Origin of the sequence: Paenibacillus sp. FSL H7-0756 (assembly GCF_038006765.1) — a bacterium.
Classification (GTDB): Bacteria; Bacillota; Bacilli; order Paenibacillales; family Paenibacillaceae; genus Paenibacillus_AQ.
This window is the reverse complement of record NZ_JBBOVT010000002.1, coordinates 576,487-634,157: the sequence shown is the minus strand read 5'-3', so window position 1 is coordinate 634,157 and position 57,671 is coordinate 576,487. Positions and strand designations below refer to the sequence as shown.

Below are 57,671 nucleotides of genomic sequence, written 5' to 3'. Positions count from 1 at the left end.
GCGGCGATGTGGAAGGTCTTCCGACCCGGCAGGAGGTGGATTTTCTCTTGGCAGGGGGAGCTGGCATGGAGGATATTATCCGGTAGGTGAGGTACATTCCAAGGAGGAGGAAGGACATGGACAAAGATAGACAGATTGAGCAGCTGATGACCTCCGGGCTGGTCGCCGTCATCCGCAGACCAGCGCCTGAACGGGTGGATGCAATTGCTGCGGCACTGGCAGACGGCGGTGTTGGAGCGCTGGAGATTACAGCCGATACCCCGGAGGTTTACAGGCTGATCGGGGACATGAAGGCGAAATATGGAGATCGCCTGCTGGTAGGAGCAGGTACCGTACTGAAGCTGGCGCAGGCCGAGCAGGCGATCGCGGCGGGAGCCGATTTTATTTTCTCCCCAAATTTGAATGAGGCGATTGTAGAACTGACCTTACAGCATGGGCGAATCTCGATTCCAGGTGTAATGACACCGACCGAAGCGGTCAGAGGGCATGAAGCGGGTGCAGACCTGCTTAAGGTGTTCCCGGGCGGTTCACTCGGTGCCTCCTACATCAAGGAATTGCAGGGGCCACTTGGCCACATCCGCATGATGCCGACAGGAGGCGTGACCCTTGCGAATGTCGGAGCCTTCATTGCCGCCGGAGCCGTTGCCGTCGGTTTGGGAAGCGCTCTCGTAGATCGGGAAGCGGTGGGGCAGGGCGACTACGGGAAGATCACAGAGACGGCCCGCCAATTTGCCAATGAAGTCAGCAAGGCCAGAATGAATAACACAAAAGGAGCCAAATAATCAATGAAAATCACCGGATTTGAGACTTTTATCGTTCCTCCCCGCTGGCTGTTTCTGAAGATTGAAACCGATGAAGGCCTATCCGGCTGGGGGGAGCCGGTGGTCGAAGGCAAGGCACATACGGTGCAGGCCGCAGTGGAAGAACTGATGGATTATGTGATTGGGCAGGACCCCCAGCGGATTGAAGATCTATGGCAGCTGATGTACCGGGGTGGATTCTATCGTGGCGGGGCTATTCTGATGAGCGCGATAGCGGGGATCGATCAGGCGTTATGGGATATTAAAGGGAAAATCTACAATGCGCCTGTGTATCAGCTGCTGGGCGGCGCTTGCCGCAATTCCATGCGGGTGTACTCCTGGGTAGGCGGAGACCGCCCCATCGATGTTGTCAAGGCAGCTCTGGAGAAGAAGGCCGCCGGGTTCACGGCGATTAAGATGAATGCCTCAGAAGAGATGCAGTTCATTGATACACATGACAAGATTTATGCTATCGTCGAGCGGGTCGCCGCCATCAGGGAGGCCTGCGGACCGGAATTCGGGATTGCTGTCGATTTTCACGGGCGGATTCACAAACCGATGGCACGCGGACTGGCCAGAGAGCTCGACCCCTACCGCCTGATGTTCATAGAAGAGCCGGTGCTGCCGGAGAACAATGAGGTACTGCGGGAGATCGCACATCATACCAGCACTCCGATCGCGACGGGCGAACGGATGTACTCGCGCTGGGAATTCAAAAATCTGCTGAAGAATGGGGTGGTTGACATTATTCAGCCCGATCTGTCCCATGCAGGAGGGATCACGGAATGTAAGAAAATATTCGCCATGGCCGAGGCGTTCGATGTCGCAGTCGCTCCGCATTGCCCGCTTGGGCCGATCGCTCTGGCCGCCTGTCTTCAGGTGGATGCAACGTCTTACAATGCAGTCATTCAGGAGCAAAGCCTCGGCATTCATTATAATCAAGGCAATGACCTGCTGGATTATATCACCGATCCTACCGTCTTTGCCTACAGTGACGGTCATGTCCAGATTCCTTCCGGACCGGGTCTTGGCATTACCGTGAACGAGGAGTATGTGCGGAAGATGGCGGAGGACGGCCACCGCTGGAGAAATCCGGTATGGCGGCATCGCGACGGCAGCATTGCGGAGTGGTAGGCTTAAGCAAACCCTAAGCAAATATAGTTCTATTGAAGCCGCTATTTAGCGGCTTTTTTCTTTTTAAGGTACCCATCCCTTGTCCTTGGCTTAAGACAACAACTATAACGGATATTGCATCTTGATGTAGGGAGAGTGAAAGCTTTTCTTTTGTATTTTCACTTTGCATATAAGGCTAACAAGCAGTACAAGCAAATATTAAAAGGTTAATCTAATCGCACCGAAAGATAAATGAACGATTCCAGTCTAACATTTTATTATTCAAAGCTTTACGTTAACCGCGCCAATCTTCATCATAGGGTTGTCAGGAAACCTGCCATCGGAGTAATATGATATACAGAAAGTTAACAGGTATAGTTCATACTTAATATTAACTAGGAGTGGTAGCAGTGAAGATTCTTGTAGATGATTTGAGCGGGGGACAAGTGATTGGATTAATTGCAGAACACCTGCAGGGAATGGCCGAGGACTCTCCGCCAGAGAGCATTCATGCCCTTAATCTGGACGGGTTGAAGCAGCCGGAAATAACCTTCTGGTGTGCCTGGGAGGATGAAGAGCTTATGGGCTGCGGGGCGATAAAGGAATTGGACACAGAGCATGCAGAACTCAAATCGATGCGGACCGCCAAGAAGCATTTGCGCAAAGGTGTAGCCAGAAATATTCTTGCTCATATTATCGAAGTAGCCGTAAGCCGCGGATACAAGCGGATCAGCCTGGAGACCGGGTCCATGGATTCATTCATCCCTGCCCGCAAGCTGTATGAAGATTTCGGCTTCACCTATTGTGAGCCGTTTGCCGATTATATCCCGGATCCGAATAGCAAATTTATGACGAAGGAATTGTAGGTTTATTATAAAAATACTTGAAGAATAACCCTCAGGGATGCATTAGAGCCCTGGGGGTTTTTGCATAACTGTAAGGTTGCTGTAAGGTTGGGATGATCATGGTGTAAGGTACGCTTGTTACAATTGGATTTGTCTTCATCAATTTAAGGAGTGACACCATGACAACAATACTGCAAGCCCAAAACGTTACCAAAACCTTTGGCGCCAAAGGAAATAGCTATACTGCGCTGCAAAATATTAGTCTGAGCATTGAAACAGGGGAGTATGTCGGGATTATGGGCCCGTCGGGCGCGGGCAAATCAACGCTGCTGAACATTTTTTCGACCATTGATACGCCGACTTCCGGCGAGATTACGATTGACAACCAAAACATTGTCAACATGAACGAGGAGCAGCTGTCTGATTTCCGCCGGAACAAGCTTGGCTTTATTTTTCAAGACTATAATCTGCTGGATACCTTGACGGTTAAGGAGAACATCCTGCTGCCACTGGCCCTATCCAGGGTTCCCGCAGCGGAAATCGAACAACGGGTTGAGGATATTGCCGATACGTTCGGCATTCGAGAGATCCTCGATAAGTACCCCTATCATATTTCGGGCGGCCAGAAACAGCGGGCTGCCGCATCGCGGGCTATCGTGTCGAAGCCCAGCCTGATCCTGGCGGACGAACCAACCGGTGCCCTCGACTCCAAATCGGCGGCCGGTCTGCTGGAAAGCTTAAGCAAGCTAAATCAGCATAATCAGGCGACAATCTTGATGGTTACGCACGACGCCTATGCGGCGAGCTACTGCAAGCGGGTCATCTTCATCAACGACGGCCAGCTGTTTCAAGAGCTCCATAAGGAAGATATGACGAGACAAGTATTTTTCGGGCAGATCCTTGAGGTTTTGGCGAAGCTCGGAGGAGGTCATCATGACGCTGTTTAAGCTCGCCGGGAGAAACATCCGGCAAAATATCACGAACTATTTTCTGTATTTCGTCTCAATGGTATTCAGCATTGTCATCTATTTTACGTTCGTATCCCTGAAATACGACAGCACCATTCAATCCGCCTCGGACAGCTCGCAGAAGATCAGCTCGGCCTTCAGCGGAGCGGCGGTCGTACTGATTATATTTGTGGCGGTGTTCATCTGGTATTCCAATTCATTTTTCATGCGCAAACGCAAAAAAGAGGTCGGGCTGTATTCGCTGCTTGGCGTCCGCAAAAAACAGATCGGCCGGATGCTGTTTTATGAAAATTTCCTGATGGGCATCCTGGCTCTGATCGCCGGGATCTTACTGGGATCGGTGCTTAGCCGTTTTTTTGTCATGATCCTCATGAAGGTGATGGGGTACGCGGTCGTGGCGGATTTCTCCATTTCCCCGGCTGCGGTCTTGAATACGTTACTCGTGTTCATGATCATCACGCTGATCACATCGGTCCAGGGCTACCGCCTGATATACCGGTTCAAGCTGATTGAGCTGTTCAGGGCGGAGCAGGAGCATGAGAAGGAACCGCAGGCCTCCGCAGGCATTGCTGTATTATCTGTCGTCCTTATCAGCTTCGGGTACTGGCTTGCGCTGCAAAATATGATGACCTCCAAGGCGTGGGACATCTTAGGCTTCCTGTTAACTCCGCTCCTTATTATCGCTTCGGTTATTCTGGGCACTTATCTGCTGTTCAACACGTTGACAGTCAGACTGCTGAAGCTGGCCCGGAATCACAAATCAAGCTATTGGCGCGGCTTAAACCTGATTGGGACGTCCCAGCTGCTGTATCGGATGAAAGGTAACGCCCGGACGCTTACAGTCATTGCAGTACTGAGCGCAACAACGCTGACTGCGGCCGGGACGGCCTATAGCATATATTACAACACCCGGGTGAATGCGGCGCTTGCGAATCCCAACAGTTATATGTTTATTGGGGTGGACAGTACGGTGACAGAAGCAGCCAATAGGGCGGTTGCACAGGCTGAAGGACACAACCTGCTGTACCATGAATCCATCCCGTTCCTTGAGGTGGATGCCGACACCTCCGGGCTATATAAGGATCAAGGCGCAGAGGCGCAGGTGTATACCGTTATATCCAACCGCGATTTCAACCATTTGGCCAAGCTGCAGGGGAGAATTGACTCCTTAAGCCTTGAAGGCAGTGAAACGGCAGCGCTGGAACCAGCCTATCTGCAAGGCCTCTCGCCGGAGTATGCCGGTTCGTCGATCATACTGAAGAGCGGAGGGCTCCGGTCCCCCATCCAATTCAAAACACTAAAAAAATACAGTGTGCTGAACCCTGGAACGGTTTACTCCACTATTGTCGTCAGCGATGACCTGTTTGCAGAGCTTAAGCCGAAGGCCAAAGCGATGACTGCCGAAGCCTATGGTGTCACACATCAGGACAAGGCAAAAGAGCTGACACAGCGGCTGCAAGAGCTTTTACCGGAGGATGCCCGGCTTGCAAGCTATTACAGCGATTATTCAAAGGGCATGGAAGCCTCCGGGCTCCTGATGTTCATGGGCGGATTCCTTGGCCTTGTGTTTCTTGCCGCAACAGGCAGCATCATCTACTTCAAGCAGCTGACGGAAGCGGGCAGCGACAAAGCGCGTTATGTGATTCTGCATAAGATCGGCGTGACCAGGCAGGAAATCCGCAAATCCGTTGCCAAACAGGTGCTAATCGTTTTTGCCCTGCCGCTTGCTTTCGGAATCGCTCATTGCGCAGTCGCGCTGTCCGCTCTGTCAAAGCTGTTGATGGCCAATCTGACCGTGCCTGTCATGATCTGCATGGGGATCTATGGAGGCATCTACCTGATCTATTACTTCTTGACCGTGCACGCGTACTGCAAAATCGTTACCCATACAACCTAAGGAGTGAATGAATATGAAAAAAGGGATTATCGCTATAACGGCCGTTGTGATTGTTCTGGCCGGGCTGGTCGTATTCCTCCAGAACATAAATTTGAACCGGATCGGCGCACAGCCATACTACGTGCAGATTAACCAAGCCGGAAAGAAGGTTGAGGAGACATTAAGCAGCGGGCAGAAGTATGTTTCCTACGAATACACCCAGCAGGGCTACGATTCTAAAGGCAAAGAAAGGGTGCTGGTCTTCACCGCTGCGAAAGAGCTGCGCAAGGATGCTTACCTTCGCATCTATGTGAAAAACAATGACGTCAGCTCCTATCAGGAAGTACAGGGCGGAGAGCTGCCCGAACCAGCGAAGCAAAAGCTTGAGAGTGCCCAAAAATAACAGTTACCGGGGAGAGAATCCAATGTATCCAAAAATAATTAGATCTGTATTTCAGAAAACGCTGGTTTACTCGCTGGCGGTTGCACTGGCTGCCTGTCCGGCGGGCGGAGCGGTCCAGGCGTCTGCACAACCTGCTGCCGCATTAACGGAAAGTGCCGCAAGGGCGCAAGCGCAGGCCCAGGTCCAGTACCGGATCAATGCAAGGCTGGATGAGAAGAATATGCGTATTCAAGGAAGCGAGACGGTCACTTACAGGAACGATTCCCCTGATACGCTGGGGGAGCTGGTCTTCCATACGTATGCCGACGCCAACCGGTCCAAGGCCACGCAAAACTCGATGTTTGAGCAGGATAACGAAGAGATCGGCAAGGATAACCCGCAGAAGAAGCCGGAAGACTTTCTTGGCGACATCGACATCCGGAGTATTACAGCGGAAGGGCAAGCCTTGTCCTTTACGAACAGCCATCAGGCGTTGAGGGTGAGCTTGCAGCAGGCGCTTAAGCCAGGGGAGACGCTTACGCTCGATGTGAACTTTGAAGTAAAGATCCCTTACGGCATGCAGCGCCTGTCCTATTACAAAGACATCATCAACGGCGCACATTGGTTCCCTGTCATGTCGGTGTACGACGGTGAGCAGCATGCGTGGAACACGAAGCCGTACAGCACGTCCTTCGAGAGCGATTATTACGATTCATCGGATTTCGAGGTGCATTTTAACGTGCCGGAAGCCTATCAAGTACTGATGCCGGGCCACTTAACGACAGAAGCCGATCTGAAGGAAACGGGCCGTAAAGTGATAACCGCCGTAGCCGGGAATACGAGAGAGCTTGTCTTTTTTGCCAGCCCGAATTATAAGGTGGAGCGCGTCACACGCGGCGGTCTGAGTGTAGAATACTATTATTTCGACAACATGCCGGATAAGAGCAAAATCGTTAATCAGTATATAGATACGGCGTTTAAGGCCATTTCCTTTTTCAGTGAAAAGTACGGGAACTACCCTTACCCTGAATTCCGGATTGCCGAGTCTTATGTCGAAGGGGTGGCGGTCGAATTCTCGCGGGTCATTCAAATGGGCCTCATCCGGCAGAACAGTGATCCGGCTCATGATTATGTGTTCGTGCATGAAATCGCCCACCAATGGTTTCATGCCCTAATCGGCAACAATTTCGAGACGGAATCGTTTCTGGATGAAGGATTTGCCGATTTTTCAATGGTATATTTCGCGGAAAAGCAAGGGGATGCTATCAACGGGTTCAAGTCGATCCAAATGGATGATTTAACATCAATAGACAAGCCTATCGCCGCAACCAATACGGAAGTGGAGGACTTGGCGAATCCGACGTTCTACGGCAAAGGACGCCAGGCCCTCTACCAGCTCTACCGCATGGCGGGCGAGGACAAATTCGATTCGTTCATGCAGGAATATTTCAAGCGGTTCGAATATAAAAATGCGACGATCCAGGGGCTTCTGCAGACCATTCAGGATACGCTCGGTGCTGAGATGCGAAAGGAAATGGACAAGATTCTGCATGATCCGCATTATGTTCTGAAGCCGGAATATCAATTGTCCGGGGCGGAGATTGCCGCGATCCGGCATGAGCAGTTCAAAGAGCTATACCAGTTCTCCCTGGCCCAAGTCCCTGATCTTCCGGCAGAAACGATGAGCCGCATTGAGCACAAGGCCCTGCAAGGAGAACCGCTCACCATTGTGTTAAGCGAGCCGCTAGGTGCTCTGGCTAACAAACAGCAGCAGACCTTATTAGCGCAGCTGGAGGGATCGCTAAGGATTATGAGCATCCCATACGAGGTCATTTCCAACCGGCAGATGCTCAAGCGTAAGCTGAAAAAGGAGCTGGGCTCCAGCAACCTCATCGCCATTGGCAATGCCAAAGCGAACGGACTGATTCTGGCGCTTAAGCCCGGCATTATCCAGAAATCGAAAGCCATCGGCTTCGACTGGAAAACTAAGATGAACCTAAAAGCAGCTTCGGGCGCATACGTCATTAAGCATCCGTACAATCAGAACCGCCTGCTGCTGCATTTATTCTGGACTGGTGACGCCTTGAGCCGCGATGCGTTTGAGCCCTATGCAAAGCAAATGCTTACTGCATCCAATTTCAGCAGTGATTTCTACCAGTACTACATGTTGGATCGGGCAGGCCGCATCGTTTCAGACCAAAAGACCGGCAACCCGCTGGCGAAGGTTTTCGGCGAAGAATAACCCCAGCCCCTCTGGTAAATAAGGCTATTTCAATATATGGTTATACTCATAGAAAGGGGGCTGAACCCATTGGCGCCAAGTCAGAACATATTGATCGTGGATGACGAGGAGGATATCGTCAGGCTGCTGCAAACCGTGCTGGCCAAGGAAGGCTTCGAGCATGTCTACGCAGGCTTCACCGCCCAAGAAGGCTGGAGGCTGTTTCAGGACATGCAGCCCGACCTCGTCATTTTGGATATCATGCTTCCAGACGGCGAGGGCTATGACGTATGCCGGAGAATTCGCAGTGTTTCAAACGTGCCGATATTCTTTTTGTCGGCCAAAACCGAGGAAATTGATAAAATACTCGGTTTTGCCATAGGCGGTGACGATTATATTACCAAACCGTTCAGCCCGAAGGAAGTGGCTTACCGGATCAAAGCCCGTTTCCGCAGAACGGAGACTGATTTATATGAGAAGAAAACAGAACACCTGCTGAAAGCCGGCCCGTTCGAGCTTGACGAGGATAGACTGGAGCTAAAGAAAAACGGTAAAATGATTGAACTCAAACCCAAAGAGCTGGGTCTTATCAGTTATTTACTGAAGTACCCCAACCGGATCATCAGCAAGGAAAGCCTGTATGACCAGGTGTGGGGGGAAGACTCCTTTGGTTATGACAACACTGTCATGGTGCATATCCGGCGGCTTAGGGAGAAGATCGAGAACAACCCCTCAAGCCCGCAATATCTGGTGACCGTAAAGGGGCTTGGTTATAAGCTTGCCGTGGAGGAGGCGGGACGGTGAAATGGCGGCTGACCGGCAGATATCTGGCTTCCGTCGTGCTTATTGTTATCCTCGTCACGTTCATCAATGCTCTGATGATCATCGGGTTATTCATATACCAGAATTCTGCGACCAACAATCCGATCCGTGAACAAGACAATTCTGCCGAGGCCCTGACCCGCTCGTTTGAACAGCAAATTGTGTTATTCGCATCGGGAATGGATATCACCGCACAGGGGAAGGATGTGCTTGAACGCAATCTGGCCTGGCTTCAGGTGCTGGACGATAACGGCAATCAGGTCTATGGCTTTCATGTGCCGCCGGAGGCCAAGACCAAATATACACCGATGGATATCGTCCAAACCTATAAGTATATGGAAAAGGAGCTGATGTCGACTGTATTTGTCGGAGAGAAGCAAGACAACGGGAAGCGTTACAGCTATTTGATCGGCTTCCAGAACCTTGATCTGGAACGGACTATCCTTACCTATGATACCCGTAAGGTCCGATGGCTCCTTCAGATCGGATTCCTCACCGTGATTGGGGTCGACGGTATCATTGCACTTTGCATCGCTTATCTGTTCAGCAAAAGGTTAACACGGCCGCTTGCCGTGCTCGTTGACGGGATCAAACAGCTGGCCCATAAGAACTACCAGGTACACTACGTAACGAAGGACATTTTCAAGGATGTGTTCCACAATGTCAACAGGCTGGCTGAAGAGCTGCGGGCTAGCGATTTGGAACGCAAACGGCTGGACCGGATGAAAGAGGAGTGGATCGCCAACATTTCGCATGATATCAAAACGCCGCTCGCTTCGATTCAAGGCTATGCGGAAATGATGCGGGACAAGGATTATGATTTTACAGCCGATGAAATGAGGGATTACGCGGAAATTATTGAACGGAAGTCACTGTATGTAAAGGATGTAATTGAAGATCTGAACCTGTCAACCCGTCTGAGAAATAAGGGGATTACGCTTAATCTAAAGACGGTAAACATGGTCAGCCTCGTCCGGAGTGCTGTCATAGACATGCTGAACGATGCCCGTTACGGCAACCGGAACATCCATTTTCAGTACAGCGATGAAGTTATCCTCAAGAAGGTTGACGACATCCTGATACGACGTGCGGTCACCAACTTAATTTATAACGCGGTAGTTCATAACGCTGAGGATGTTTTTATTCATGTAAACGTTGAAAAGATAGGCGGCGATGCGGTCCGTATCCTTGTAGAGGATCATGGAAAAGGAATCCCGGAGGAGGAGCTGGAACGTATTTTTGACCGGTATTTCCGTGGAACCCATACGGGGGAGCTGCATAAAGGCTCAGGCCTCGGGCTGGCTATCGCCAATGATATTGTGCAGGCCCATAATGGAGAAATACAGGTTAAGAGCGAGCTTCAGAGCGGAACAAGCATCGAAATCTTGCTCTAAAGAAACTCAAGGCCTACACCGAGAACATCAATGCGCGATCAGGATGGAGGGGCGAAAACATGCCTGAAGTTACGTTTTACCTGGAAGATCCTGTATCGCTTTCACAAGTTGGGCGAGCGATTGATCTAGATGATCTAGTCGCTCTCCTATGGTTTGTAATACATAATAAGGAAGCGGGCAACGCCGTGATAAATGGCGTTGACCGGTTTTTTAGTCCATAATATTGAACTGCTTATTCTCAAGCAATGTCCTTGACGTAATGAAATATAATAGTTATTATAGATATCTAAAGTCTTTGTTCGGAAGGTTCGTTGTATGAGTAGACTCAAAAGGAGAGAGAGAAGATGGATGTATTCAATGGTCAGTATGAAATGATCCAACGCACAAGGGAATCATTATTTCGTTATTGCGAAACGATGTCCCCCGCAGATTATGTTAAAGAAATAGAAACCTTTGGCGAAGTTTCCATTAGCAGTCTGCATGCTCATGTAGCGGATTGTTATCGGGTATGGTTAGGGATTCGTGCTCTTGGTAAATCACTTCCCAAAATAAACCCGGAATCCGTTGACAGTGTACAGAAAATGCGTGAGATTTTTAAGAACGCGGATGAGCTGGTTTATGAATTTCTAAATGACTTTAAAATCAAATGGGACCCCACCAAACCAACACCCTGGCATAGTGACAGTGTAGAGTTAACCGAATTATGGTTATTTACGCATACCATCACCCACGAATTTCATCATAGAGGCCAAATTGTCAAAATGGGCAGGCAGCTCGGGTATATCCCGCCGAAAATGAACCTCGCTAAATGAACAACCAGAGCCGCTAATATAGCGGGTCTCGTATTATTGGGTCAGCCAGAGATTTCTGGTTGGCCTATTTTTATAACTGTCTCACTATAGTGGTAACCGGGAGAACGAGGCTGGCTTATCGTACTCTATGACAGAGTATACAAGAAATTGGAGGTTTAATTTTGAGACATTCTCCTATACCTTTATTGTAAGCGATTGCAAGGAGGCGCATCATGATAACCCCGTTCATAAAGAAACATACGTCCTGGCTGATTTTCGGCAAACGCTTCATGAAATACGGTCTTATATTGGCCATTCTTATGCTAATGATCATTCCGCTGTATTTCAAATCCTATACGCTTGCCAAGCAGCTGACACTGGATAAAAGCGAATCCAAGCTGCTGGACGGCGTGGAATCGTTAGAGCAGCAGGTGCTGCGGGCCCAAACCATTACCAGCCTGCTGCTCCAGGAGGAATCGTTCATGCATTTGTTTTTTCTACAAGGTGTTCCGTCCAGCGGATACTACATGGATATCAAAGTGTTACAGGCCAAATTAAAAACCCTGGCGCTGACCCAGGATATGTATTCCAATGTATATATCCGCTTCAAGGACAATCCGGTATTTATCTCCAACTATATTTCATCGGACGACTATGAAGATGTGTATGCCCGGTACTACCGTTACGGAAACCTCTCGGCGGAAGAGTGGCAGGATCGGCTGTTCGGCGAAAACTACACCATGAAGCTGTTTCCGGCCAAGGAGGTATTCTCTTCTTACTACAGCCGTAAGCCGTTCGACGGCATTACGGCCGTCATTAACAATTCCTATTTCAATGCCATTGAGCAAAAAAGCGTCCTGGCCATCGACATGGACCGTGAGGATCTTGTGGGCAAACTGCTGTATGCGGATCAGACGGATGATCATTTCGTCTACATTGCAGACAAGGAAGGCCGTATTTTACTGTCCCATAATTACGAAACCGGTGATCCGCTGGAAACGGCGGAGACGCTTGGCGAAATTGAGATTTCGGGCAGCAAGTATATCTTGCTTACGCGTTCAAGCGAACGGCTGGGACTTCAGGTCGTAGTCGGCATCCCGGCGGAAGCCTTCGCGGATAATGTTAATTCCTTGCTCGAACTTGTAGTACTCTACGTCCTAGCGGGTATGGCACTTACCATGCTTCTGGCATTCCTTTTTTCGATGAGGGAGACGAACTCCTTGAAGAAGCTGGTAGAGACGGCGGCAAGGTCGACCCAACAGAGCTTTACGCTCCGCAACGAATTCGAGTACCTTGACAATGCCTTTACTGAGATTCATACGCGGAGCGAACAGCAGCAAGGGCGGATCGAGGCATTGAACGATTCCATTAAATATTCCATTGCCAAGCATATGCTAATTCTGGGTGCCTTTACAGAACGGGAAAAGGAAGAAACGGAAAGCTATTTCGGCTCCGCATTCGAGCGGTTTGGTGTGGTGAAGGCCATATACAAGGTGGACGGCCCCCATGCAGGACTGAAAGCCGTGCAGCAAAATATCGGACTGCAGTTGGAGGAACGGTTTAACGCCGTCATGCGCCATCGTCCGCTTGCACTCAATTTTCATACCAACGAGACGGTTTTTATCCTGTTTTTCGATCCGGAGGAAAATGCGGTAGGGCGTTCGGAGATCAAAGTCCGGCTGTCGGAGCTGATCCGGTCGCTCAATGCCGAAACGTCACTGGCGATGACGGTAAGTATCGGCGTCAGCGAAATCATGTCCGGTCCGGAGCAGGCCAAGGCGGCTTATCAGCAAGCGAAATACGCGCTAGGTGTCAACGAGAACGAGGTAGCCAGCGGGGTGTATCTGTTTGAGCTTCCTTCTGTTGATTCCGATATTCGTCCTTCTTTCGACAATGCCTTGCTGCTGAAGCTGCACGATGCCCTGATCGCCGGCGAGACAAGCCTGGTATCGCAAATATTGGATGATTGTCTTGGACTTCTGGCCGACTACTCCCTAACGGAGCAGGAGCAGCTGCAGATCTTTTTCTCCGTCCGGCAGACGGTGTTCAGCGCCCATAAGGTGATCGGCGGAGACAAGAGTGGTTCGGGTGAACAAACACTGACGATTCCGGCTTACGACCAGTCGCAGGATATGATCCGGCTGGCTGACCGCCTGCGGAGGACCGCGTTCGATTTATGCGACATCGTGATAGGCAACAAGAAGAGCAACAACAACAGGCTGAAAACCGACATTTTAAATTATATCGGGGCGCATTATGGAGATGCTAGCCTTTCTGCCGGCAGTATCGCCAGTGAGCTGCTTATTTCCGAAAAATATGTCTTTTCCTTTGTTAAGGAGCAGACCGGTAAAAGCCTGGGCAAATATATTGAAGAAATTCGGCTGCTGAACGCGGAGCAACTGCTTTTAACCACTGATTATTCCAACAACCGGATTTGGAAGCTGTGCGGCTTTGGCAGCGAAAATACATTCTACCGGGCTTTCTCTAAAAAGCACGGTGTAACGCCAACCGTATGGCGGGAGAACCAGTCCAGTCTTACCGACTGACAATGAGGGGAGAATTGCCAGCCCCTCTGATCTTACCCGGTGACAGCGTATAGGAGAAGTAACGGTTTTCACGGTGGAGGCTGCGGGAATACAATCGACCTGTAAGCGATTACAAAAACATTGTGGATCACGCGATCACAAAAGGGAGGAATACCGTTTGACTCAACAGATCAGTAAAGAAAGGAAGGCGCTGTCGGCAGGCTTGCTAGTTCTTCCTATGCTGGGAGCGCTGCTCTCGGCTTGCTCGCAAGGCAATCAACAAGCGAACGAGAGCGGAGAGGGAGGACGCCCCGTCATTACGGTTGCCGTTCAGGCTAATCCGAATGTAGAGGACTATGAAACGAACCATTATACGAAGCTAGTCGAAGATGCGATGAACGTCGATCTGAAATTTCTGGAGCTGCCCAGCCAAGCGGAAGAAGCGTTGACCAAACTTTCGCTGATGGTCTCCTCAGGAGCGGAGCTTCCGGATGTCGTCAACATTTATTTAAATGAATCGACGGTGTTCGATTATGCTGCCAAAGGCGTGTTCGTTCCCCAGGACGATTATTTGAATGATCCGGAGCTTGCTGTCAATTTCAACAAAATACCGGAAAAAGAATTCGTTCGCAGCTCCATGAAGCTGCCTGACGGCAAGGTGTACGCACTGCCTAGATACTCCCCGCAAAAATGGAATGAAGGCTCCAACCGTGCCTGGATCAACAGTGAATGGCTGGAGAAATTGAATCTGGACATGCCGAAAACGACAGATGACCTGTACAACGTCTTGAAAGCGTTTGTAGAGCAGGACCCGAATGGAAACGGCAAGAAGGACGAGGTCGGTTTTGTAGGCTCGCTGAACGGCTGGTCGCAGAACCCGCGCATCTATTTGATGAATGCCTTTATTTACGCTGATCCGGGCAAGAGCTACATGAATGTGAAAGATGGCCGGATCTTCCCGGCTTTCACTCAGCCGGAATGGAAGGAAGGGCTGGAGTTTATGAACAAGCTGGTTAAAGACGGCCTGTTCTCGCCCTTGTCCTTCACCCAGGATGAAACCCAGATGAAGGCGCTTATCAACGTGCCGGGCGGCATGGCTGGCGTGGTTACGGCCGGCAGCTACAGTACATTCGGTCCGGAGCTGAACAACACAATGACGCTGCTGCCCCCGGTCAAAGGTCCTTCCGGCCTGAGCGCGACTCCGTACAGTCCGTCCCTGCCAACCCAGCTGTGGTTCATCACGAAGGACGCGAAGGATCCGGAGCTTGCCTTCAAAGTCGGTGATTATATGCTTAACCCTGAGCTGTCTATCGTCAGCCGTTACGGCGAGAAGGGCGTCGACTGGAGCGATGATCCAGCCGTTGTCGCCGAGTATGTCGGCCCGTTTGAAGACTTGGAGGGAGTACCTGCAGCCATTGCTGAGCTGAATCCGTCCATTTGGAACAACCCGCAAAATAAACACTGGAACGATGCCAATCCCGCTTACCGTTCACTGGAACTGGGGAAAACGGTATCCAATCTCAAGAAGGACGCGGACGATGTACTGCCCAACTGGAGACCTGCATTTGAAGAAGGGTATGTACCGGCTTTCCCGGAAGAAGTCATCGTCAAGCTGAGCTATCTGCCGGAAGAGTTGAAGCAAATTGCCAACAGCAAAACGGCGATCGACAACTACGTGAACGAAAGCGCCGTTGCCTTCATCACTGGCAACCGTCCGCTGTCCCAGTGGGACGATTATATTGCCGAACTGAATAAAATGGGCCTTGAGCAGTATTTGGAAGTCACTCAAGCCGCCTATGACCGGTCGAAGTAGCCATGCGGGGATCCGTACTTAATTGGCTGAAAAAAGAAGTTTTGCCGAGCTGGCAGCTGTACCTGTTTCTCATTCCGGCCACCGTGTACATCATCATTTTTGCTTATGTGCCGATGGCAGGTGTTCAGATTGCCTTTAAAAACTTCAATTTCAATCTTGGAATCTGGGGCAGTGAATGGATCGGATTGGACAATTTCAGGCGGTTCTTCGATTCCTATCAGTTTACAACCCTGATTTGGAACACCATTAGCCTGTCCGTCTATAGTTTGCTGATTTCCTTTCCTTTGCCGATTCTGTTTGCCCTGGTACTTAATTCGTTTACGGGGCTGAAGTTTAAAAAAATCGTACAATCCGTTTCGTATATGCCGCATTTTATCTCAACGGTTGTCATCGTCGGCATGCTGGTTCAGCTGTTCAATCCGCGTACAGGTGCTTTTGGAGCGCTGTATACGTACTTTAGCGGTGAATTACTGGCGGACGCTTTCGCCAATCCGGGCGCTTTCCAGCACTTGTATGTCTGGTCCGGCATATGGCAGGGCATCGGCTGGAGCAGCATCATTTACATCGCCGCCTTGTCTTCCGTTGACGAGCATTTGCACGAGGCCGCTCAAATCGACGGGGCTTCGCGCCTGCAGCGGGTGCGGCATATCGATTTTCCGTCCATTTTACCTACGGCTACCATCATGCTGATCCTTGCGGTCGGCAATATCATGGAAGTTGGATTCGAGAAGGTGTTCCTCATGCAGAATGAATTGAATATTTCGAAAAGCGAAGTTATCTCCACTTATGTATATAAGGTAGGGTTGACTATCGGTTCAGGCGATTTCTCTTTTGCGACTGCGATTGGGTTGTTCAATTCACTCATCAACTTTGTATTGTTGATTATGGTGAACTACGCCGCCAAGAAATTCAGCAATACCAGCCTGTGGTAAGGAGGGAGACCGGCAATGAGCCAGACCAAATTTTCAACGCATCCGACTTCGGATAAAGTGTACTACATCATTTCCGGCTTTATTTTAACTTTTATTCTAATCGCTGTGTCCTATCCGCTTATTTACGTGCTTTCGGCCTCATTCTCTTCCGGCAATGCCGTATCGTCCGGCCAGGTTCTGCTGTGGCCTGTGGATTTCAGTCTGGAAGGTTATGAAGCTGTATTCAAAAACAAAGATATCGTCAGAGCTTACGGCAACACGTTTCTGTATACCATTCTGGGAACGCTGGTGAATGTCAGTGTCGTTATGACCTGCGCCTACGCGCTTTCCAGACCGGGGCTGAAGGGCAGAGGCGGCTTTATGTTTCTGTTCACGTTCACGATGTTTTTCAGCGGCGGCCTGATTCCGTTCTATATATTAATGAAAGACCTCCATCTGATCAACACCATGTGGGCGATGGTACTTCCGGGTGCGTTATCCGTGTACAACATGATTATAGCGAGAACCTTTATCCAGTCTTCCATACCGGGAGAATTGATCGAAGCAACCAGCATAGACGGCTGCAGCGATGCGCGCTTTTTCTTCTCTTTCGTCCTGCCGCTGTCCAAAGCCGTCATCGCGGTCATCACGCTGTTCTCGGCGGTGGGCCACTGGAACGCCTATTTCAATGCTTTGATGTATCTGAATGACCGCTCGCTGTACCCGCTGCAAATTATTTTGCGGGAAATTCTGATCATGAACCAGGTGGATGTGAGCATGATTATGGACCCTGAACTGCAGGTGGCCAAAGCTCAGGCGGCGGCCGTGCTGAAGTACTCCCTGATTGTCGTGGCGACGGTCCCCATTCTATGCGTGTACCCGTTCATTCAGAAATATTTTGTCAAAGGGGTAATGATCGGTTCGCTGAAGGGCTAGGTCTCCCAAAGAAACAGGCAAGGAGTTGAGCCACAGGAAATGAGTCCATTACGAGATTTGCAGCCGCTGTCCGGCGCCGATCTGTATGCATATATCGACGCGATGGAGCGGCCGGCGGCTTTCGAACCAACCGGTTTCTCCAAGGATATCTATCTTGATCTGATGGAAGGGTCGATTCAGGAATACGGGCTGGAGCAGGCAGACAAGAGCTGGGGAACGGACCCGCAGGGGCGTCCTGAAGATCTTCAGACCTATTGCCGCGTGGTCTCTGTTGTGGCAGGGTTGATGGCGGGCGGACGCAAGCTTGAGCTTTTTCCGCTATGGGAGAGCATGATGGACACGGGCTGCCGGGAACTGCCGCGAACGACAGGCAATCAGATGGCCGATTTCAGTACCAAGGAGCTGCTGCTGGCCTATAAGGCGATGAAGCCGCATGTTTCCGCAGAACAATCCGTAAGATGGAAAAATGAATTGGCCCACATTGAGCCTGCGGTCAATTATGTGTATACACTGGCTTCCGTATCCAGACCTGAACAGCTGCACAATATCAATATTTACAACATGGCCGGCGAGTATTTACGCGAAACGGAGGGGATGACAAGCGCCGCCGGTTATTTGGCCGAGCACTGGCCGGTGCAGCTGCGGAAATTCGACGGGAACGGGATGTATATGGACCCGGGCTGTCCGCTGTTGTACGATCTGGCGGCCCGCTGCCACATCCAGCTGATCTTGGTGGCCGGGTACCGTGGAGCGTTTCATGAAGAACTGAACCGCAAGCTGGCGGCCGGCGGAATGATGACCTTGTTCATGCAATCCGCCGCCGGTCAGTTTCCCTACGGAGGGCGCAGCAGCCAGTTCCAGTTCAATGAAGCGCTGGCGGCAGCGTGCGCGGAATTTGAAGCCGCCCGGTATCGGCGGCTGGGCAGGCACAAGCTGGCCGGCGCTTTCAAACGAAGCGCCAGACTGTCGGCGCAGGCTATCTTGCGCTTCGTCCGTGATAGCACGCCGCCGCGCCATGTCAAAAATCACTACGGCATCCGTTCCGGTTACGGGACGGAATCCTACGGATATTATGACAAGTATATGATTACGCTAGGCAGCTTCGCTTACATGGCCTATCTGTCCGCGGAGGATGATATTGCCGAAGAGCCTTGTCCTGCCGAGTGCGGGGGATATGTGCTGGCGACCTCGGAGCATTTCCACAAAGTGTTTGCCTCTGCCGGAGGCCAATCCGTGCAATTGGATACTGCCGCTGATCACCATTACGACTCCACGGGACTGGGAAGATATCACCGTCAGAGTGTTCCCACGGAACTGGCATTGTCCAGTCCGCTGTGTGCCGCGCCTGAATACCGGCTGCCCGGAGGGGTCAGGTCCCTGAACGTTGCGATTGGTCCGGGCTGGGAGCGGCAGGACGGGACAGTAGTATATCTGGCAGATTTGAGCGGCGGGCTGGAGCATGAACTTCAGGTCATCCGGCAAAACAGCGGCCGTGTGGAGTTCAGGATCACTTATCGCGGTCAGGGTCTGCCGGAAGACGGACGGGTGACGGAACGATACGCTTTGTCGGAGGATGGCTTGGAGATTGTTTCCGAGCTTGCTGTGCAGGATGCGGGACCTATTCTTTACCGGGTGCCCCTGTTCTGCAGTAATGGACAGGAATCGAGCGTGATAACGGCGGAGCGGCATGCCGTAAATGTCGCGCTGGGCCCCTTCCGCTATACCGTTGGCGCAACCGGCTGCTCCTTCGGGATAGAGGAAGAACACTACGGAAACCGGAACGGGGAATACCGTCTGGCAGTGATCCGGTCGCCCGGCCCATCCCTGAGTCTTCGGCTTAAATTATGGACGGAAGATAATAGAAAGATATTGGATTAAAGCGAAAAAATGGAAGGCTTAGGCCGCCAAGCGATTGAACTAACCATTCAGCAGGCTGCTTAGATGACGGGGTTAAGCGTACATACCCTAGTCTCCTGGAGTTCATACATTACCTTTATCAAAACAACTCTTTATGAGTTGTTTTTTTCTTGCTTTAAATATATGTATGCGATATATTGCATATAAGGAAATTGAGAAGTGAGGAAGATAACTATGCCAGTACCTAAAAATTTTGTCTCACCTGCACGGATGTCTGCGAAAGAAAGAGCCTTCTCCCAGATTCAACGATGGATTATCGACGGTACACTGCAGCCCGGGGAAAAACTGTTTGACGCCGAATTGGCTGAGTCGCTTGGTGTAAGCCGCACACCGATCCGGGAAGCCTTTCAGCTACTCGAAGTACAAGGGCTCGTATCTACTCATCCTGGTAAAGAAACCAGAGTACAGGAGATTGAGAAGGATGACATCTTCAAGATGTATTCAACGATGGCGGCTCTTCAGGCTTTAGCGGCTGAAACTACCGCAAAAATTATTATTCCAGAACAAATTGAGCAACTGCGGGCACTTAATTTAGAATTTGCCAGTGCCATTAATAGCGGTCAGCCTTACCAGGCCATGGAGGCGGATGAACAGTTCCACAATCTGATTGTAGAGCTGTCTGATAATCCCTATATCGCTTCATTCAGCGCATCCCTTCAGATTCATATCCGGCGCTTTAAATACGTGTTCTTAGAGCGGCCGATTACGGAGACACAGGCTTCAGTCGATGAGCATGGTTTAATTATTGCAGCGTTCGAGAAGAATGATTCTGATCGTGCTCAGGCAATGATGAGGCAAAATTTCATCCGTCCGATGCAGGAACTGCACGGATTACTTTAAGCAGACAGGAGCGGAGACAAATGGTGAACGGAAAAGATCTGCGTATTAACAGCAAGGTAATCAGCGAGGGTGTCAACCGGGTGCCGAACAGAGCGATGCTGCGTGCTGTTGGTTTTACAGATGAGGATTTCAAAAAACCGATGATTGGCGTAGCCAGCACCTGGAGTGAGGTCACCCCGTGCAATATGCATATCAATGAATTGGCTGTTCAAGCCAAACAAGGGGTGCGTAACCATGGTGGTGCTCCGCTTATTTTTAATACGATTACAGTCTCTGACGGTATTTCAATGGGGCATGGAGGCATGCTGTTCTCACTGCCAAGCAGGGAAGCCATCGCGGATTCTATCGAGATTGTAACAGGAGCTGAGCGCTTTGACGGCCTGGTGGCCATCGGTGGCTGCGACAAGAACACGCCTGCCTGTCTGATGGCGATGGGGCGGTTGAATGTCCCTTCCGTGTACGTATACGGCGGAACGATTCTGCCCGGAAAGCTCGACGGTAAAGACGTCGATATTGTAACGGCCTTCGAAGCGGTAGGCCAATATCATGAGGGGAAAATAACCGATGAACAGCTCCATAAGGTAGAGTGCAGCGTTTGTCCGGGTCCAGGCTCTTGCGGCGGCATGTACACCGCCAACACAATGGCCGCTGCGGCGGAAGCCATGGGCATGAGCCTTCCCGGTTCGTCCTCTACGCCGGCCGTTTCGCCTGATAAAGCGGCAGAATGTGCGGCGGCGGGCAGACAAGTCATAGCGCTGCTGGAGCAGGAGATTTACCCGAAAGACATCATGACCAAAAAAGCGTTTGAGAACGCCATTACGGTCGTTATGGCTTTGGGAGGTTCAACCAATGCGTTCCTGCATTTGCTCGCTATTGCGCATTCGGCAGGCGTAGATTTAACCTTGGATGATTTTGAGCGGATACGCCTGCGTGTTCCCCATTTGGCAGATCTGAAGCCAAGCGGCCAATATGTAATGCAGGATTTGAACGAAATTGGCGGTATTCCCGGCGTGATGAAGCTATTACTCGCTGAGGGACTTCTTCATGGTGATTGCCTGACAGTCACAGGTAAGACCTTGGCAGAGAATCTGGCGGAAGCAGCTCCACTTAGAGACGATCAGAAGATTGTCCGTCCATTGAAGCAGCCGCTGAAGCCAAATGGACCATTAGTTGTACTTAGAGGTAACCTTGCCCCTGAAGGCGCCGTAGCCAAAATGTCAGGCATGAAGAAGCTCCGGTTTGACGGGCCGGCCAAGGTGTATGACAGTGAGGAGGCCGCAACGGAAGCGATTTTAAGAAATGAAATCCACAAAGGCGATGTACTGGTTATCCGTTATTGTGGTCCAAAGGGCGGTCCAGGCATGCCGGAGATGCTGTCTGTTACTGCATTAATTGTAGGTAAGGGTCTTGGCGGGGAAGTGGCCCTAATTACGGATGGAAGGTTCTCAGGTGGCTCGCATGGATTCGTAGTCGGACATGTCTCACCTGAAGCGCAGGTAGGTGGACCGATCGCGCTACTGAGAAGCGGAGACCTCATCACTATCGACAGCGAAACGCAGCAGATTAACTTTAACGTGACAGAAGAGGAGCTGAGTGCCAGGGCTCAAGCATGGGTACAGCCTCCGCTAAAAGTTAATTCAGGCGTGCTGGTCAAGTATGCAAGATTAGTCTCCTCTGCATCTAAAGGGGCGGTGACTGACCAAGCATAGATAGCGATCAGGCGGGAGAGATGAGCTTGATATAGTTCATTTCAAATCCGAAAGAAAAGGTGCTGCACTCTTTACTTAGAGGACAGCACCTTTTCAACTTAACAAGCGCTTAAAGCTTTCTCAATTCCTGCTGAGTATCGTCTGGATCGAACCGCTGCAGCAGGATCGTTGTGCACACCGTTAACTAATAGCTCACATATCCCAACCCGAACATGAATTCGGGTTGTTTTTTGCGTTAAGTTGATGAGTTTGGGTGTGGAATATGGTTGTTCCCGGCCAAGTGGTCAAGAAATTCACCTAAAAGGTCATGCAAATGCCCTTAAAGCAAATGCCAAACGGCAGGTACAATGAGGATGTCACACGGATAAGAGATTATGACTAAGGGTAAAGGAGGTATCCTATGGATTCAGATTTGGCAGCGGCGGATCGGCAGCCCGAGAACCATCCCCTTCGTACGGTCAAGCCGGCGCGGTTTCAGGCCCTGAAAAAGTACTGGGATTTATACCTGATTATGCTGCCGGGGCTCGCGTATTTTATCATTTTCAAGTATGTGCCAATGGGAGGCATCATCGTTGCCTTTCAGGATTTTAGCGCCTTTGCCGGCATCCGCGGCAGCGAATGGGTGGGACTTACGCATTTTAAAAATATGTTTACGGACAGCGAGTTTTACACGGTATTCAAAAATACGCTGCTGATCAGTTTATACAAGCTGATCTGGGGATTTCCGGGTCCAATCATCCTGGCCTTGATGTTGAATGAAGTCCGGCACATGCTGTATAAGCGCGGGGTCCAGACGCTTGTCTATTTACCGCATTTTCTGTCCTGGGTCATCATCGGAGGTATCCTGGTCAACGTGCTGTCCCCGGCAACGGGCATCGTCAATCAGCTTCTGGGCATGATCGGTTTGGAGCCGATCTTCTTCCTGGGCAGTCAGGAATGGTTCAGAACGGTGCTTGTGGTCAGCGATATCTGGAAGGAAGCGGGATGGGGGGCCATCATCTATCTGGCTGCGCTGGCATCGATCGATCCACAAATCTACGAGGCCGCTGTCGTAGACGGCGCGAGCAAGTGGAAGCAGTTGATCCACGTCACCCTGCCATCGCTCATCGGGACCATCGTGATCCTGTTCGTATTGCGCTTGGGAAGCGTTCTGGATGTCGGCTTCGAACAGATCTTTGTGCTCTACAATCCGCTGGTATACAATGTGGCCGATGTTATCGAGACTTATGTATACCGGACCGGAATCACGCAGGGTCAATTCAGCTTTACTACCGCTGTCGGGTTGTTCAAATCGGTCATCAGTCTGATATTGGTCGTCCTCGCCAACAAAGCCGCCAGAAAGCTTGGCCAGGACAGCTTATGGTAGAGGGGGTGAATCTATGAGACTTACTAGGGGGGAACATCTGGCATCGAGGCTTAATTACCTGGCCCTGGGTTTCATTGCACTGCTTGCGCTTCTCCCATTCCTGCATATCGTGGCCCAGTCCTTCAGCAGTCATCAGGCGATAACCTCCGGCAGGGTGACGTTATGGCCGGTGGATTTCAGTTTCGAAGCGTATGTGAAGGTACTGCGCGAACAGGCTTTTTTGAATGCCTTCAAGGTCAGTTTACTGCGCACGGTCATCGGCACGATGTTGAATGTGGTGATCACTTGTATGCTGGCCTATCCGCTGTCCAAGGCTTATATTAAAGGACGATCAGCCATCATGTTCCTGATTGTGTTCACGATGCTGTTTAACGGGGGCATGATTCCAACCTTTCTGGTCGTGAAAGCGACCGGGCTGCTGAATTCCTTCTGGGTCTATATCATTCCTGGAGCAGTTAGCGCGTTCAATGTTATTATTATGAAAAATTTCTTTCAAGGCGTGCCGCCTGAATTGGAAGAATCCGCCAAGATTGACGGCTCCTCCAATATCGGAACGCTCATCCGGATCGTCGTTCCGTTATCCATGCCGGTCATTGCCACGATTACCTTGTTCCATGCGGTCGGACATTGGAACGCCTTCTTTGACACCGTCCTGTATGTGACGGACCGGAATCTTTTCCCGCTGCAGGTGTATTTGCGTGAGCTGATCATGTTCAATCAATCGAACATCAGCAATAACAACGGGTACTCCGCCAATATCGACAGCACCCTGCTGGCCTTGGAGTCCTTAAAGGCTGCGGCGCTGATTGCCAGCACGGTTCCGATCCTGATCGTGTATCCGTTTCTGCAGAAGCATTTTGTCAAAGGGATTATGCTTGGATCCGTAAAAGGCTAGAACGGCATGTAACATGAAAAAAGAGAGGGGATTGTGATATGAAAGTCTCAATCTTTGCAAAAAGATCCGTATCCATCCTGGCGGTGACTTCCATGCTGCTGGTGTCCGCGTGTTCATCCGGCACGAAGGAGGAAGGAGCCGAAGGGAAGGAAAAACGCCAGGCCATTGATATCGTATTAAGCAATGCCGGACGGAAGTTCCCGCCGGGCATGGACGAGAACAATAATCCTTATATTGATTACATCCGTGAGAACACGGGCCTGGACATCAAGCTGATCACGCCTCCTGCGGACGGTTACGGGGATGCCCTGAACGTGATTATGGCCTCCGATGATCTGCCCGATATGCTCCTGTCCTATGATGCCAATTGGTTCGAAAGCTATGTCCGGCAGAAGGCCCTTACCCCTCTGAATAATTTAATCGACGAATACGGACCGAATTTGAAGAAAAGTATCCCGGAGGAAGCCTGGAAGGTTGTCACTGTGGACGGAAAGATCTATGCGATTCCCGGCCTGAACCCGATCCCGGGCAATGAAATCATGTTTGCACGCAAGGATTGGCTGGACCGTCTGGGGCTCAAACCGCCGACAACGCTGGAAGAATACAAACAGGTGATTCGCGCTTTTGCGCAGGATGATCCGGACGGAAACGGCAAAAACGATACGTTTGGTCTGATCCTGCAGGAAAACCTCGGCAGAGTAGCTCCGTTTATCGGGGCATGGGGAATCCAGCGGGGCCAATGGACTGAACGGGACGGGCAATTGGTGAATTCCAGCACACTGCCGGAAATGAAGGAAGCACTAAGCTATCTTGCCGGTCTCTATAAGGAAAAGCTGATTGATCCCGAGTGGGCTTTAAATAAGATGGCCAATGTTGACGAGAAAGTCGCCAGCGGCAAAGTGGGTCTGTTCTCCGGGAACTGGTATGATACCCGCGGCCCGATCCTGACCAACCAGAAAAATGATCCCAATGCCGAGTGGATTACCCTCGAATATCCAACCGGACCTGACGGGAAGCAGGGAACCTGGGGCAATAGCTATGTTTCCGGATTTAATGTGATTCCGGTTACGAGCAAACATCCGGAGGCTGTCATTAAGATGCTTGATTTCATGATCGGAGACGGATACCGCACACTCATGCTCGGATTTGAGGGCGAGGTATGGAATATGGAGGACGGGAAGGTGGTTACGAACTTTGATGAGCACAACAAGCATATTTACCGGCTAACGCTCGGCGAAGCGATTGTACCGTTCAATTCTGAAGTATCCAGAGAACGTCTGGACTCGCTCGGTATGGAGTTTAAGCTGAATGAGATTGTCGACAAGATTAACAAGGTTGCCATCCGTAATCAATATCTGGGCGTACCGACGCCTGGAATGGGTAAATACGGGCCTAAGCTGTCCAAAATGGAGGTCGAAGCCTTCACGAAAATCATCATCGGCCAGCAGCCGGTAGACAGTTTTGATCAATTTGTTGAAGACTGGAAGAAAAACGGCGGCGAAGAAATGACGAAGGAAGTCAACGGGCAATAAACAGGACGGATAACGGGGTCTAAGCTATAATGAAGGCAGCATGTATCGTGGGGGAATCGTATGAAGTGGCTGACGCAATTCCGCAGCGTCTTGAAGCAGTCGATACAGTTTAGGCTAACCTGTTATTTTCTTCTCATCCTGCTGCCGCTGGTGGCGTTCAGCATGTTTGCCAATGTAAAGTCTCAGCGGATTTTGGAGCAGGAGCTTGGCGAGCGCACGCTCAGTGCCATGAACTCCGCTTTGGAGTTTGTTGACTTGACCTTAAAGAGCATCCATAATCTGTCCACCTTGATCGCAACCGATACTAATTTATCCACCCTGCTGTCTCATCAGGAGAAGACCCTGACCTCCGGGGCGATTATGGACTTCACGCGTGTCATGGAAGAGATTACGAATATAACCATGGTCAATGAATATTTAAGCGACGCCATGATTTATCATCGTCCCTCCAACTCGCTGATCGCAACCAAGCTCGGGCTGCTGCACCGTGAATCCCAAGGCCCTGAACCATGGTACGATGAAGCACTGAAGGCAAATGGCGCAAGCATATACTACTTGTCAGAACGCCATGAAGAGAATTTGTCTGGACTCCCGGATCCTATCTATAACCGGAATCAGCTTATTATGATGAGACTTATGGATTTCTATCGCGCCGAAAAAGGCGAAAATGTTCTCATGCTGTCGATTTCGAAGAATCAGTTGCTCCGCTCGCTGTCCCATTTGCTGGCGAACAGCAGCTCCAAGGTCTATCTGTTTGATGCCCGGGAGCGGTTGATCGTATCGAATGCTTCTACAGAAGAAACGTTGTCTTTCGAATGGAGGGACGTCCAGCCAGGCAGTGTTGTTGTCCGGGTAACCCCGGAAACGGATGAGAAAAATTTGATTCTGCGGGTGACTTCTCCCCGAAGCGGATGGTCGCTGCTGCTGATCCAGCCCGAGCGTGAGATTTATGATAAGTCGAGGCCGCTGCAAATTTTTGCGTACTGCATTATTGCACTCAGCATCGTGCTTGCCGTCTGGATTGCCTGGTTTATCTACAGCGGAATTGCTTCTCCGATATCAAGACTTGTGTCCGGTATGCGGCAGCTGCGTAAAGGCAATCTGAATATCAGGCTGGAGAACGGGCGGCAGGACGAGTTGGGGTATTTAACGGATGCTTTCAACGAAACGGCGAGTCAGCAGCGTCATCTGATCAAGGATATCTATGAGCAACAGCTCAGAATGACCAAGACGGAGCTCAAATTTCTGCAGGCTCAGATTAATCCCCACTTCTTGTACAACACGCTGGATTCGATTTATTGGACGGCCAAAAATTATGAAGCGGAAGAGATCAGTACAATGGTGCTCAACTTGTCGAACTTCTTCAGGCTGAGTTTGAGCAAAGGGCAGGAGTCGTTTACGGTGGAGGAAACGTTCAAGCACCTTCATTACTATATTCGCATTCAGCAAATCCGTTTTGCCGACCGGTTTACGGTGGAGTACTGCGCTTCTGAGGATAGCCATCATTTGCATATTCTGAAGCTGCTGCTTCAGCCGCTGGTTGAGAATGCCATATTGCATGGATTGGAGAAACGAAAAAAAGGCGGAACCTTAAGCATCCGCACCGATGTGTCTAATGACCGGCTGATCATCCAGGTAACCGATAATGGAAGAGGGATTCCAGGGCCGAGGCTTATGCGGATTCAACAGGCCTTGGCAAGAATCAGATTCGGGGATTACACGACGCCCCCCGAGAAGAACTCCGAGTTTTTTGCGCTGCTCAATGTCCAGGCTCGAATCGCCATTTACTATGGGGAGACGGCGGAATTGAAGATCGTCAGCGGGGAAGGGAACGGAACGGTGGCGGTCATCGATTTACCGGCAGACCGCTGCCGGGAGGAGAGAGGGGAAGCGGAACATGAATCTCATGATTGTTGAAGATGAAATTCGAATTTTGAATAGTCTGGCCAACAATATACCGTGGAATGAGCATGGCATCGAAGTGGTAGCGCTTGCCGAGAACGGCTTGGAAGCGCTATCCATGATCGAACGCAGGAAGCCCGATATCGTGCTGCTCGATATCGAGATGCCGGAGATGGACGGGTTAACCTTGGCGAGAACGGTGCTGCAGCAGGAAACGCACATGAAATTCGTGATTTTAAGCGGCCATGACGATTTCCCGTATGCGCAGGCTGCTGTGGGGCTTGGCGTCATGAAGTACTTGCTGAAGCCGGCCGGAGACGATGAAATCTTGAAGGCTATTCTTGCGGCTGCGGAAGAGATCCGAGAGGAACTGATGGAAAAGCACAGTATGATTGAGCTGGAGCGGAAATGGCATGACCGCCTGCCTCAGCTCCAGGATGATTTTTATAGAAACTGGATACAGGGCCGGTATGCGGACTGGGAGCTCAAGAAGCATATGGAGGAGCTGAATCTGGAGCTTGCCCTCTATAGCTGGTTTGCTGTAGCCGTATGTGAAATCGATCCGATTCACGAGCAAGGAGAACGATTTACGTCTTCGGATCAGGCGTTGCTGCAGTTTTCGCTGGAATGCATAGCGGCTGAATGTTTGCAGCATGAAGACTGCCGGGTCTTTAATGATGCGGACGGAGCAACCGTGCTGCTCTTTTTGGGACAACCGGAGGAATCGGCTCCAGATATCATTCAGCGGATTAATGTTCACGTTCCCCGTCTCTTCAACATTGTTAAAGAGTGTCTGAAGCTTACCGCCAGTGCCGGACTAGGGACCCCAGGCTCATGGGACCATGTTTCGCTGTCCTATCGGCAGGCACGCCGTGCACTGCAGGAGCGGGCCATTTACGGACATGAGGTGTTCGTTCCTTACCTGGACGTAACCAACAAAGAGCAGCCGTTTCATTATGACGCTGAATTCGAAAAGCAGCTGGAGATTGCGGTTCATACGGATCACGCAGCAGCGGTTGCTGAGCTGATAGACTGCTATTTCAAGAACGTATACTCCCAGGCTGTCTCAACCCAAAAGGTATACGAGCATTTGCTGTATTTGAGCAGCTTATTTACACGTATGATTCAATCGCGGGGCTGGTCGATGCAAGAGGTGCTGCAAGAGGATTATTCGATGTTTCTGTCCTTTGAATCCCTGCTCTCCAAAGAGCAAATTGTGGAATGGTCCAAAAGAGTGGCCAGCCGCATTACCCAATACCGGGAACGCGAGCGAAAGCATTCAAGCCATCGGCTCGTTAAACAAATGATTGAGGCTGTGGAGGAAATGCTGGGGAAAGAAGAACTGACCTTGCACACGCTGGCCGAAAGATTATATGTCAATCCCTCTTACCTTAGCCGGCTCTTTAAGCGGGAGGAAGGGAAATCCATTTCGGAATATCTCCTGAAGCGGAGTATGGAGCACGCCAAAGAGCTCTTACACAGCGGCGTTAAGGTGTATGATGCAGCAGAAGCGGCAGGATACCGTGATGTCAGCTATTTTGCCAGAGTATTTCGTAAATATTGGGGCGTAGCCCCGAGTGAATTAAAGAAACAAGAGCGTTCGGTCTCACCGCGTTCGATGTAAGCTGAAGCTGCAATGGAAGAAATCAGGTGGAGGTGGTCAGAATGACCGATATGGCATTAACCGTTAAAATACCCGAGCGCGATATTCCTGTCTACACAGAAGTGGATGTTGTCGTTGCCGGAGGAGGACCGTCAGGAGTAGCGGCAGCGCTCGCAGCGGCAAGAAACGGGGCATCTGTATTGCTGATCGAGCAAAGAGGATACCTGGGCGGTATGGCGACGGTCTCTCAGGTTCCTGCATTTTGCCCGTATACCGATCAGGTCAAGGCGGTCATCCGTGGGATTGGGCTGGAAATTCTGCTTGATATGAAGAGCAGGATGGAGGAGAGGTTTCAGGAAGCATGGAAGGACCGGCTGGATTGGGTGCCGATTGATGCGGAAATTCTAAAACGCCTATTGGACGAGAAGATGATGGAGGCTGGCGTTAAAGTGCTGTATCATACGTTCGTCGGTCAAGTTCTTGGGCAGGACGGCATCCTTGAAGCGGCGGTCATTACCAACAAGACCGGAACCCAGGCGGTGAAGGGGAAGATATACATTGATGCAACGAGCGATGCGGATCTTACCTATCTTGCGGGCGGGCAGTTCGCCAAAGGTGGAGATGATGGAGAGCTGCAGCCGGGGACGATGTGCTTCGTTCTAAATAACCTGGACCGGAACAAATTTCTCTCAAGTGCTGAGACGCACAGTCATGATCTGAAACATGCGATCAACAAGGCGAAGAGTGAAGGGCGGTTACGCGTCGCCAGAGATTGGGCCGGTATTTCCTGGATAAACGATCATACGGCAGGCTTCAATTTCGGGCATGTATTCGGAATTGACGGCTCCAATACGGATGATCTGACCCGCGGAGCAATCGAAGGCCGCGCACTTGTTGAACACATTACCGGTTGGCTGAGGGAAGCGATTCCCGGATTTGAGAACGCTTTCCTGACGTTGACGGGCGAACAGATCGGGATTCGGGAAACCCGCCGGATCATCGGCGATTATATCGTCACCGCCGACGATTTTCTGGCGTGCCGTTCGTTCCCGGACGATATTGCCCGAAATGCCTACTTTATTGATATTCATATGGCAAAGCCTACGAGCGGCATGACGATGGTACGTCTATCTCCGGGAGAGTCGCACGGCATTCCTTATCGCGCCTTGCTTCCGGCCGGTATTCAGAACGTAATCGTAGCCGGCAGAGCGATATCAACCGATCGAGCGGCCCAAGGCTCCACCCGGGTTATGCCGAATTGCTTTGCAATGGGCGAAGCCTCCGGTACGGCCGCGGCGATTCTGGCCGAGACAGGCACGCGGGAAACGCGCAGTATCGACATCACTGAGCTACAGCGCAGACTTGTCCGCCAAGGCGCATGGTTAGGAGAGCAGATCAATGAGCGGTACTAGGAAATAAGAAGGCTGAGCCCAAAGTCATATTTTTGACTTAGGCTCAGCCTTTTGCTGTTTCAAACCAATATGTACGATGTCTGAATAACAAAAGGCATAGTCCCGGAGCGATGGGTCTATCGATTCGAATTACAAATGTCGATAATATTATGTATTCCAATCAAAAAGGAAAGTTGAGGTTTTCGTTTTGAAAAAGAAGTTAATCAGTTTCACGGTTGCTGCCCTGGTTTTTGCAAATGTTGGTGGGGTGGTGTCTGCTAAGAATTATGAATCCTTACCAATAGCGGTTTGGACTCAAACACCGAATGAAGATTACATACCGATTCAACCAGAGAGTTATTATGTGCCGGAACAAGAAACGCTGTACTTACATGTTGGAGAAGAAAGATTCTCTGAGACAAAAGTTTGGTCACCTGATACAATCCGAGCCGTAGATCCCAAAACCGGAAAGGTGAAATGGGTATTCTCGTTTGCAAAGGCAGGATACGGATGGCCAAGTACAGAATATCCTTTTGCTTATGCACCAGACGGTACGGTATACGCCTATTTCTCATTTCCAGGAGTTCTTTATTCTGTGAGCCCTGCAGGGAAGGAGAATTGGAGTAAGCGTGTAGGACAAGATCTAGGGGCATTTGACGGCAAGTTATATCGCATGAGTGACGGAAACTTAATTATTGCAGGTCAGAAATCGAATACAATCGGTGCAGAAACGGTGCAACTACTCTCTTTTGATAAAAATGGCAAGCAGAAAGCAAGTAAGGTGGTATCCGGAAAGTTAACTACCGTGTCGAAGAACCAAATCGCCATAGAGATGTTAACCAAGCAGGGCAATGCTCAAAAAGTTGAAGTGTACAATTCATCCTTACAGCGCTCATTCCAATACACCTTCCCAAAGGGAGCAGGCGTCAGCTTTTATACTGATTTTGCACTCGATGATGGCACTTTTGTGTTTTCAGTACATCAAGCAAATACGCAGAAACTTATAGCTTTATCTCCAAAAGGCTCCGCTATCTGGGGAAGAACAATCGATCCACTTGGGTTTGCTTTCCAAGCCGGGGATCATTACATGGTATTTAATCCTAAAACCAAAAAATTAAGCTTGTTCAACCAGAAGGGTTTAGTAAAGGATAGAGTACTAGCGAATTTTAATATGCCTGAGGGTGACGGTCTGCCAACAGCGAAGAAAACGATAGAAGGAAACCTGTATGTCGATTTGCTTACCTCCCAGTATATTTTAGATGCAAAAACGTTGGCCTCTATTCACGAATTTTATGGAATAAAAGGAACTATATTAGATTATCGTGAGAATAGTGTCTTAGTATACGACTGGAATGAAGATAGGATCTCAAAGCATCTATTGAAATAATGACCGCAAAAGACAAAACGAAACTATTGAGATCGGAGCCGTAAAACTCAATGAAAGACTGAAGACTGTGAGCGATTTTCAAATTTTTGTAAATCCCGCATTAAGCCCACAGCTTTCTGATTTTTGTAAACAGCTTACCTCCATCTCTCAGGCGGATGTGGATGCTGCAATGTATTTTCCGCAGGCAATAAGTCAATTTCAAGAGTGGATAGGCAATGAACCTCATGTCCTCTGCTCCTGGGGATTTTATGATAAAAACCAGTTGCAGAAGGATTGTGCACTACATCAAATCGCAAGTGAATGGACGGATAACCATATCAGTCTCAAGCATCAGCACGGGAGAATGATTGGTAAGGAGAGGGGAGTAGGCATGGAAAGAGCCTTAACTATGCTTAAACTGCCGCTTGAAGGTACTCACCATAGAGGTATCGATGATGCCAAGAACATTGCGAAAATCTTCGTTAAAATTTTTGACCAATTGAAGTTTTGATAATATAGGGTTCATACTGTTGTCTTTAAAAAATCAATCATTTTCCTGTTCATAGTTTCTGCATCCTTGCCAAGCCAGATCAAATGTCCCCATGATTCAAAAAGACAAAGCTCGGCTTGCGGAATGAGTTCAAAGGCTGCATGAGCGTGCTCAGGTAAAACGGCCTGGTCATATTTACTATGTATAATCAGAGTAGGACATAATATTGCAGGTAGACCGGAAGGTTCAAACAAAGCTAGCTGCTCAAGATCTAGCATAAATCCATGCCCTGAGCGCTGGCGTTGATTCATGGCAACAAATTGTTTAACATCTTCTTGGGTGAATTGTTGTATGACTTGGCTGACCGGAAGGCTACTGAAGGAAGGAATCATCTGCTTCAGCATGAATTTCGAAAAGCTGCGGCTGAAGACGGAGAGCAGTTTCCTAGTGATAGCGGGCAGCAAAAGTTAAGCCAGAGGGGCCTCCGGCAGATACAGCGATAATATGCACTTTAGTAAGATTCAAATGATCCAGTAATTGCTCATATGCTTCACAAGCAGCATCTAATGAGCTTCCAAGCTCTTTGCTTGTTCGGCCATAACCGGGCCGCGATGGTGTAATAATGGAATACCCGTTCTCCAGGAGAATTTCATAGCCAAAATCCTCCTGGCAGTTGGAATGTCCGCCATGAAGAATGAACACAGGTTCACCTCTTCCCGCAACTGTATACTCAATAACCGCTCCTGTTTCCAGCTTGAATGTTTGGGCAATTCTTGGCATATTCCATTCCCCCAGCTTGCCAAATAGGTTAAATAGGCAAGTCTTTTTTATTAAACCAAAGAATTCCCACAGTATACAGCACAGCCGCCAGTCCCGCAAATACAGCCATCCCTATATATGCAAAACTATCACCGGCGAATAATCGTTCCGGGTCGAACAAGGCGAATAAAGAGAAATTTCCGAGCCACTCCAGCCTTTCCCCGGAATCACCGAGCATTTGCAGCAATACAAATGTGATCGGGAGGCCGGCCCCCAGTCCCAGGCTGTATCTGGCTTCGTTCGCCAGGCAGGAGGCCAGGAAACAGATTCCATTAATCGTGTAATACATCAGGAGTGCGTAAAGATTCAATAGTATAAATTGCTTGGTGTCCATTAGTCCGGGAAACATGACAGAAGAGGTGATCAGCGTCAGGACAGTGATCCAGCTGAAGATTGCAGTTACAGAGGTCAGACTAAATACAGCCTGAGTCACGGCGATCCGAATTCTTGAGTTGGAAGTTGAGAGCAGGTAGGCCATACTGCCTTTATCTACATGTACGGCTATCAGCCGGTGGTTAACAACAATGGACAAGATCATAGGGAATAGATACAGAAGGATACTGTATAACGTCCCTGACAGAAAAGTGAGCAGGGTTGACCGGAAATTCATTCCCATGGCGTTCATTAGCCCGGAAGGAAGCATATGTAGCATATCCTTCAATTCATCTGCGCTATCCGGGTTGAACATACTTAATAAGACCACGGAATAAAAAGAATACACGGCGACAATCAGAAGCCACAGAAAACGGTTAACTCGTATATTTGCTTTAAATAGAGCCCAAGACATCACAATCAGCGCCCCTTTCCATAAAAGTCCATGAAAATCTGTTCAAGCGTCTGGGGAGTTGACACCATATGAGCCACTTCACATTGAGCCAGTAGGCGCAGCATAGGGTCATAATCCTCTTTGATAAAGATCTCAACGATAAGGGGAGCTCTTTGTATATAATTCAGAGTACTGTTTTGGAGAATAGCCATATCTTCCTTATCCTCCATGGTAACGACAAAGCTTTGCGGCAAGGCTGCTTTTAGTAAGCGGATGTTCTCAACGGCAACAAGTTCTCCCTCCCGTATAATAGCTGCCCGTTCACAGGTCTGATCGATCTCATCGAATAGGTGAGAGGACATCAGGACGGTTTTCCCCCGGCCGCGTTCCTCAATAATTAATTCTATAAAACGTTTCTGCATAAGCGGGTCCAGTCCGCTTGTCGGCTCATCCAGAATGATAACCTCAGGATCATGCATAAAGGCCGCAATTAATCCTACTTTTTGCTTCATTCCTTTGGACATTTTCCGGATTTTCCCGCCAGGCTCCAGCTCGAATCTGTCGATTAATTGACTGCGGCGTATATGATCTTTACGTCCCCTTAACTCATCAATAAAGGTCAGAAATTGGAGTCCGGTCATGTAATCGTAGAACGCAATTTCCCCGGGTACATACCCTAGAGTCTTTTGGATCTGTGCAGCGTCTCTACTGCAGTCAAGGCCCTTGATCGTTGCCCTCCCGCTCGTTGGGTGAACGAAACCCATCAACTGGCGGAGCGTTGTTGTTTTTCCGGCTCCATTAGGTCCCAGAAAACCGAAAACCTCGCCTTCCTTCACCTCAAAGCTAATCTCCCGCACTCCTTTACCATTGGAATAGAGCTTTGTTAATGCTTCAATTGTAATCAAAAGCTTGACGCCTCCCGTCAAAGTTATATAACAAATATGATTTCAGTTACATAATATTCTCATCTTGCTATGAAGTCAATAAATATATAACATAAGGGTATGCTGTTTCATAAATATCAGGATTAGGTGGAATTTATCATGAATGGCTTTGAAAAACGAAGACAACAGAAAAAAAAGCAAATTTTAGAATCGTTAACGGATATGGTCATGACGAGAAACTTTAAAGAAATAGGCGTCCGCGAGATTGCACAGCAGGCAGGTGTCTCTCCGGGATCCATCTATAATTTTTTTGGCAATAAAGAGGAGCTGGCCAAAGAAGTCTTTTACCATCAAATGGAGGAAGAGGGTAAAGATTTCATCCAAATGATGAACTCAGACCTGCCCTTTGAAGAAAAGATGAATAAGATGTATGAGGTATCGGTGAACAATCAGGAATCCATAACCAGCGAAGGGATGAAGAACTTTATCTTTACAGATCCGGCATTCAAAGCATATGTTGAGCAGTATGCCAATACTGTTGCCATCCCAGAAATCATGAAATTAATTGAACAGGGGAAAGCTGAGGGGAAAGTAACTGGGGGCGTATCTGCAGAAGCTATTATGATTTTTATGAACGGAATTATCACTATGCTAGGCAATCCGTCCATTGCTGAGAACTTAACTGTTGACTTAAGAAAAGAGTTAGGAAATCTATTTCTGTATGGGGTATTGGGCAAGAAAGAGTAGTGTTCTCCGGATGGAGAGGACAATATACGCCGTCAATATTCTTTACTTTCTCTCTTGAGAACTATATAATAAAGCCAATTGTATACTGAAGTACCCGGAGGAGCCTGCCAACAGCGGGCTCTTTTTGTGTTTTTACCTGGAAAAAATTAACTTACGGAGGATTTCAAATGGAAATGAAGCTGGAGAGTATTATGGTGTGTGTGCATTACGGGCCCCATGGACAACGGTTGATTCAGAGAGGCGGCGAGCTGGCCAGAAAGCTTCAGGCTCCGCTTACTGTTCTTACTGTAGATGCCAGCGGAGATGGTGAATATAATCACGAGAAGCAGTTGTACCTCTCCGCTTGGGAGCAGCAGACCCAGGAGGCCGGAGGGCAATTTCTGAACCGCAAATGCAACGGGAAAAAGACAGCTCAGGTAATCGTGGAAACTGCTCAAGAATACCAAGTGACACAGATTGTGCTGGGGCAATCCAGCCAAACCCTGTGGCAGGAAATTACACGCGGCAATTTCATCAATGATCTGATGGAGCTGGTCGGCACCATTGATCTTCATATCGTTGCCGTTCAAAGGTATCCCGAGCTTCTGGAGCAGACACATGAACGGGGATTTACTGCCTATCTGGCCAAAAAAGGCGACCGCTATATTTTAATGGAGGAGAATACTGGCAGCGAGGCGATAAAGGGCACCTTCTTCCGGGAATTGGATACGGATTTTAATACAGGTCTCTTTAAAATGGTTACCAATGGCGAGGCACAATATTTAAGAATTGTACAGAATGAATGGGTCAAGCCGAAGTGAGCACTATAACTATAGATAGAAAGGGGTACTGAGCCGTGCTGCATATCATCATTCTTCTTCCGTTTCTACTATCCGCGCTGTTACTGCTGACCAGACAAACTGCGCGCTTCCATCTGGGATGGCTCGTTCTGCCCCTGCCAGCGGCGCTATTCCTGTATTTGCTGACGAGGATTCCTGTGATCCGTGCAGGAGATTCTATAGTAGACACCTTCGCCTGGATGCCGTCTTTTGGAGTAAATATAACCTTGATCCTGGATGGGCTTAGCCTGATCTTTGTCCTGCTGATTTCGGGAATGGGCGCGCTTGTTGTGCTATACTCCATTTTTTATCTCGACAAACAGACGGAGGGAATCCGGCGGTTCTATATGTACCTGCTTATCTTCATGGGCGCCATGCTGGGGGTAGTGCTGTCCGATAATCTGATCGTACTATACGGGTTCTGGGAACTTACCAGTATATCCTCATTCCTGCTTATTGCTTTCTGGTACGGGCGGGAAAGATCCGGTTATGGGGCACTCAAGTCTATGCTGATCACCGTGTTCGGCGGACTGGCCATGTTTGCCGGATTTAATCTGCTGTATGTGATGACCGGTTCGTATAGTATCCGCGAGATTATTGCATTGGTAGGAACCATCACGGATCACGCTATGTTTATCCCGGCTATGCTGCTGATTCTGCTGGGTGCCTTTACGAAATCGGCTCAGTTTCCGTTCCATATCTGGCTGCCGGACGCCATGGAAGCTCCGACTCCGGTCAGCGCCTATCTTCACTCCGCTACCATGGTCAAGGCAGGGATTTATCTGGTGGCCAGGCTTACTCCTGTCTTTGCGGGGCAATCGGAGTGGTTCTGGCTGGTGTCTGTAACCGGCCTGCTTACTTTGATCTATGGGTCGTTCAAAGCGATCCGGCAGACAGATCTCAAAGCCTTACTGGCCTATTCTACGATCAGCCAATTGGGCCTCATCATGTCACTCTTTGGTCTGGGATCAGCAGCCGGCTTTGCCGGCGGAAGACAAGACGCGATTTTTTATACGATGGCTACTACAGCCGCGCTGTTCCACCTCATCAATCATGCTGTGTTCAAAGGCAGCCTGTTCATGGTGGTAGGCATCATCGACCATGAGACCGGCACCCGCGATCTCCGCAAGCTTGGCGGACTGATGTCGCTTATGCCGATTACCTTCTCGGTCGCACTAATGGGGGCGTTCTCCATGGCCGGGCTGCCTCCATTCAGCGGATTTCTCAGCAAAGAGATGTTCTTCACTGCGGTACTGAATATCCGCGAGTTCGATATTCTGAATTCTGGATTCTGGCTGCAGCTCTTTCCTGTCATTGCCTGGATTGCGAGTGTATTTACTTTTGTATATAGTATGATTCTTGTATTTAAGACCTTCGGCGGCAAGCTGCATTCAGACAAACTGGACAAAACGCCGCATGAAGCTCCACTAGGACTCTTGCTGGCACCCGTCATTCTGATTTCTTTCACACTGGTGTTTGCCTTTTTCCCGGATCTGGTCTCGGTCACGCTGATTGAGCCGGCAATGGCCTCCATACACACGGGGATGCTCTCTCCGGGGGATAGCTTTGAGACTTCTATTCATTTCTGGCATGGCTGGACACCCGAGATCTTCATGACATTTGGTGTTGTAGCAGCCGGAATTCTCCTGTTCAAAAGCTATACCCGGCTGCGGGTGCTGGACCGTGAAGCCAGGGGGCGGAATACGCTTAACCGGGTGTATGATGCGTCGCTCCGTCTACTGGAACGGGGGTCCGCGCGTTTGACAGATGCCTATATGACCGGCTCTAACCGCCATTATTTACTGTATATCTTCAGCTTTTTGATCGTGGCTGTGCTTAGTGTTCTCCTCCGGGAACCCGGGATCAGCTTTGGCATGAAACAGTATGCGGACTTATCCTTCTATGAATGGGCCGTTATTGTAACGATGCTGCTGGCAGCCTTTGCTGTTCCTTTTGCCAAATCACGGGTCAATGCCATCCTGTTCACCGGCGGTGTCGGGTACATGGTAACGCTGCTGTTTGTCCTTTTCCGGGCACCTGATCTTGCGCTGACCCAGATGATTATTGAGACCGTGTCCGTCATCCTGTTCCTGCTCTGTTTCCGGTACTTGCCGAAGCTGAGGAAGCAGAAGGAGAACATGCGCTTCAAGTTGCCTAACCTGATCATCTCGCTTGGTGTGGGTTTAACAGTGACGCTGGTCGCTCTGGCAGCAATGGGCAGTAGTCCGTTCGCGTCCATCTCCGAGTACTTCTTACAAGAAAGCTACGCTCTGGCAGGCGGAAAAAATGTAGTTAACGTCATTCTTGTAGACTTCCGCGGATTCGATACTTTATTTGAGATCATGGTGCTTGGTATCGCTTCGCTGGGCATTTATGCCCTTGTCCATCTGAGAATGGAAGAGGAGCCTAAGCGAATTGATCCGCAGCTGGCTGTACCTCTGCGCAGTAATGATGTGATTCTGCAGACGATGTCCAAAGGAATTGTCATCATCATTCTGATCTTCTCCCTGTATCTGTTCTTTGCAGGTCATAATCATCCGGGGGGAGGATTCATTGGCGCATTGATGACTTCCGCAGCGCTTATACTGATAACCATCGCTTTTGGCATGGATCAGATTCGTAAAGTGTTTCCTGTAAACTACCGCCTGCTCACGGCAGCAGGGCTCATGCTGGCTATTCTTACAGCTTCAGGCTCATTTCTCTTTGGTGTCCCTTTTCTGAGTCATTCCTTCGGACACTTCCATCTTCCTATCCTTGGAGATGTCGAACTGGCAACAGCTGTGCTATTTGACTTAGGCGTATATTTAGCAGTGGTAGGAGTTGCGATGAACATTATTTTAACGATTGGAGGGGATAAAAGATGGAACTAGTAATGGCGATAGCAATAGGCATTCTGTTTACTATAGGGGTGTACCTGATTTTGTCCAAAATCCTCCTGCGGGTTGTCCTGGGAACCTCCTTACTGACGCATGGTGTACATCTGCTGCTTCTGACCATGGCCGGACTCAAGCGGGGGGCAGCTCCTGTGCTGGGTAATGAGGAGACTTATGTCGATCCGCTGCCGCAGGCTCTGATCCTGACCTCTATCGTGATCAGTTTCGGCGTAACGGCCTTCTATTTCGTGCTTGCTTACCGCTCTTATCAGGCCTTAGGTACGGATGAAATCGACAGTATCAAGGAGGTCAAAGAATGAATAACCTTCTGGTTCTGCCTATTCTGATTCCGTTATGTACAGCAGTGATTCTGATTCTATTCAAAGAGCAGATACGCCTTCAGCGGGGGATTAGCGTAGTTAGCGGTATCCTTACTATCCTTAGTACAGCCTTGCTGGTTACACGTGTACATTCTGATGGCATTATGACCTTACAAATGGGAGGGTGGGTCCCCCCTTACGGGATTGTATTTGTTGGAGATATGTTCGCTTTACTAATGGTGATGATGGCTTCCATCGTAAGCTTCGCCATATTGCTCTATTCCTTCAGCAGCATTGGAGAGCAGAGGGAGCGGTATTATTATTATACTTTCTTTCATTTTTTGCTGGTCGGGGTATACGGCTCTTTCCTTACGGGAGATATTTTCAACTTGTTCGTCTTCTTTGAGGTGATGCTGATTTCTTCATATGCCCTTATCTCCCTTGGAGGGACCAAGCTGCAGTTACGGGAGACAGCGAAATACCTGCTGATCAATATTGTGTCGTCAACGTTGTTTGTAGCAGCTGTAGCGTATCTGTATGCGGCAGTAGGGACGCTGAATATGGCGCATTTGTCACAGCGTATTGCTGAAGCGGGGCAAGGCGGTATATTGAACGTAATTGCTGTGCTTTTTTTAATCGTATTCTCCTTAAAAGCGGGGCTGTTCCTGTTCTATTGGCTCCCGGGATCGTACGGCGCACCGCCTTCGGCGATCAGGGCACTATTTGGTGCTCTTCTTACCAAAGTAGGACTATATGCCATTATCCGCACGTTCACCCTGATGTTTGTGAATGATACCAGTCTCACGCATAGTTTGATCGCCTGGATGGCTGCGGCAACCATGATTCTGGGCAGCATAGGGGCAGTGGCCTACAAGGATATCCCTCGGATTCTTAATTATAATGTCATTATTAGTGTCGGATTTGTGGCTTTCGGGCTTGCTGCAGGTACCGGGGATTCGCTGAACGGAGTCATCTTCTATCTGCTTCACGATATGCTGGCTAAAGGGCTCCTGTTTATACTGGGCGGATTAATCATCTCCGCAGCAGGAACAGATCGTTTGAGTGGAATGGGAGGCATGATTAAGAAATACCCGCTCCTGGGCTGGATGTTCTTTATATTGACCCTTGCTCTGGTGGGGATTCCGCCGCTGAGCGGTTTTGCCGGAAAGCTGCTGATCATCCGCGGAGCTTTGGATGCCGGTATGCTGACACTGTCTCTTATCGGTCTCGGCTCAAGCTTTATGGTGCTGTATTCCTTAATCAAGATGTTCAGGCTGGCCTTCTGGGGAAATGAACCTCAGAGAGAACTGCCTGCTGTGAACCTGAAGAGAGCTTCTGCTGTCGCCGCTGCACTGCTTGTGCTTGTCATTGCAATGGGTATTGGAGCAGATGCTCTATATGCCTATGTAGCACAGGCCGGAGAGGTTCTGGCTTCACCTGCGGAATACATTCAAGCCATACTGAAGGAGTAGATATAATGGCTCTACAATTCTTGTTTAATCTGTTAGTTGCTTTATTGTGGATGGCAATCAATAATAGCAGCTCCGGCGCCACTTTTCTTATCGGGTTTCTGCTCGGCATAGGGATGCTGCTGTTATTCAGAAGATCCAAGCCTCAGGCCCGGCCATTTTATTTAAAACGCCTATGGTCCATATTCAAGCTGCTGCTGATCTTTATCCGCGAATTGACCATCTCGAACTTTGTGGTAATTTATCATATTCTTCGTCCGAAGCTGGCGATCCGCCCTGGAATATTCGCCTATGAGACGGCGTTAACCTCAGCCTGGGAAGTTACACTGTTGTCTTGTCTAATATGTCTGACTCCTGGCACGCTGACCCTTGATGTGTCGAGGGATGGGAAGACCCTATTTATTCATGCCATTGACATCAAAGATGCTGAGGAAATGGTGAAGCAGATCCGGGGTAATTTCGAACAAGTGATCATGGAGGTGACCCGCTGATGGTCTCCGTACTATTAACTACCGCATTGATCATTCTGGGAATGGCCATACTCGCGTGCCTGTTCCGGCTTCTGAAAGGACCTACCCGTTCGGATAGGGTGGCCGCCCTAGATACGATAGGCATTCATGTACTGGCTATGATTACTGTCATTAGTATGCTGCTGGATACCCGCAATTTTCTTGAGGTAATTCTGGTTATAGGTATTCTGACGTTTATTGGAACCACTGCACTCGCAAGGTATATCGAACGTGGGGTTGTTGTGGAAGAAGGAGGGGAACTGCATGACAGGTGAGTTGTTTAGCTCGATTCTAGTGGTGCTGGGCGCCATTTTTTGCGGCATCAGTGCCTTTGGCCTGATCCGGCTGCCCGATGTCTATCTGCGTTCACATGCGGCCACCAAAAGCGCAACGTTCGGGGTGTTATGTTTACTGGGCGGCGGCTTCCTTTACTTTTGGTTCAAAGATGGAGAGATCAGTGTCAAGCTGCTGCTGGCGATTCTTTTTGTATTCATCACTTCGCCGGTCGCAGGCCATCTAAATGGCCGGGCGGCCTACCGTTCGGGCGTTCCCTTGTGGAAAAACAGCGTACAGGATGATCTGCTGACCCATAAGGAAAGAAGTAAGGAGCAATCTGAGAAATGATATTTGCCGCTGAATTCCTGTAAAGGAAACGGGGGAACCAAAAGTTCCGGGGTGAATCTCGAGAATATCGAGTAGGGCTACTCAGGTCCGAATCCGTCAGCTAACCCCGTAAGCGTTCATGAGAGGGGAATCCTGCAGTGCCTATTGTTGATGTCAACGGAACAACCTTGTATTATGAGATATCGGGTAGCGGTCTGCCCATCGTTTTTATCCATGATTATTCGACCTCCCACCATCTTTTTGAACCACAGGCGGAATATTTCAGTAAGCGCGCGAAAGTAATTGTCTATGATCTAAGAGGAAACGGGCTGTCAGGGAAGATGAATGTTGAGATTGGCCGGATCGTAGACACTCAAGTTGAGGATCTAAAGGCATTATTAGATAAGCTGGATGTAGAAAAGATTGTAATTGTAGCCTGCTCCAGTGGAGCTATACTTGCCCAGAAGTTCGCCTATCTATTCCCTGAGCGGGTGATTACCATGATTTTGGTGGATAGTTATTTTCAAGGTGATTACTCTGCTAGCGGAAGTAAGTTGAAAGAAGCGTTGCAGTTCTGTGCCTGGATTTCTCATTATCTCCCTGCTGAAATGTTTATCAAGCCTTTACGTATCACCTATCACAGATGGCTCTTGGCTTACCATATCTTGAGAAAAGAGCTTATGCATAAACGGACGACAGAATGGATTAAGCAACGCATGGCGTTGAAGTATTCGGACGGTTACGGGTTTGCGCTGCGGCTGCAAATTCCGGTGCTGATCGTGTCAGGTAATCACAATGAGCGGGTGTTAGAGCAAGTTAAAAAAACAGCGGCTAAGTATCCCAAAGCTCATTTAGCGATCATCGAGAATGCCATGTATCCTAGTCACCTATGTCAACCGCAATTATTTAACCGGCTTTTGCTCGATTATCTAAAGGATCAACAGTGTTTTCAACAAGAGCTACCTGGCTGATACTCTCACTGGACACACACCCTTGAAGGTGACGCAGCGCTGTTTATTTACGAAAAGAATCATTACAGGAGCCAGTGATATGTTTACAAAAAGGTACCTTTGGTTTACTCGAAAACTCAGTCTAACCTCATCAAGAATTATTCTTTTAGGTTTTGCTGTAACCATCATTCTGGGGACAATTATGTTGTCCTTACCGGTATCTTCATCCACCGGAACTAGTGTGGGATGGCTAAATGCATTATTTACCTCAACTTCAGCTGTGTGTGTCACTGGACTGGTGGTGCTGGATACAGGAACCGACTTCTCCAACTTTGGACAAATCATTATCCTGCTCCTCATTCAAATCGGAGGATTAGGATTCATGACGTTCAGTGTTCTAATTGCCGTAATTCTGGGGAAGAAGATTGGGCTGAAGGAGCGTTTACTCATCCAGCAATCTTCGAACTCCGTTGAAACACAAGGGGTCGTCCGGCTATCACTAAGCATTGTACTAATCTCATTTATCTTCGAAACTCTTGGGGCATTGTTGTTGACCATCCGGTGGGCGAATGACCTGGGTGTTGCCAAAGCCCTATATTATGGAATTTTCCATTCCATCTCGGCCTTTAATAACGCAGGTTTTTCATTATGGTCGGATAGTCTGAGCCGGTATGTTGGTGATCCGTTAGTCAATATTGTCATTTCATTTTTATTTATCATTGGTGGAATTGGATTTATTGTGATTCTGGATCTATACCGCAAGAGAAGCTGGAAGGCTCTGTCTTTTCACACAAAAATCGTGCTAATCACTTCAGGAGTGCTTTGTTTTGCAGGGTTTCTGGTCATATTTGTCTTTGAGCTTTTTAATACCAGAACATTTGGTACACTCACATGGGGGGAAAGAATCTGGGGTGGATATTTCCAGGGAGTGGTTACCCGCACAGCGGGTTTCAACTCCATTGATATTGGTGCGATGTTACCGGCGTCCCAGTTCTTTATGATCTTTCTGATGTTCATAGGAGCTTCATCAGGCTCGACAGGCGGGGGGATCAAGACGACCACCTTTGCGGTACTCATATTAAGCATCTTCTCAACCATCAAGGGGAATGCTGATGTGCAGCTGCTAAAAAAACGGATACCTCAAGATCTTATTTTCAGATCACTGGCTGTAATGACCATCTCCTTAGGCCTTGTTCTTGGAGCAACCTTTTTATTAACAATTACTGAATATACCCGCCATACGGATATTCTTGCTCTTTTATTTGAAGCTACATCAGCCTTTGGAACCGTGGGCATGTCCATGGGCTTAACCCCTGATCTGTCACCAATTGGTAAATGTATCATCATAGTTATAATGTATATTGGGAGACTGGGCCCTTTAACCTTAGCCTTTGCCTTGGCACAAAAAAGTGTTAAACAGAAGTACCGTTACCCAGAGGACAAGTTGCTGATTGGTTAGTAAGTAAGGAGTAGTTGGAACTGATTGAAAGGAGAAGTTCTTCCGTTTACGGGTAGAACTTCTCCTTTTTTATCTTCATTTTTATAGTAGAAGCTTCTCCATAATCATCACATCAATAAACGTTTTGTCTATAATCCCCTGCTTCTCCAATAGACCAACCTGCCGGTAGCCCATCTTCCGATACAACCCTTGACCACTCTCATTAAACGGGAAGGTAAAGAGAACGATTTTATAAAAGCTATTTTCCTTGGCCACCTTGTGCAAAGAATCCAGGAGCGAGTTGCCTACACCTTGGCCACGGAAGCGGCGATCAATGTAAACGGACAGGTCAGCTACCCCGTTATAAGCGCAGCGGAGGGAATAGGGATTCAGGGAGGCCCAGCCAATCACTTCACCTTCTCGTTCCGCTACAATAACGCTATAGCGGCCTTGATGATCTTTGAACCACGCCTCCATATAAGAGAAATCTTTCGTCTCTGTTTCAAGTGTAGCGATTCGATCCTCGATTCCCTGATTATAGATTCGGAGGATACTACCGATATCTTCTGGTGTGGCCTGACGAACAGTTAATGTAGTGATCAATTGAACATCCCCTTAAGATTGTTTTCTCGCTTTAATCACAGTAGAGACGATGTATTGCTCAACGTTCGCACCGGGAACCCAATCTTTGATAAATGTTCTGGATTCGTCTTTGGGCTCAATATGGATCTCAGTAAAGCCGCTTTCCTGAAGCATCATCTCCAGATCAGAAATGAAAGAGGCCCCGGAGATACAACCCGAATATAATTCGCCCAGGTCATTTTTGATCTCGGGGGGTAGCTCAGCTGTAGTTACAATATCAGAGATGGCCAGACGCCCTCCGGGCATAAGTACGCGATAGGCTTCACGGAATACTTGCTGCTTATCAGGCGAGAGGTTAATCACACAGTTGGAGATTATGACATTAACCGAATTGTCGGCCGCCGGAAGATGTTCAATTTCTCCCAACCTGAATTCGGTATTATTAAACTTACCTTTAATGGCATTATCTCTTGCCCGGCTAATCATCTCAGGAGTCATATCTACACCGATAACATGGCCTTGTTCACCTACCTGCCGGGAAGCGAGGAAGCAATCGAACCCGCCGCCGCTCCCGAGATCCATAACATATTCACCTGCCCGCAGTTCAGCAATAGCCTGGGGGTTGCCGCATCCAAGTCCTAGATTTGCGCCTTCAGGAACAGCAGCGAGATCTTCGTTTGAATACCCTAATTCAGCGGATATAGCATCATAATCAGCAGAGGAGCAGCAGGAAGAGGCAGGTTCGACCTTATTTACAGCAATCGTTTGATAACGTCCCCGTACATTTTGGCGGATTTGGTCATTCGTAAGTTTGTTCATGAATACACACTCCTTATCATTAAAATAACTTGCAAGTTACAAATAAAGACCAAGGGAAATCACCCTTTAACAGGTGCGCAGCAATTGCTGGATTTCCCCATAGCATCGTTGAAAAGCTTGATGGATCGTAGCAATGTTTCTACTTCAAACTCACTCATATGCGAGAAGGCTTCATTCAGGTATTCATTCATTTGTTGATCAATAGTTGCAGCCACCAGTTTTCCTTCGGAAGTAAGGGAAAGGGTATAGATTCTCCGATCGCTGGGTTCAGGTGTCTTTTTTACCAAATTCATTTTCACCAACGACTGGACTTGTCTGCTGAAGGTGGTAATGTCCGTGCCCAGTGCTTCGGCAACTTGCTGCATGGAGGGATTATGGCTCCGGGCGATCTCATAAAGCAGATGGCTTTGGGCCGCGGATAGTTTACATCCCCTTACGCTGCAGCAGTCCTTATTGAGCAATCCTAAACGCCGGGTCATGATTTGAAATAGTTCTCGTGGGGTTTCCATGTGTTCACCTCTTGAACTGGTTATACTGCAATTGATTGCAAAATGCAAATATTATTTTAATCTGGTTGCTAATTGGCCATTAAGGTCTTAGAATATAAGTATTGCCTTATATAGATGGGAGGAGCTTTTAAATGAATGTACTAAATGAACTTGCGGAAGATTTAAAACTCCTTGGAGATAAAACACGGCTCACGATTCTAACCCTTTTAAAAGAACGGGAGTGGTGTGTATGTGAATTCGTGGATCTTTTTGACATCTCCCAACCAGCCGTAAGCCAGCATCTGCGCAAATTGAAAAGCAGCGGATTGGTTAAGGAACAGAAAAAAGGCCAGTGGGTGTATTACTCTTTAAGCATTGAAGATAAGCCTCATGTTGCGGCCATTCTTCAGCTTACACCGGATACCAGCTTCATTCTATCCAGTTTAAACAAGCCGTCTGGTGCTGCCTGCTGCGAGTAATATTTTGATATTGAATATATAAGCATATAATTATATAATGATGTACGTTAGTATACTTAAGGATTTGAAGGGAGTGCTCTGGAATGTGTTATAGGCATGTATGTTGTCGTATATGGTCTAAGAAATGCGGGGCTTACCCATGTATTAGCTGATGTCATCCAGGCCGTTGCAGACCAAGGGTTGTTCGCAGCAACGATGGGGACGGGCTTTATAGCTGCGGTAATCTCCTCCATAATGAACAACATGCCTACTGTAATGATTGATGCACTGGCCATTGATGCCACGAACACTTCCGCACTGATTAAGGAAGCTTTGATTTATGCAAATGTTATTGGTTCTGACTTAGGTCCGAAGATAACACCCATTGGTTCACTGGCTACCTTACTGTGGCTGCACGTGCTTTCCACCAAAGGAGTAAAGATATCCTGGGGAACATACTTCAAAACAGGCATTATTTTGACGATCCCAACGCTGGTCATCACACTGCTAGGTTTATATATAACCTTGAATCTATTTTAAAATCAAAGGAGACTGCAGCTCATGAATAAGAAAACCATTTACTTCTTATGTACAGGAAACTCCTGCCGGAGCCAGATGGCGGAAGGCTGGGCCAAAAAATATTTGGGTGAGGAGTGGAAAGTATACAGCGCCGGCATAGAGGCTCATGGTCTGAATCCGAAAGCCGTTCAGGCGATGAGTGAAGCAGGTATAGATATCTCAGGTCAAACGTCTGATATTATTGATCCGCAATTGCTCAACAGCTCCGATCTAGTTATTACATTGTGTGGAGACGCAGCTGACAAATGCCCTATTACGCCGCCTCAGGTGAAACGTGAGCACTGGGGATTCGATGATCCAGCGAAGGCTCAAGGAACAGATGAGGAAAAATGGGCGGTGTTTCAGCGGGTTCGTGATCAAGTGGGTGAGCGCATTAAACGATTTGCTGAAACAGGTGAATAGTCAACCTCCATCCAGCTGCTTGATCATTTTTTTGAGGCAGGGGGAAACAAAAAGGCTGAGCCCAAAGTCATATCCTTGACTTAAGCTCAGCCTTTTAAAGCTGTTTCAAAGCCGTTAATCGGGCCAGTTATTTACAAGCGTTACGTCTATTCGGATTCAGAACGAGGAAATCCTCTGGAAGCTCGAACAGCTTGGCCACCAGTTCGTCCATGCCGGACTCCAGCTTGAATTCCATTTCCTCCCGGTACAGGGGAACCAGGAAATAAACCTGAACCTGATTGCCGTCTTTCGTATGGACGGTGCTAACCTCTTCCGGCAGAGCATAGAGGATCATGCCGGACAACCCAGTGTTAGACGCATAGGGCTCGTAATCCTCAGTGTTAGGGATCGTATGTCCATATCCAAGCCATGTCTGATACATATGCGGGAACCGGGCAAGCATCTTCATCAGCCGGATCGGCCAGTAGTTCTCCTCCGACTCAAAATCCTCCTGCGTAAGCGGCCAGTCCGCCGGCAAAAACATCATCAGCTCCGCGCGTTCCAGATGCTTGTACTCTTCACGGATCTCCTGCGGGAGCGTCATCGGCAGATCGCTCATCCCATTGGTGTACAGCACCCGGTATGGCTCATCAGGTGTAGCTTCCATAATATTCACATCAATATGTACGATGTCAGAAATCAGCTCATGGAACACGCCGGTTTCCCGGTTGGGAAAGACCCGATTGAAATGTTCGTTTAATTCTTCCATGTACAGAATATTGGAGGGAGGTGTAATCTGCTGCTCATCCAGAGCGTCATAACCATAAATGATGGTACCGTCTTCCGATTTGCCCATTTCATTGCCGCCAAACCATTTTTTGAAAAAGTTCATGTCTTTGCGCTCCTCTGTGTGGGTATATAATTAAAGTGCGAAAAGAAAATAGAAGGTTTGAAACCTCACTTGAAAGTATAACAAAAGGCATAGCCCGGAGCGATGGGTCTATCGATTCGAATTACAAAAGGAGTATTTATGAACTATATCATTTTTGATCTGGAAGCCACTTGTTGGGAAAATGACCGCAAAAGGCAAAACGAAATTATTGAGATCGGAGCCGTAAAACTCAATGAAAGACTGAAGACTGTGAGCGATTTTCAAATTTTTGTAAAGCCCGCATTAAGCCCACAGCTTTCCGATTTTTGTAAGCAGCTTACCTCCATCTCTCAGGCGGATGTGGATGCTGCAGTGTATTTTCCGCAGGCAATAAGTCAATTTCAAGAGTGGATAGGTAACGAACCTTATGTCCTCTGCTCCTGGGGGTTTTATGATAAAAACCAGTTGCAGAAGGATTGTGCACTACATCAAATCGCAAGTGAATGGACGGATAACCATATCAGTCTCAAGCATCAGCACGGGAGAATGATTGGTAAGGAGAGGGGAGTAGGCATGGAAAGAGCCTTGACTATGCTTAAACTGCCGCTTGAAGGTACTCACCATAGAGGTATCGATGATGCCAAGAACATTGCGAAAATATTCGTTAAGATTTTTGACCAAATATTATTTGCAGGAAATGATTAATCCTGGCAGGCAAATCATTTTAAGGTCTGAAAAGTTTCTCTGGAAATGTGCTCATACATTTGAAGAAGATACCAGGAATAGGTTCCAGAGAGTACTGCTGTTTCTTTCAGCATGGGGAATGTCTGTATTAGCCTTACCGTTTACTTTTTTGAGAAGGCTTGGCTAAAACCCATATTAAGAAATATTATTATTAAAACAACTCTAAGGAGTTGTTTTTTTCTGGCCAGAAGGGGACTTGTCGCCAATGGGGCCATGTTCTTGTCATAGGTTCAGCAATTATTGAGGAAGTTGGCATCTATTAATAAACTATAAACATTCGATAGCTTGTTAAACCCAATCCACCGAAAATCTAACGGACCGGAGAGATCTTATCCCCGCGAAAACGCCACTTTTTGCAGCGTAACGGACTCAGGCGACCTTATAGTCTCTCTATGAGACGTTTCGGAGCTGACGTGTAAAGGATAAGGCCTGTGGAGTCCCTTACTCACCCAATTGGCGACTTTCTTCCCAAATAAAAGCACCTCAGTCCGTTACGCTAAGCCAAACGCCCCTGAAGAACAAGGCCCGCTTGGAAAAAAGATGTAATTCGAAGGGGAATTGCGTCTGCTCCACCATTTTAAATCTGATGAAGTACTAGATTGATACTTGAATAAATTGTGAAATTCTACATAGGGTGAAATAACAACTAATTTATGGAGGAGGAAATCATGAAAGCGCTATTATATCCGCGCTGTTATATCCGCTGCGATGAAGTAAGCTGTTGAAGCCTTGGTGTATACGATATGGTAAGCCGTGAGCGCACGGATCGAAAAAAGGAGGATTTTCAATGATGTCAAAACGATTTGGAAGAATGCTCGCGTTCCTCTGTTGTTTGCTAATGGTGGCGTCACTAATGCCTGCCAGCTTTGCCGCCGCCACTGACAACACCGAGTATACAGAAGCACTTAATGGCGACAGCAGTTCTACAGCTCTTACAAGCCTGCAGACAAATGAAACACCGACCGCCATTTATGGAACTCCCGAACTCGGGTCAAACGACCCGCTGTGGGCCCTGACCATGGAGCATCTCATCAACAAAAGCACGGTGCCCGGCGACCCCAGGCCCCATTCCACAGGCACAGCCAGGATCCTTTGGGACCAAGACTACCTGTATGCCCGCGTAGTCGTGGAGGACAGCAATCTATATCAGGGACCCGGCAATGATTATCAGTACGACGGCCTGGAGTTTTATGCCGGCGCTGGAACCCAAGGCGCGAATCAATGGCGCATCAGCGCGGCAGGCGTATTTTCAGGGCAAAACGCTCCGGGCAGAGCTGCGTGGACTGAGATCACGGACACAGGATATATCGTGGAGATGAGAATACCTAAAAGAACCTTGAACTTGCAGGCAGGCCTGTTTACCTTTGAAGTTTATATCAATAACTCGTCGGAAAAGGGCGGTGACCGCTATGAAGTCGTTTCCAGTTTCGGAACTCCGGACGCGGCTTACAACAATGCTGCTTCTTTTACAAACAGCCTGAATCTCATTGACGCTAGTGGAGCGGACGACAGATTCTCAATCACCGCCACGGCGGAATCAGGCGGCCGGATAACGCCGAACGCACCCGGCAATGTTCTGAGAATAGCTGGCGGCTCAGACACAACCTTTACGGTTACCCCCGATTACGGCAAAATTGTAGACACCGTAAAGGTAGATGGAGAGGACGCAGCTCTATCCGATGATGGCACGTATACCTTTTCAAATATTGCTGCTAACCATACTCTTCAAGTGACATTCAAAAATGATTCGACCGCGGAGTTGCTCCCCTTTATTGTATGGAATGACAACTTCGCCCGTGGCGAGTACACGACGGCTGTTATCATTGACTTAGGCGAAGGGAAGGCGGTGGAAGGCTCCAAGCTTAATCCGGACTTGTTTACCGTCTCGGCTAAGAACACGACCCTGAACGGCGACTCGGTAACCTTTGAAGGGACGCGCAAGATCACTAGGGTATACGCCAATGACGAACCGAAGGTACGCGGCTATCTGGGGACGGTAAGCCATTCACCGGATTATCAGGACGGACTGGAACGCGGCCGTTACATCGTAGTTGAGCTCGAATTTTATTCAGAGAGCGGCGGCAATATAACGCTGGATGGCAACATGAACTCAACCAAACAGGTTTACAGCGTCGTCCAAAACGGCGAGCTCTTACTGGCAGAAGGGGATCCGCTTAACTACGCGGTTTTTGAACAGGAAAAAGTTGTGAATCCGATCCTTGACCAATTTACAGCACCTACGGGCAATTCGGTTAATCGTGCTCTCTACCTTCACAAGGATGGAAACGGTGAGGTGTCGCAAGGCTTGCCGCTGTATGTCTATACCCACGGCATGGGACGCGGCGGCACAAGCGCTGCGACTGACCCAAAAGCGGCGATGAAATCCGCCAACGGCTCGGTCGCTCTGATGAAGAAAATGGAAAAATACCCCGAGAAATACGCCAGCCATATACTGAATATTTCCTATAATGGCACGAGTACTCCCTCCACAGCCAATGTTAAGAAAGTTATAGATGACCTGGTTGCCAGCGGTGCAGTAGACCCTAACCGTATTTACGCGGCGGGCTTCTCATGGGGCGGCCAGTATACGAACAGCTTAGTTAACGCTTATCCCGGCTTTTTTGCGTCCGCCGCACCTATGTCTCCGGTAAGCGGCTCACCGAACGCGAATGCCAACTACGTTCACACCAACCTGGCCTATTGGATGTTTATCAATGAGTATAACGTTGGAGTATACCAGACTAACCTCGCTAACTTCATAAACACCAATATGCCGAAAATGATCAATGCGAGAGCTTCGCGCTTTGAGAGCAATGAGGCTCTTATATGGCCTTACAATCAATTTGATCAGCCGAATCAGAAACCGAATCCGAACCATTCACCTGTCCTGAGTGATTCGGTGGCGCACGAAGTTGAAGCGGCGGTTCTTTACAACGACATAACGATGGGGACTTGGAGCATAGCGCCAACAGCGCAGTCTTCTAACTTGCCGGCTTGGAACAATGACTATACTGACGTCTTTGATTGGATGTTCGCGCAGACCGCAGCAAACAATCAGCCTGTTGCCGGATACGGTTCACCTGTATTGGGCACAAACGACAAACTGTGGGAACAAGCTGCAGCGTTTGACATCAACAACAGTAGCGCACCCGACCAGAAGATAGGCCCCAAGGCTACCGGCAAAGCCAAAGTATTTTGGGACGAAGACTACCTGTATGCACGCGTTGTGGTTACAGACCCGAATGTGTGCTTCGGTCACACTCCTGGCACTGAGTACATGACCGACAGTGTGGAATTGTATGTCGGTGACGGAAAAAGTGGCTCAAACCAGTGGCGTATTGGCGCAAGCGGTATTTTCTCAGGTCAAACCGCTGCGGGCCGCGACGGTTCGGTTACACGAACGGACACCGGGTATATCGCGGAAGTGAAGATACCTAGAAGAACCATTGAATTCACGAGCAATTCCCCGATTACGTTTGATGTGTACATCAATAACTCAACGGGTGCGGGGAATGACCGTTATGAGGTGGTATCCGCTTTAGGTAAGCCCGACGCGGGTTATGGCAGTTCTGACAGCTTCAAGAATAGCTTGCTGCTGCTTGGGAGCTCCACGGTATCCAGGCACCCCGTTAACGCCACGGCAGGATTAAACGGCACCATCTCGCCATCCGGCTTGATTCGGGTAGCTGACGGCGGAAACCAATCCTTTACATTCACTCCGATCAGCGGTTATGTCGTGGATACCGTAACTGTAAATGGTGCCTCTGTAGAGATTGCAAACAATACCTATACCTTGAAAAACGTGAACACCGATGACAAGGTAATCCATGTTACATTCAAACCCGATCCGGCCGCAACGTTACTTAACTTTATCGTATACAACGATAACTTTGCCACCGGAGAATTTACCACAGCCGTTATCATCGATCTGGGTGCGGGAAATGAAGCTGCAGGTGCCGACCTTAATTCAAACCTGTTTACAGTCTCGGCGAGGAATACTCTGCTGGACGGTAACCTGGCATATCAAGGCACACGCACCGTCAATAGAGTATACGTCAATGACGAACCTAGACCCAGAGGGTATAAGGGTGTGAACCAGAATTCCCCTGATTATCAAGCTGGACTTACTAAAGGCCGCTACATCGTTGTAGAATTGGAATTTTGGACATTAACCGGCGGACAGTCCACTTTGGAAGCATCCAAATCCACCATCCAGAATTACAACATTGTATCTAATGGCGATATCAAGCTTGATGGCAAGGCTGCCATTGTTAAGTCGTCTTTCGCACAGTCAGGAACCGTTAATGAAATCATCGACAAATTTGAAGTGGGTCCCAAAATTGACAACGCGGAAGCTATGCAGTATGGACTCTATATTCATAAGGACGGCAACGGCGTTCCGGTAAAAGGGCTTCCCCTTTACATCTATGCTCACGGTTCTACCCGCGGCGGTACACAGGACGGGGATACCTTTGCGCCCATCAGGTCCGCCAACGGAGCCACCGCGCTTATGAAGAAAATGGAGAAGAACTCTAAATACGCTAGTCATATAATCGCTTTGCGGGCGCAAAACAACGTTCAGGCAACACCCGCTACCTTAAAGGCTTATATCGATGATCTGGTAAGCAAGGGACTTGTTGACCCCAACCGTATTTACATGGCAGGCTTCTCTATGGGATCCGCTTATACGAATACGTTCTTGACGACATATCCCGATTTGCTCGCAGCCGCAGCGCCTATGTCTTTTCCACCATCAATCAACGCGAAACAAGCCGAAACTCTTAAAAACTTTGCATACTGGTCATTCGTTAACACAACTGATTCTTCAACAATAAAAACAGGGGCGGAAACTTATATAGCGAATATAATGCCCCTTTTGGAAAACGCCAGGCACACGTTCATCGACAGAAACGAAATATTCGTGTGGCCTTATGACCAATGGACAAAGGCGGAAGCACCTGTTAATGGGACCAACTGGATTCCTTCCGGCCATGAGATGGAAGCTTCAGTTCTGTGGAACAATATTTCAGGGTACACGGATACTTTGTCCAATGTAGGTTCCAACAAGGAGTGGAGCCTTAAGCCTACGGCGCAGTCCTCTAAGTTGCCGACTTGGAACAATGACTACACTGACGTCTTTGATTGGATGTTCGCGCAGAGAAAAACTAGCATCCCCAATCCATCTGGTGGCAATACGGGCAATACCAGCAGTTCGGGCAATACCGGCAGTAAGGGCAATACCGGCAATACCGACACCGGGACAGTCACTGGATCGTTGAAGCCGACCTACACAGTGATCACACCGAAGGATAAGCCCGCGGTCACGGACAAGAACGGCAATACCACGCTGCCCGGCGGCGGCGAGATTACGACCAAGGGCGGAACGAAGATTAAGGTACCCGAAGGTACGACTATAGACTCAAAAGGTAAGGTGACCATTCCGGCGGGCAAGAGCGCCGAAGTGACACTACACGGCGGCGCGAGTGCCGGCTTAGACAAAGGCATGTCGCTGAACATCTATGAGGGTACGGAATTTGTGTTCGATGACGACACCCCGCTGGGCTTCCTCGTGATGTCTGGCAATCCTTTCAGGGATGTCAACATGGACGACTGGTTCTACAGCTACGTAAATTCCGCCTACACATTCGGTCTTTTCAACGGCACGACGTCCACGACGTTCTCACCGGGCACCTCAATGACGCGTGCGATGTACGTGCAGGTACTGGCCAATCTGGAGAACGTAAACCGCTCCGGCTACACGAATTCCCGCTTTAGTGACGTGCCGGATGGGCAGTGGTACACAGCGGCAGTCGAGTGGGCGGCCGAAAGCGGCATAGTCAACGGTATAAACGCAGACCTGTTTGCACCCCATTCACCGTTGACACGCGAGCAGATGCTGGTGATGCTGTACAATTACATGAAGTACAAGGGCTATGAGATACCTGAAAGCCAATCTAAATCTTTCGCGGACGAGAGTCAGATCAGCCCATGGGCGTTGAAGGCTGTTCAGGCACAGCAGGGCATCGGAATTGTATCAGGCAAGCCGAACAACTTCTTTGCCCCCCAAGCCACCGCCACCCGCGCTGAAGTAGCTGCTATCTTTATAAAGTTCATCGAATATCTCGCTAAGTAAATGCGTAATCAGAAACATGCGGACCCTTTCGGCTGGGCAAGATCCAGCCGGAAGGGTCTCTTTTCAGTAATCCTGACTACAAGAGAAGGGAAAGCGTCGATATGTGGCGAAAATACCTAAAGAAGTAAAAAAATCTCACAGGAAAGGAGACCGCATGTTCATTGTTAATAAAGAACATTATGACCAGCATGAGCTGGAACGTCGAATAAACGCGATATACGCATTATTGGGTTCCTCGGTTTGGAAGGAACGGTGGACAGCTGTATGCATGAAGGAGCCGGCGAATATTCTGGCCGCCACGGAACTGATTATTAGGAATGAGGGCTCGGTGCTTCTGATCAATGGCGATACCCCGATTGAAAGCGCTCTCCGTCAAGCCGAAGACGCAGGCTGTACGGGTCTGCTAATTGACACAGGAGGCAGCGCCGTCTTTCACCCTCTACACTCACGCCTGGATCGGATGAATGGGGAGCCGTCCTTGCTTCAATTCAGCTCCGGCACGACCGGCGCTCCCAAGCTGGTTGAACGGTCTTGGTCTCATGTGCAAATGGAAATCGAGGCCTACAACAAGCTGCTGCCCTGCAGCGGGGAGGATCAACCGATCATTCTGGTGCCCGTGTCCCATTCCTTCGGATTAATCACAGGCACACTTTCCGCACTTAAGCGCGGAGTAGAACCGGTTATCGTGACGGACAAGAACCCTAAGTTCGCCCTGCATCTCATGCAGCAGCATGATCGCCATGTGGTGTATGCGGTGCCCTTCCTCTTTCAAATTCTGCTCAGCCTCATGAGAGAGAAGGTGCTGCTTAGAAAGATGGTATCCTCTGGTTCCCCGATGTCTGCAGAACTGCTGAACAGGCTTGCGGGTGCAGGGGTGGAGGTGATCCAGCAATACGGGTGCTCTGAGGCGGGCTGCATCTCGCTGGGCGACCGGCCCTCCGATCCTACGGATGCCGGGATGCTGCTGGAGCATATGGCAATGGAAAGGGCCGGAACCCGGGATCAGCCGGATGAAATAATCATTGTCACAGGCGGACGCCGGATTCCTACCGGAGATATGGGATATTGGCTCAGCGGCAGGCTTCATGTTCAGTGCCGGATGGATGATCTGATTAATGTATCAGGACTGAAGGTTGCTCCCTCCGAGGTGGAGGATATCATCCGGAGGCTGGACGGTGTTCAGGAAGCTGTCGTGCACAAGGCTCCGCATCCCGTCTGGGGGGAAGCTGTCAAAGCTCGAATCGTCCGGAAGGGCGATGCGCTGTCTCAGGAGGAGGTGAAGAGGTGGTGCGCGCGGTTTCTGCCTGCTTATAAGGTTCCGGGCTTTATTGCTTTTACGGAGGACATTCCGAAGACGGGTACAGGGAAGGTTATGCGAAAACAATTGGTAGAAGAGGAGTATGGTATTCATGGATAAGGAACAAACGGTATCTCAATTGCGGCAGCTCATGTCCGAACAATTGGGACTCTCTCTCCCGGATGTCATTAGAGAGGAAGACCGGCTGTACGAAGACTTAAACGCAGATTCGATCATGGTACTTCAATTGGTGGTATGCATCGAGGAAGTGTTCAACGTAACTGTGCCCGAGGAGGAGATGGATCCTGCCGTCTTCCAAACGGTCGGTTCTTTAGTCGATTTCATCCACGCCCTTAAGGGGGAGCACATCGCCTAAGTGGAAATCAAATCTTAAGATCATAGGAAGGGATGGATACGATGATGAACGTGAATGAACAGGATATCGTACAATTCGTGATTGACCGGGTGGCCGATTTGACCTCCAGACCGGAGCTGGCGGAGGAATTGAATGGGGACTCCCCATTGGAGGATGCAGGCGTGGATTCGGTGCTGCTGGTCAACCTGATGATGCAGATTGAACAGCAGTACGAGATTTTTTACGAGGACGACGAGCTTCTGCAGGAGAACTTCGCCACCGCGCGCTTGATCTCACAGCGCATCTTGGCCAAACGGGCCGTTCAAACCGGGGGTTGATGTGAAACAAGCCCATTGCTTT

The 57,671-nt window shown here is 49.1% G+C and carries 49 protein-coding genes, 3 pseudogenes and 1 riboswitch (2 of these 53 only partly in view); of the genes and pseudogenes, 45 read left to right on the top strand and 7 right to left on the bottom strand.

From position 1 onward, the window contains the following. From NST04_RS19600 to NST04_RS19475, 26 genes and pseudogenes are all read left to right on the top strand, one after another. Positions 1 to 86 carry the 3' portion of a sugar kinase gene (locus NST04_RS19600; RefSeq protein WP_341185726.1) on the top strand. It extends 871 nt beyond the left edge of the window, so 86 of the gene's 957 nt are visible here — the last part of the coding sequence; its start codon lies off the left edge, out of view; its stop codon occupies positions 84 to 86. 30 nt (positions 87 to 116) lie between these two features. Next, positions 117 to 782, top strand: a complete 666-nt coding sequence (locus tag NST04_RS19595) for a bifunctional 4-hydroxy-2-oxoglutarate aldolase/2-dehydro-3-deoxy-phosphogluconate aldolase (RefSeq protein WP_341185725.1) — start codon at positions 117 to 119, stop codon at positions 780 to 782. A 3-nt stretch (positions 783 to 785) separates the two neighbouring features. Further along, positions 786 to 1,934, top strand: a complete 1,149-nt coding sequence (dgoD, locus tag NST04_RS19590) for a galactonate dehydratase (RefSeq protein ID WP_341185724.1) — start codon at positions 786 to 788, stop codon at positions 1,932 to 1,934. Positions 1,935 to 2,323: 389 nt separating this feature from the next. Beyond that, complete coding sequence (locus NST04_RS19585) at positions 2,324 to 2,779, top strand: GNAT family N-acetyltransferase (protein ID WP_341185723.1); 456 nt, start codon at positions 2,324 to 2,326, stop codon at positions 2,777 to 2,779. Positions 2,780 to 2,937: 158 nt separating this feature from the next. After that, the gene (locus NST04_RS19580) at positions 2,938 to 3,705 is read left to right on the top strand and encodes an ABC transporter ATP-binding protein (protein WP_341185722.1); all 768 of its coding nucleotides are present in this window, start codon (positions 2,938 to 2,940) and stop codon (positions 3,703 to 3,705) included. After that, positions 3,692 to 5,623, top strand: a complete 1,932-nt coding sequence (locus NST04_RS19575; RefSeq protein WP_341185721.1) for an ABC transporter permease — start codon at positions 3,692 to 3,694, stop codon at positions 5,621 to 5,623. Before NST04_RS19580 ends, NST04_RS19575 begins: the two co-directional genes overlap by 14 nt. A gap of 13 nt (positions 5,624 to 5,636) precedes the next feature. Further along, positions 5,637 to 6,005: a YxeA family protein gene (locus NST04_RS19570; RefSeq protein WP_341185720.1), complete on the top strand. Its 369-nt coding sequence runs from the start codon at positions 5,637 to 5,639 to the stop codon at positions 6,003 to 6,005. 22 nt (positions 6,006 to 6,027) lie between these two features. Further along, the gene (locus tag NST04_RS19565; RefSeq protein WP_341185719.1) at positions 6,028 to 8,226 is read left to right on the top strand and encodes a M1 family metallopeptidase; all 2,199 of its coding nucleotides are present in this window, start codon (positions 6,028 to 6,030) and stop codon (positions 8,224 to 8,226) included. A 69-nt stretch (positions 8,227 to 8,295) separates the two neighbouring features. Next, positions 8,296 to 9,009 (top strand): response regulator transcription factor, encoded by a 714-nt coding sequence (locus tag NST04_RS19560; protein WP_341185718.1) that lies wholly within the window; start codon positions 8,296 to 8,298, stop codon positions 9,007 to 9,009. Then, positions 9,006 to 10,421 (top strand): HAMP domain-containing sensor histidine kinase, encoded by a 1,416-nt coding sequence (locus NST04_RS19555; RefSeq protein ID WP_341185717.1) that lies wholly within the window; start codon positions 9,006 to 9,008, stop codon positions 10,419 to 10,421. The genes NST04_RS19560 and NST04_RS19555 overlap by 4 nt, the downstream gene beginning before the upstream one ends. A 344-nt stretch (positions 10,422 to 10,765) precedes the next feature. After that, complete coding sequence (locus NST04_RS19550; protein WP_341185716.1) at positions 10,766 to 11,233, top strand: DinB family protein; 468 nt, start codon at positions 10,766 to 10,768, stop codon at positions 11,231 to 11,233. A gap of 212 nt (positions 11,234 to 11,445) precedes the next feature. Then, on the top strand, positions 11,446 to 13,758 hold the full coding sequence (locus NST04_RS19545) for a helix-turn-helix domain-containing protein (protein ID WP_341185715.1): 2,313 nt from the start codon (positions 11,446 to 11,448) through the stop codon (positions 13,756 to 13,758). 157 nt (positions 13,759 to 13,915) lie between these two features. Continuing rightward, complete coding sequence (locus NST04_RS19540; RefSeq protein WP_341185714.1) at positions 13,916 to 15,550, top strand: extracellular solute-binding protein; 1,635 nt, start codon at positions 13,916 to 13,918, stop codon at positions 15,548 to 15,550. A gap of 83 nt (positions 15,551 to 15,633) precedes the next feature. Further along, a complete protein-coding gene (locus NST04_RS19535) occupies positions 15,634 to 16,482 on the top strand; it encodes an ABC transporter permease (protein ID WP_341185713.1) in 849 nt (282 codons plus the stop codon). 15 nt (positions 16,483 to 16,497) lie between these two features. After that, positions 16,498 to 17,397, top strand: a complete 900-nt coding sequence (locus NST04_RS19530; RefSeq protein WP_341185712.1) for a carbohydrate ABC transporter permease — start codon at positions 16,498 to 16,500, stop codon at positions 17,395 to 17,397. A 39-nt stretch (positions 17,398 to 17,436) separates the two neighbouring features. Continuing rightward, the gene (locus NST04_RS19525) at positions 17,437 to 19,275 is read left to right on the top strand and encodes a hypothetical protein (protein ID WP_341185711.1); all 1,839 of its coding nucleotides are present in this window, start codon (positions 17,437 to 17,439) and stop codon (positions 19,273 to 19,275) included. A gap of 213 nt (positions 19,276 to 19,488) precedes the next feature. Then, positions 19,489 to 20,154 (top strand): GntR family transcriptional regulator, encoded by a 666-nt coding sequence (locus NST04_RS19520; RefSeq protein ID WP_341185710.1) that lies wholly within the window; start codon positions 19,489 to 19,491, stop codon positions 20,152 to 20,154. A gap of 20 nt (positions 20,155 to 20,174) precedes the next feature. Continuing rightward, positions 20,175 to 21,863 (top strand): dihydroxy-acid dehydratase, encoded by a 1,689-nt coding sequence (gene ilvD / locus NST04_RS19515; RefSeq protein WP_341185709.1) that lies wholly within the window; start codon positions 20,175 to 20,177, stop codon positions 21,861 to 21,863. Between the two features lie 400 nt (positions 21,864 to 22,263). Continuing rightward, entirely contained in the window at positions 22,264 to 23,229 is a 966-nt protein-coding gene (locus NST04_RS19510; protein WP_445667932.1) for an ABC transporter permease, read from the top strand. Between the two features lie 13 nt (positions 23,230 to 23,242). After that, positions 23,243 to 24,124 (top strand): carbohydrate ABC transporter permease, encoded by an 882-nt coding sequence (locus tag NST04_RS19505; protein WP_341185708.1) that lies wholly within the window; start codon positions 23,243 to 23,245, stop codon positions 24,122 to 24,124. Positions 24,125 to 24,162: 38 nt separating this feature from the next. After that, on the top strand, positions 24,163 to 25,656 hold the full coding sequence (locus tag NST04_RS19500; RefSeq protein WP_341185707.1) for an extracellular solute-binding protein: 1,494 nt from the start codon (positions 24,163 to 24,165) through the stop codon (positions 25,654 to 25,656). Positions 25,657 to 25,716: 60 nt separating this feature from the next. Beyond that, positions 25,717 to 27,573 (top strand): sensor histidine kinase, encoded by a 1,857-nt coding sequence (locus NST04_RS19495; RefSeq protein WP_341185706.1) that lies wholly within the window; start codon positions 25,717 to 25,719, stop codon positions 27,571 to 27,573. Beyond that, a complete protein-coding gene (locus tag NST04_RS19490; protein WP_341185705.1) occupies positions 27,554 to 29,182 on the top strand; it encodes a response regulator transcription factor in 1,629 nt (542 codons plus the stop codon). The genes NST04_RS19495 and NST04_RS19490 overlap by 20 nt, the downstream gene beginning before the upstream one ends. Positions 29,183 to 29,223: 41 nt before the next feature. Beyond that, positions 29,224 to 30,573, top strand: coding sequence for an FAD-dependent oxidoreductase (locus tag NST04_RS19485; protein ID WP_341185704.1), 1,350 nt, complete (start codon positions 29,224 to 29,226; stop codon positions 30,571 to 30,573). A gap of 187 nt (positions 30,574 to 30,760) precedes the next feature. After that, on the top strand, positions 30,761 to 31,939 hold the full coding sequence (locus NST04_RS19480; RefSeq protein WP_341185703.1) for a hypothetical protein: 1,179 nt from the start codon (positions 30,761 to 30,763) through the stop codon (positions 31,937 to 31,939). After that, a pseudogene (locus NST04_RS19475) lies at positions 31,938 to 32,429 on the top strand (exonuclease domain-containing protein); the annotation flags it as partial. The gene NST04_RS19480 and the pseudogene NST04_RS19475, both read left to right, overlap by 2 nt. Positions 32,430 to 32,440: 11 nt before the next feature. On the opposite strand, the pseudogene NST04_RS19470 reads toward NST04_RS19475, so the two are convergent. From NST04_RS19470 to NST04_RS19460, 3 genes and pseudogenes are all read right to left on the bottom strand, one after another. After that, positions 32,441 to 33,188: pseudogene (locus tag NST04_RS19470) on the bottom strand (alpha/beta fold hydrolase). A gap of 28 nt (positions 33,189 to 33,216) precedes the next feature. Next, complete coding sequence (locus NST04_RS19465) at positions 33,217 to 33,837, bottom strand: hypothetical protein (protein ID WP_341185702.1); 621 nt, start codon at positions 33,835 to 33,837, stop codon at positions 33,217 to 33,219. Positions 33,838 to 34,019: 182 nt separating this feature from the next. Then, positions 34,020 to 34,898, bottom strand: coding sequence for an ABC transporter ATP-binding protein (locus tag NST04_RS19460; protein ID WP_341185701.1), 879 nt, complete (start codon positions 34,896 to 34,898; stop codon positions 34,020 to 34,022). A gap of 138 nt (positions 34,899 to 35,036) precedes the next feature. Between NST04_RS19460 and NST04_RS19455 the strand changes: the two genes are divergently transcribed. The 10 genes from NST04_RS19455 (at position 35,037) to NST04_RS19410 (ending at position 44,625) form a co-directional block, all read left to right on the top strand. Then, positions 35,037 to 35,624 carry a TetR/AcrR family transcriptional regulator gene (locus NST04_RS19455; RefSeq protein ID WP_341185700.1) on the top strand — a complete coding sequence of 196 codons (588 nt, stop codon included), beginning with the start codon at positions 35,037 to 35,039 and terminating at the stop codon, positions 35,622 to 35,624. Positions 35,625 to 35,791: 167 nt separating this feature from the next. Beyond that, positions 35,792 to 36,424 (top strand): universal stress protein, encoded by a 633-nt coding sequence (locus NST04_RS19450; protein WP_341185699.1) that lies wholly within the window; start codon positions 35,792 to 35,794, stop codon positions 36,422 to 36,424. Positions 36,425 to 36,459: 35 nt separating this feature from the next. Continuing rightward, complete coding sequence (locus tag NST04_RS19445) at positions 36,460 to 39,312, top strand: Na+/H+ antiporter subunit A (protein ID WP_341185698.1); 2,853 nt, start codon at positions 36,460 to 36,462, stop codon at positions 39,310 to 39,312. After that, complete coding sequence (locus tag NST04_RS19440) at positions 39,303 to 39,635, top strand: Na(+)/H(+) antiporter subunit C (protein ID WP_036701470.1); 333 nt, start codon at positions 39,303 to 39,305, stop codon at positions 39,633 to 39,635. The genes NST04_RS19445 and NST04_RS19440 overlap by 10 nt, the downstream gene beginning before the upstream one ends. Further along, positions 39,632 to 41,107 (top strand): Na+/H+ antiporter subunit D, encoded by a 1,476-nt coding sequence (locus NST04_RS19435; protein ID WP_341185697.1) that lies wholly within the window; start codon positions 39,632 to 39,634, stop codon positions 41,105 to 41,107. Before NST04_RS19440 ends, NST04_RS19435 begins: the two co-directional genes overlap by 4 nt. A gap of 5 nt (positions 41,108 to 41,112) precedes the next feature. Continuing rightward, positions 41,113 to 41,595, top strand: coding sequence for a Na+/H+ antiporter subunit E (locus tag NST04_RS19430; protein ID WP_341185696.1), 483 nt, complete (start codon positions 41,113 to 41,115; stop codon positions 41,593 to 41,595). After that, the gene (locus tag NST04_RS19425) at positions 41,595 to 41,888 is read left to right on the top strand and encodes a Na(+)/H(+) antiporter subunit F1 (protein ID WP_076153742.1); all 294 of its coding nucleotides are present in this window, start codon (positions 41,595 to 41,597) and stop codon (positions 41,886 to 41,888) included. Before NST04_RS19430 ends, NST04_RS19425 begins: the two co-directional genes overlap by 1 nt. After that, a complete protein-coding gene (gene mnhG, locus NST04_RS19420; protein WP_341185695.1) occupies positions 41,878 to 42,237 on the top strand; it encodes a monovalent cation/H(+) antiporter subunit G in 360 nt (119 codons plus the stop codon). Before NST04_RS19425 ends, mnhG begins: the two co-directional genes overlap by 11 nt. Continuing rightward, positions 42,235 to 42,367: riboswitch (cyclic di-AMP (ydaO/yuaA leader) on the top strand. It overlaps the preceding gene by 3 nt. Positions 42,368 to 42,374: 7 nt before the next feature. Then, positions 42,375 to 43,187 (top strand): alpha/beta fold hydrolase, encoded by an 813-nt coding sequence (locus NST04_RS19415; protein WP_341185694.1) that lies wholly within the window; start codon positions 42,375 to 42,377, stop codon positions 43,185 to 43,187. 79 nt (positions 43,188 to 43,266) lie between these two features. Next, positions 43,267 to 44,625 (top strand): TrkH family potassium uptake protein, encoded by a 1,359-nt coding sequence (locus NST04_RS19410; protein ID WP_341185693.1) that lies wholly within the window; start codon positions 43,267 to 43,269, stop codon positions 44,623 to 44,625. 81 nt (positions 44,626 to 44,706) lie between these two features. Here the strand turns inward: NST04_RS19410 and NST04_RS19405 are convergent, their stop codons facing one another. Genes NST04_RS19405 through NST04_RS19395 form a run of 3 tightly spaced genes read right to left on the bottom strand, consistent with a single transcriptional unit; the run spans position 44,707 to position 46,514 of the window. Beyond that, entirely contained in the window at positions 44,707 to 45,204 is a 498-nt protein-coding gene (locus NST04_RS19405) for an arsinothricin resistance N-acetyltransferase ArsN1 family A (RefSeq protein WP_341186799.1), read from the bottom strand. A 15-nt stretch (positions 45,205 to 45,219) separates the two neighbouring features. Then, positions 45,220 to 46,005, bottom strand: coding sequence for an arsenite methyltransferase (locus NST04_RS19400; RefSeq protein WP_341185692.1), 786 nt, complete (start codon positions 46,003 to 46,005; stop codon positions 45,220 to 45,222). 59 nt (positions 46,006 to 46,064) lie between these two features. Continuing rightward, the gene (locus NST04_RS19395; RefSeq protein WP_341185691.1) at positions 46,065 to 46,514 is read right to left on the bottom strand and encodes a MarR family winged helix-turn-helix transcriptional regulator; all 450 of its coding nucleotides are present in this window, start codon (positions 46,512 to 46,514) and stop codon (positions 46,065 to 46,067) included. Between the two features lie 131 nt (positions 46,515 to 46,645). Between NST04_RS19395 and NST04_RS19390 the strand changes: the two genes are divergently transcribed. The 3 genes and pseudogenes from NST04_RS19390 to arsC all read left to right on the top strand — a co-directional run bounded on the left by NST04_RS19390 (position 46,646) and on the right by arsC (position 47,932). Next, entirely contained in the window at positions 46,646 to 46,972 is a 327-nt protein-coding gene (locus tag NST04_RS19390) for an ArsR/SmtB family transcription factor (protein WP_036701483.1), read from the top strand. A gap of 90 nt (positions 46,973 to 47,062) precedes the next feature. After that, positions 47,063 to 47,491: pseudogene (locus tag NST04_RS19385) on the top strand (ArsB/NhaD family transporter); the annotation flags it as partial. Positions 47,492 to 47,512: 21 nt separating this feature from the next. Next, positions 47,513 to 47,932: an arsenate reductase (thioredoxin) gene (arsC, locus tag NST04_RS19380; RefSeq protein WP_341185690.1), complete on the top strand. Its 420-nt coding sequence runs from the start codon at positions 47,513 to 47,515 to the stop codon at positions 47,930 to 47,932. Positions 47,933 to 48,059: 127 nt separating this feature from the next. Here the strand turns inward: arsC and NST04_RS19375 are convergent, their stop codons facing one another. Next, positions 48,060 to 48,803: a suppressor of fused domain protein gene (locus NST04_RS19375; protein ID WP_341185689.1), complete on the bottom strand. Its 744-nt coding sequence runs from the start codon at positions 48,801 to 48,803 to the stop codon at positions 48,060 to 48,062. Between the two features lie 138 nt (positions 48,804 to 48,941). Here NST04_RS19375 and NST04_RS19370 point away from each other — a divergent pair, with 138 nt between their 5' ends. The 6 genes from NST04_RS19370 to NST04_RS19345 all read left to right on the top strand — a co-directional run. After that, entirely contained in the window at positions 48,942 to 49,487 is a 546-nt protein-coding gene (locus NST04_RS19370) for a 3'-5' exonuclease (RefSeq protein ID WP_341185688.1), read from the top strand. Positions 49,488 to 50,313: 826 nt separating this feature from the next. Continuing rightward, the gene (locus NST04_RS19365; protein WP_341185687.1) at positions 50,314 to 55,659 is read left to right on the top strand and encodes a sugar-binding protein; all 5,346 of its coding nucleotides are present in this window, start codon (positions 50,314 to 50,316) and stop codon (positions 55,657 to 55,659) included. 268 nt (positions 55,660 to 55,927) lie between these two features. Continuing rightward, a complete protein-coding gene (locus NST04_RS19360; protein WP_341185686.1) occupies positions 55,928 to 57,076 on the top strand; it encodes an AMP-binding protein in 1,149 nt (382 codons plus the stop codon). Beyond that, the gene (locus NST04_RS19355; protein WP_341185685.1) at positions 57,069 to 57,332 is read left to right on the top strand and encodes a phosphopantetheine-binding protein; all 264 of its coding nucleotides are present in this window, start codon (positions 57,069 to 57,071) and stop codon (positions 57,330 to 57,332) included. Before NST04_RS19360 ends, NST04_RS19355 begins: the two co-directional genes overlap by 8 nt. A 32-nt stretch (positions 57,333 to 57,364) precedes the next feature. Continuing rightward, positions 57,365 to 57,649: an acyl carrier protein gene (locus tag NST04_RS19350; protein ID WP_341185684.1), complete on the top strand. Its 285-nt coding sequence runs from the start codon at positions 57,365 to 57,367 to the stop codon at positions 57,647 to 57,649. Position 57,650: 1 nt separating this feature from the next. After that, positions 57,651 to 57,671: the 5' end (the start) of a DUF6005 family protein gene (locus NST04_RS19345; RefSeq protein ID WP_341185683.1), read on the top strand. The gene runs 939 nt beyond the window's last position; only the first 21 of its 960 coding nucleotides appear in the window; the start codon lies at positions 57,651 to 57,653; its stop codon lies off the right edge, out of view.

Coding starts and splice junctions, on each gene's coding strand:
- dgoD (WP_341185724.1), top strand. CDS start 786: ATGAAAATCACCGGATTTGAGACTTTTATCGTTCCTCCCCGCTGGCTG.
- NST04_RS19435 (WP_341185697.1), top strand. CDS start 39,632: ATGAATAACCTTCTGGTTCTGCCTATTCTGATTCCGTTATGTACAGCA.
- NST04_RS19575 (WP_341185721.1), top strand. CDS start 3,692: ATGACGCTGTTTAAGCTCGCCGGGAGAAACATCCGGCAAAATATCACG.
- NST04_RS19490 (WP_341185705.1), top strand. CDS start 27,554: ATGAATCTCATGATTGTTGAAGATGAAATTCGAATTTTGAATAGTCTG.
- NST04_RS19360 (WP_341185686.1), top strand. CDS start 55,928: ATGAAGGAGCCGGCGAATATTCTGGCCGCCACGGAACTGATTATTAGG.
- NST04_RS19565 (WP_341185719.1), top strand. CDS start 6,028: ATGTATCCAAAAATAATTAGATCTGTATTTCAGAAAACGCTGGTTTAC.
- NST04_RS19370 (WP_341185688.1), top strand. CDS start 48,942: ATGAACTATATCATTTTTGATCTGGAAGCCACTTGTTGGGAAAATGAC.
- NST04_RS19355 (WP_341185685.1), top strand. CDS start 57,069: ATGGATAAGGAACAAACGGTATCTCAATTGCGGCAGCTCATGTCCGAA.
- NST04_RS19510 (WP_445667932.1), top strand. CDS start 22,264: ATGGATTCAGATTTGGCAGCGGCGGATCGGCAGCCCGAGAACCATCCC.
- NST04_RS19595 (WP_341185725.1), top strand. CDS start 117: ATGGACAAAGATAGACAGATTGAGCAGCTGATGACCTCCGGGCTGGTC.
- NST04_RS19425 (WP_076153742.1), top strand. CDS start 41,595: ATGGTCTCCGTACTATTAACTACCGCATTGATCATTCTGGGAATGGCC.
- NST04_RS19545 (WP_341185715.1), top strand. CDS start 11,446: ATGATAACCCCGTTCATAAAGAAACATACGTCCTGGCTGATTTTCGGC.
- ilvD (WP_341185709.1), top strand. CDS start 20,175: ATGGTGAACGGAAAAGATCTGCGTATTAACAGCAAGGTAATCAGCGAG.
- NST04_RS19430 (WP_341185696.1), top strand. CDS start 41,113: ATGGCTCTACAATTCTTGTTTAATCTGTTAGTTGCTTTATTGTGGATG.
- arsC (WP_341185690.1), top strand. CDS start 47,513: ATGAATAAGAAAACCATTTACTTCTTATGTACAGGAAACTCCTGCCGG.
- NST04_RS19530 (WP_341185712.1), top strand. CDS start 16,498: ATGAGCCAGACCAAATTTTCAACGCATCCGACTTCGGATAAAGTGTAC.
- NST04_RS19365 (WP_341185687.1), top strand. CDS start 50,314: ATGATGTCAAAACGATTTGGAAGAATGCTCGCGTTCCTCTGTTGTTTG.
- NST04_RS19550 (WP_341185716.1), top strand. CDS start 10,766: ATGGATGTATTCAATGGTCAGTATGAAATGATCCAACGCACAAGGGAA.
- NST04_RS19410 (WP_341185693.1), top strand. CDS start 43,267: ATGTTTACAAAAAGGTACCTTTGGTTTACTCGAAAACTCAGTCTAACC.
- NST04_RS19570 (WP_341185720.1), top strand. CDS start 5,637: ATGAAAAAAGGGATTATCGCTATAACGGCCGTTGTGATTGTTCTGGCC.
- NST04_RS19485 (WP_341185704.1), top strand. CDS start 29,224: ATGACCGATATGGCATTAACCGTTAAAATACCCGAGCGCGATATTCCT.
- NST04_RS19500 (WP_341185707.1), top strand. CDS start 24,163: ATGAAAGTCTCAATCTTTGCAAAAAGATCCGTATCCATCCTGGCGGTG.
- NST04_RS19525 (WP_341185711.1), top strand. CDS start 17,437: ATGAGTCCATTACGAGATTTGCAGCCGCTGTCCGGCGCCGATCTGTAT.
- NST04_RS19350 (WP_341185684.1), top strand. CDS start 57,365: ATGGATACGATGATGAACGTGAATGAACAGGATATCGTACAATTCGTG.
- NST04_RS19450 (WP_341185699.1), top strand. CDS start 35,792: ATGGAAATGAAGCTGGAGAGTATTATGGTGTGTGTGCATTACGGGCCC.
- NST04_RS19465 (WP_341185702.1), bottom strand. CDS start 33,837: ATGAATTTCCGGTCAACCCTGCTCACTTTTCTGTCAGGGACGTTATAC.
- NST04_RS19580 (WP_341185722.1), top strand. CDS start 2,938: ATGACAACAATACTGCAAGCCCAAAACGTTACCAAAACCTTTGGCGCC.
- NST04_RS19495 (WP_341185706.1), top strand. CDS start 25,717: ATGAAGTGGCTGACGCAATTCCGCAGCGTCTTGAAGCAGTCGATACAG.
- NST04_RS19520 (WP_341185710.1), top strand. CDS start 19,489: ATGCCAGTACCTAAAAATTTTGTCTCACCTGCACGGATGTCTGCGAAA.
- NST04_RS19455 (WP_341185700.1), top strand. CDS start 35,037: ATGAATGGCTTTGAAAAACGAAGACAACAGAAAAAAAAGCAAATTTTA.
- NST04_RS19400 (WP_341185692.1), bottom strand. CDS start 46,005: ATGAACAAACTTACGAATGACCAAATCCGCCAAAATGTACGGGGACGT.
- mnhG (WP_341185695.1), top strand. CDS start 41,878: ATGACAGGTGAGTTGTTTAGCTCGATTCTAGTGGTGCTGGGCGCCATT.
- NST04_RS19395 (WP_341185691.1), bottom strand. CDS start 46,514: ATGGAAACCCCACGAGAACTATTTCAAATCATGACCCGGCGTTTAGGA.
- NST04_RS19375 (WP_341185689.1), bottom strand. CDS start 48,803: ATGAACTTTTTCAAAAAATGGTTTGGCGGCAATGAAATGGGCAAATCG.
- NST04_RS19390 (WP_036701483.1), top strand. CDS start 46,646: ATGAATGTACTAAATGAACTTGCGGAAGATTTAAAACTCCTTGGAGAT.
- NST04_RS19505 (WP_341185708.1), top strand. CDS start 23,243: ATGAGACTTACTAGGGGGGAACATCTGGCATCGAGGCTTAATTACCTG.
- NST04_RS19440 (WP_036701470.1), top strand. CDS start 39,303: ATGGAACTAGTAATGGCGATAGCAATAGGCATTCTGTTTACTATAGGG.